At 64.6% G+C, this 43177-nt stretch carries 33 protein-coding genes, 1 pseudogene and 1 riboswitch (1 of these 35 running past the window's edge); of the genes and pseudogenes, 21 read left to right on the top strand and 13 right to left on the bottom strand.

The genetic code is table 11. From position 1 onward, the window contains the following. The 5 genes from AB3X89_RS24515 to AB3X89_RS24535 all read right to left on the bottom strand — a co-directional run. Nucleotides 1–1484: the start of an efflux RND transporter permease subunit gene (locus tag AB3X89_RS24515; protein ID WP_368585578.1), read on the bottom strand. Its footprint begins 1843 nt before the window's first position; the window shows 1484 of its 3327 coding nt (coding positions 1–1484); its start codon is at nucleotides 1482–1484; the stop codon falls past the left edge of the window. Nucleotides 1485–1487: 3 nt separating this feature from the next. Then, the gene (locus AB3X89_RS24520) at nucleotides 1488–4622 is read right to left on the bottom strand and encodes an MdtB/MuxB family multidrug efflux RND transporter permease subunit (RefSeq protein ID WP_368585579.1); all 3135 of its coding nucleotides are present in this window, start codon (nucleotides 4620–4622) and stop codon (nucleotides 1488–1490) included. Between the two features lie 23 nt (nucleotides 4623–4645). Next, nucleotides 4646–6034: an MdtA/MuxA family multidrug efflux RND transporter periplasmic adaptor subunit gene (locus AB3X89_RS24525; protein ID WP_368585580.1), complete on the bottom strand. Its 1389-nt coding sequence runs from the start codon at nucleotides 6032–6034 to the stop codon at nucleotides 4646–4648. Between the two features lie 435 nt (nucleotides 6035–6469). Beyond that, nucleotides 6470–7315: an IclR family transcriptional regulator gene (locus AB3X89_RS24530; RefSeq protein ID WP_368585581.1), complete on the bottom strand. Its 846-nt coding sequence runs from the start codon at nucleotides 7313–7315 to the stop codon at nucleotides 6470–6472. 827 nt (nucleotides 7316–8142) lie between these two features. Continuing rightward, complete coding sequence (locus AB3X89_RS24535) at nucleotides 8143–9309, bottom strand: MFS transporter (RefSeq protein ID WP_368585582.1); 1167 nt, start codon at nucleotides 9307–9309, stop codon at nucleotides 8143–8145. A 353-nt stretch (nucleotides 9310–9662) separates the two neighbouring features. Between AB3X89_RS24535 and AB3X89_RS24540 the strand changes: the two genes are divergently transcribed. The 6 genes from AB3X89_RS24540 (at nucleotide 9663) to AB3X89_RS24565 (ending at nucleotide 15807) form a co-directional block, all read left to right on the top strand. After that, nucleotides 9663–10331 (top strand): response regulator transcription factor, encoded by a 669-nt coding sequence (locus tag AB3X89_RS24540; protein ID WP_368585583.1) that lies wholly within the window; start codon nucleotides 9663–9665, stop codon nucleotides 10329–10331. Between the two features lie 231 nt (nucleotides 10332–10562). Beyond that, a complete protein-coding gene (locus AB3X89_RS24545) occupies nucleotides 10563–12797 on the top strand; it encodes a PAS domain-containing protein (protein ID WP_368585584.1) in 2235 nt (744 codons plus the stop codon). A 133-nt stretch (nucleotides 12798–12930) separates the two neighbouring features. Beyond that, a complete protein-coding gene (locus tag AB3X89_RS24550) occupies nucleotides 12931–13629 on the top strand; it encodes a response regulator transcription factor (RefSeq protein WP_368585585.1) in 699 nt (232 codons plus the stop codon). Between the two features lie 86 nt (nucleotides 13630–13715). Then, on the top strand, nucleotides 13716–14075 hold the full coding sequence (locus AB3X89_RS24555) for a response regulator transcription factor (RefSeq protein ID WP_368585586.1): 360 nt from the start codon (nucleotides 13716–13718) through the stop codon (nucleotides 14073–14075). Between the two features lie 177 nt (nucleotides 14076–14252). Beyond that, the gene (locus AB3X89_RS24560) at nucleotides 14253–15278 is read left to right on the top strand and encodes an alpha/beta fold hydrolase (protein ID WP_368585587.1); all 1026 of its coding nucleotides are present in this window, start codon (nucleotides 14253–14255) and stop codon (nucleotides 15276–15278) included. A gap of 16 nt (nucleotides 15279–15294) precedes the next feature. Beyond that, nucleotides 15295–15807 carry a cytochrome P460 family protein gene (locus AB3X89_RS24565; protein ID WP_368585588.1) on the top strand — a complete coding sequence of 171 codons (513 nt, stop codon included), beginning with the start codon at nucleotides 15295–15297 and terminating at the stop codon, nucleotides 15805–15807. A 148-nt stretch (nucleotides 15808–15955) separates the two neighbouring features. Here the strand turns inward: AB3X89_RS24565 and AB3X89_RS24570 are convergent, their stop codons facing one another. Continuing rightward, nucleotides 15956–16321, bottom strand: coding sequence for a BON domain-containing protein (locus AB3X89_RS24570; RefSeq protein WP_368585589.1), 366 nt, complete (start codon nucleotides 16319–16321; stop codon nucleotides 15956–15958). Between the two features lie 371 nt (nucleotides 16322–16692). Here AB3X89_RS24570 and AB3X89_RS24575 point away from each other — a divergent pair, with 371 nt between their 5' ends. From AB3X89_RS24575 to AB3X89_RS24585, 3 genes are all read left to right on the top strand, one after another. Further along, on the top strand, nucleotides 16693–18096 hold the full coding sequence (locus AB3X89_RS24575) for an amidase family protein (protein ID WP_368585590.1): 1404 nt from the start codon (nucleotides 16693–16695) through the stop codon (nucleotides 18094–18096). Between the two features lie 55 nt (nucleotides 18097–18151). Next, nucleotides 18152–19576, top strand: coding sequence for an aldehyde dehydrogenase family protein (locus AB3X89_RS24580; protein WP_368585591.1), 1425 nt, complete (start codon nucleotides 18152–18154; stop codon nucleotides 19574–19576). An 82-nt stretch (nucleotides 19577–19658) separates the two neighbouring features. Beyond that, a complete protein-coding gene (locus AB3X89_RS24585) occupies nucleotides 19659–20096 on the top strand; it encodes a RidA family protein (protein ID WP_368585614.1) in 438 nt (145 codons plus the stop codon). A 22-nt stretch (nucleotides 20097–20118) separates the two neighbouring features. Here AB3X89_RS24585 and crcB read toward each other — a convergent pair whose 3' ends face one another. After that, nucleotides 20119–20499, bottom strand: coding sequence for a fluoride efflux transporter CrcB (gene crcB, locus AB3X89_RS24590; protein ID WP_368585592.1), 381 nt, complete (start codon nucleotides 20497–20499; stop codon nucleotides 20119–20121). A 72-nt stretch (nucleotides 20500–20571) separates the two neighbouring features. Next, a riboswitch (Fluoride riboswitch) is annotated at nucleotides 20572–20633 on the bottom strand. Nucleotides 20634–20703: 70 nt separating this feature from the next. Then, nucleotides 20704–21891, bottom strand: coding sequence for an ammonium transporter (locus tag AB3X89_RS24595; RefSeq protein ID WP_368585593.1), 1188 nt, complete (start codon nucleotides 21889–21891; stop codon nucleotides 20704–20706). Between the two features lie 429 nt (nucleotides 21892–22320). Between AB3X89_RS24595 and AB3X89_RS24600 the strand changes: the two genes are divergently transcribed. Then, nucleotides 22321–24111 carry an ATP-binding protein gene (locus AB3X89_RS24600; RefSeq protein WP_368585594.1) on the top strand — a complete coding sequence of 597 codons (1791 nt, stop codon included), beginning with the start codon at nucleotides 22321–22323 and terminating at the stop codon, nucleotides 24109–24111. Nucleotides 24112–24152: 41 nt separating this feature from the next. On the opposite strand, the gene AB3X89_RS24605 is transcribed toward AB3X89_RS24600, so the two are convergent. Beyond that, nucleotides 24153–24476 carry a hypothetical protein gene (locus AB3X89_RS24605; RefSeq protein ID WP_368585595.1) on the bottom strand — a complete coding sequence of 108 codons (324 nt, stop codon included), beginning with the start codon at nucleotides 24474–24476 and terminating at the stop codon, nucleotides 24153–24155. Nucleotides 24477–24616: 140 nt separating this feature from the next. Continuing rightward, nucleotides 24617–26206 carry a winged helix-turn-helix domain-containing tetratricopeptide repeat protein gene (locus AB3X89_RS24610; protein WP_368585596.1) on the bottom strand — a complete coding sequence of 530 codons (1590 nt, stop codon included), beginning with the start codon at nucleotides 26204–26206 and terminating at the stop codon, nucleotides 24617–24619. A 181-nt stretch (nucleotides 26207–26387) separates the two neighbouring features. Here AB3X89_RS24610 and AB3X89_RS24615 point away from each other — a divergent pair, with 181 nt between their 5' ends. The 3 genes and pseudogenes from AB3X89_RS24615 to AB3X89_RS24625 all read left to right on the top strand — a co-directional run bounded on the left by AB3X89_RS24615 (nucleotide 26388) and on the right by AB3X89_RS24625 (nucleotide 28097). Further along, on the top strand, nucleotides 26388–27143 hold the full coding sequence (locus tag AB3X89_RS24615; protein WP_368585597.1) for an SDR family oxidoreductase: 756 nt from the start codon (nucleotides 26388–26390) through the stop codon (nucleotides 27141–27143). Between the two features lie 52 nt (nucleotides 27144–27195). After that, nucleotides 27196–27675, top strand: a complete 480-nt coding sequence (locus AB3X89_RS24620) for a carboxymuconolactone decarboxylase family protein (protein WP_368585598.1) — start codon at nucleotides 27196–27198, stop codon at nucleotides 27673–27675. A gap of 23 nt (nucleotides 27676–27698) precedes the next feature. Beyond that, a pseudogene (locus tag AB3X89_RS24625) lies at nucleotides 27699–28097 on the top strand (cupin domain-containing protein). A gap of 80 nt (nucleotides 28098–28177) precedes the next feature. Here the strand turns inward: AB3X89_RS24625 and AB3X89_RS24630 are convergent. Continuing rightward, nucleotides 28178–29035: an oxidoreductase gene (locus AB3X89_RS24630; RefSeq protein ID WP_368585599.1), complete on the bottom strand. Its 858-nt coding sequence runs from the start codon at nucleotides 29033–29035 to the stop codon at nucleotides 28178–28180. Between the two features lie 245 nt (nucleotides 29036–29280). Here AB3X89_RS24630 and AB3X89_RS24635 point away from each other — a divergent pair, with 245 nt between their 5' ends. The 4 genes from AB3X89_RS24635 (at nucleotide 29281) to AB3X89_RS24650 (ending at nucleotide 33942) form a co-directional block, all read left to right on the top strand. After that, nucleotides 29281–29745 (top strand): hypothetical protein, encoded by a 465-nt coding sequence (locus AB3X89_RS24635; protein WP_368585600.1) that lies wholly within the window; start codon nucleotides 29281–29283, stop codon nucleotides 29743–29745. Nucleotides 29746–29838: 93 nt separating this feature from the next. Beyond that, the gene (locus tag AB3X89_RS24640) at nucleotides 29839–30288 is read left to right on the top strand and encodes an Rrf2 family transcriptional regulator (RefSeq protein ID WP_368585601.1); all 450 of its coding nucleotides are present in this window, start codon (nucleotides 29839–29841) and stop codon (nucleotides 30286–30288) included. A gap of 98 nt (nucleotides 30289–30386) precedes the next feature. Beyond that, complete coding sequence (locus tag AB3X89_RS24645) at nucleotides 30387–31034, top strand: NAD(P)-dependent oxidoreductase (RefSeq protein WP_368585602.1); 648 nt, start codon at nucleotides 30387–30389, stop codon at nucleotides 31032–31034. Between the two features lie 118 nt (nucleotides 31035–31152). Then, nucleotides 31153–33942 (top strand): mechanosensitive ion channel family protein, encoded by a 2790-nt coding sequence (locus tag AB3X89_RS24650; protein WP_368585603.1) that lies wholly within the window; start codon nucleotides 31153–31155, stop codon nucleotides 33940–33942. Between the two features lie 138 nt (nucleotides 33943–34080). On the opposite strand, the gene AB3X89_RS24655 is transcribed toward AB3X89_RS24650, so the two are convergent. Next, on the bottom strand, nucleotides 34081–34749 hold the full coding sequence (locus AB3X89_RS24655; protein WP_368585604.1) for a cysteine dioxygenase: 669 nt from the start codon (nucleotides 34747–34749) through the stop codon (nucleotides 34081–34083). Nucleotides 34750–34888: 139 nt separating this feature from the next. Between AB3X89_RS24655 and AB3X89_RS24660 the strand changes: the two genes are divergently transcribed. Together AB3X89_RS24660 and AB3X89_RS24665 are read left to right on the top strand one after the other, a co-directional pair. Continuing rightward, entirely contained in the window at nucleotides 34889–35362 is a 474-nt protein-coding gene (locus AB3X89_RS24660; RefSeq protein ID WP_368585605.1) for an Lrp/AsnC family transcriptional regulator, read from the top strand. Between the two features lie 173 nt (nucleotides 35363–35535). Further along, nucleotides 35536–35745 (top strand): hypothetical protein, encoded by a 210-nt coding sequence (locus AB3X89_RS24665; RefSeq protein ID WP_368585606.1) that lies wholly within the window; start codon nucleotides 35536–35538, stop codon nucleotides 35743–35745. 19 nt (nucleotides 35746–35764) lie between these two features. On the opposite strand, the gene AB3X89_RS24670 is transcribed toward AB3X89_RS24665, so the two are convergent. After that, entirely contained in the window at nucleotides 35765–38281 is a 2517-nt protein-coding gene (locus AB3X89_RS24670) for an FUSC family membrane protein (RefSeq protein ID WP_368585607.1), read from the bottom strand. A 213-nt stretch (nucleotides 38282–38494) separates the two neighbouring features. Here AB3X89_RS24670 and recC point away from each other — a divergent pair, with 213 nt between their 5' ends. Further along, a complete protein-coding gene (gene recC, locus AB3X89_RS24675; protein ID WP_368585608.1) occupies nucleotides 38495–41887 on the top strand; it encodes an exodeoxyribonuclease V subunit gamma in 3393 nt (1130 codons plus the stop codon). Then, a partial coding sequence (locus tag AB3X89_RS24680; RefSeq protein ID WP_368585609.1) for a UvrD-helicase domain-containing protein occupies nucleotides 41884–43177 on the top strand: 1294 nt, incomplete at its 3' end. The genes recC and AB3X89_RS24680, both read left to right, overlap by 4 nt.

Raw genomic sequence — 43177 nt, forward strand, 5'->3', positions numbered from 1 at the left:
TCGTGCGGCTCGCGCAGCAGGCGCGAGCACATCATCGGCGTCAGTGTCAGCGAGACGATCAGCGACACCGCGATCGCGAGCGACAGCGTCAGCGCGAACTCGCGGAACAGCCGCCCGACGATGCCGCCCATCAGCAGGATCGGCAGGAACACGGCGACGAGCGAGATGCTGATCGACATCACCGTGAAGCCGACCTCGCGCGCGCCGAGGAACGCGGCCTTCATGCGCGGCACGCCGTCTTCGATGTGGCGCGAGATGTTTTCGAGCACGACGATCGCGTCGTCGACGACGAAGCCGGTCGCGATGGTCAGCGCCATCAGCGACAGATTGTCGAGCGAGAAGCCCATCAGGTACATCGCGCCGAACGTGCCGATGATCGAGATCGGCACGGCCACGCTCGGAATCAGCGTCGCGCGCCAGTTGCGCAGGAACAGGAACACCACCATCACAACGAGCGCGACGGCGATCACGAGCGTGCGCTGGGTGTCCTTCAGCGACGCGCGGATCGTCGTCGAGCGGTCCGAGGTCGGGGAGATTTCGACGTCGGCGGGCAGCGACGCGTGCAGCTGGGGCAGCATCGCCTTCACGCGGTCGACGGTCTCGATGATGTTGGCGCCCGGCTGCCGGTACAGGATCACGAGCACCGCCTGCTTGCCGTTGAAGAGGCCGAGGTTGCGCAGGTCCTCGACCGAATCGACGACCTCGCCCATGTCGGAGAGTTTGACCGGCGCGCCATTGCGATAGGCGATGACGAGATCCTTGTACTGCGACGCCTTGGTGGCCTGGTCGTTGGTGTACAGCTGCACGCGGTTCTCGCCGAACTCGATCGCCCCTTTCGGGCTGTTCGCGTTGGCCGACGCGAGCGCCGCGCGCACGTCCTCGAGGCCGATGCCGTAATGCGACAGCGCATGCGGCATCAGCTCGACGCGCACCGCCGGATTCGCCGAGCCGCTCACGTCCACTTCGCCGACCCCCTGCACCTGCGACAGCGACTGCTGCAGCACCGTGGCGGCCGAGTCGTAGAGCTGGCCGGGCGTGCGCGTATTCGACGTCAGCGCGAGAATCAGGATCGGCGCGTCGGCCGGGTTGACCTTGTGGTAGGTCGGATTGCTGCGCAGGCTCGCGGGCAGGTCGGCGCGCGCCGCGTTGATCGCGGCCTGCACGTCGCGCGCGGCGCCGTCGATGTCGCGGTTCAGGCCGAACTGCATCGTGATGCGCGTCGAGCCGACCGAGCTTTGCGACGTCATCTCGGTGACGTCGGCGATCGAGCCGAGGTGCCGCTCGAGCGGACTCGCGACGCTGGTCGCGACGGTCTCCGGGCTCGCGCCCGGCAGCGTCGCCTGCACCGAGATGGTCGGGAAGTCGACCTGCGGCAACGGCGCCACCGGCAGTCTGGTGAATGCGAAGACGCCCGACAGCGCGATGCCGATCGCCAGCAGCGTGGTGGCGACCGGGCGGGAAATAAACGGACGCGACAGGTTCATCGCCTAGTTCCCTGCATCGGTGGCGGGCGGTGTGGCGCTACCGGACGAATCGCCGCGGTTAAAGCGCTCGCGCAGCCTGCGGCCGAGCGAATCGAACGCGAGGTAGATCACCGGCGTCGTGAACAGCGTCAGCAGCTGGCTCACGATCAGGCCGCCGGCGATCGCGATACCGAGCGGCCGGCGCAGCTCCGAGCCCGCGCCGGTGCCGAGCATCAGCGGCAGAGCGCCGAGCAGCGCGGCGAGCGTGGTCATCAGAATCGGCCGGAAACGCAGCAGACACGCCTGGTAGATCGCCTCGCGCGGCGGCTTGCCTTCCTCGCGCTCGGCGTAGAGCGCGAAGTCGATCATCATGATCGCGTTCTTCTTCACGATACCGATCAAAAGCACGATGCCGATGATGCCGATGATGTCGAGATCGTGGCCGGTGATCAGCAGCGCGAGCAGCGCGCCGACGCCGGCCGACGGAAGAGTGGACAGAATCGTGATCGGATGGATGAAGCTCTCGTACAGCACGCCGAGCACGATGTACATCGTGACGATCGCCGCGAGGATCAGGAACAGCGTGTTCGCGAGCGACGCCTGGAACGCGAGCGCCGCGCCCTGGAAGCGCGTCTGGAACGACGCGGGCAGGCCGATGTCCTTTTCCGCCTGTTCGATCGCCTTCACGGCCGCGCCGAGCGACGAACCCGGCGCGAGGTTGAACGACACCGTGGTGGCCGGGAACTGGCTCAGGTGCGTGACCAGCAGCGGCGCGGGCCGCTCGATGAACTTCGCGATCGACGACAGCGGCACCTGGCCGCCCGCCGACGTCGAAGAGGGCAGGTAGATCGAATTCAGCGACGTGGTGTAGTGCTGCATCGTCGGCTGCGCTTCGAGAATCACGCGGTACTGGTTCGACTGCGTGAAGATCGTCGAAATGATGCGCTGGCCGAACGCGTCGTACAGCGCGCTGTCGATCGTGGCCGGCGTGATGCCGAAGCGCGCGGCGGTCGCGCGGTCGATCTCGATGAATACCGAGCGGCCGTTGTCCTGCAGATCGGTCGCGACGTCCGCGAGTTCGGGCGACTGCTTCAGGCGCTCGACCAGCTTCGGCACCCACGTCGTGAATTCGCCGATGTTCGGATCGGTCAGCATGAATTGATACTGCGTCGGGCTCACCGTCGAGTCGATCGTCAGGTCCTGCACCGGCTGCATGAACAGCGACGCGCCCGGAATATGCGCGACGTCCTTCTGCAACTGCCGGATCACTTCGCTCGCGGTGTTGCTGCGGTCGTCGCGCGGCTTCAGGTTGATCAGCATGCGGCCGCTGTTCAGCGTGATGTTGCTGCCGTCGACGCCGATGAACGAGGTCAGGCTTTCGACGTCTGGATTCTTCAGGATCTGGTCGGCGAGCGCCTGCTGGCGCTCGGCCATCGACGCGAACGACACCGACTGCGGCATCTGCGTGATCGCCTGGATCACGCCGGTGTCCTGCACCGGGAAGAAGCCCTTCGGCACGAACACGTACAGCAGGCCGGTCAGCACCAGCGTGAGGACAGCTACGACCAGCGTGGAGCGCTGACGGTTCAGCACCCACGTGAGGGCAACCGCGTAGCGCGCGATCACCCAGTCGATGAAGCGGTGCGCCTTTGCCTCGAAACGGTGACTGTCGTGCGGCGGCGTGTGGCGCAGCAGCTTCGCGCACATCATCGGCACCAGCGTCAGCGACACGACCGCCGAAATGACGATCGTCACCGCGAGCGTGATCGCGAATTCATGAAACAGGCGGCCGACCACGTCGCCCATGAAGAGCAGCGGAATCAGCACCGCGATCAGCGAGACCGTCAGCGAAATGATCGTGAAGCCGATCTGCTTCGAGCCCTTCAGCGCGGCTTCGAGCGCACTGTCGCCTTCCTCGACGTAGCGCGCGATGTTCTCGATCATCACGATCGCGTCGTCGACGACGAAGCCGGTCGCGATGGTCAGCGCCATCAGCGATAAATTGTCCAGCGAGAAGCCGCACAGGTACATCACGGCGAGCGTGCCGATCAGCGACAGCGGCACCGACAGGCTCGGAATGATCGTCGCGTAGATGTTGGCGAGGAACAGGTACATCACCAGCACGACCAGTACGACCGACATCGCCAGTTCGAACTGCACGTCGCGCACCGACGCGCGGATCGTCGTGGTGCGGTCGGTGACGACCTCGACGTCGAGCGCGGCGGGCAGCGACTGCTGCAAGCGCGGCAGCAGCGCCTTGATGCTGTCGACCACCTGGATCACGTTCGCACCCGGCTGGCGCTGCACGTTCAGGATGATCGCGGGCGTGTCGTTAACCCATGCGCCGAGCTTCGTGTTCTCCGGACCCGGCACGATGCTCGCGACGTCGGTCAGCATCACCGGGCGGCCGCTCTTGTATGCGACGACCGCGCTCTTGTACTCGTCGGCGTCGGTCAGCTGGTCGTTCGAGTTGATCGTGTAGTTGCGGGTCGGGCCGTCGAAATTGCCCTTCGGCGTGTTGACGTTCAGGTTCGAGATGGTGGTGCGCAGGTCGTCGAGATTCAGCCCGTACGCGGCGAGCGCGCGCGGGTTCGCCTGAATGCGGATCGCCGGGCGCTGGCCGCCCGACAGGCTCACGAGACCCACCCCCGCGACCTGCGAGATCTTCTGCGCGAGACGCGTGTCGGCGAGGTCCTGCACCTGCGTGAGCGGCAGCGTTTTAGACGTGATCGCGAGTGTAATGATCGGCGCGTCGGCCGGGTTGACCTTCGCGTAGATCGGCGGCGCGGGCAGGTCGGACGGCAGCAGGTTGCCCGCCGCGTTGATCGCCGCCTGGACTTCCTGCTCGGCGATATCGAGCGGCAGGTCGAGGCTGAACTGCAGCGTGATGATCGATGAGCCGGCCGAGCTTTGCGACGACATCTGGTTCAGCGACGGCATCTGCCCGAACTGCCGCTCGAGCGGCGCCGTCACCGACGAGGTCATCACGTCCGGGCTCGCACCCGGATAGAAGGTCTGCACCTGGATCGTCGGATAGTCGACCTCGGGCAGCGCGGACAGCGGCAGAAAGCGCAGCGCGACGAGGCCGACCAGCATGATCGCCGCCATCAGCAGCGCGGTGCCGACGGGACGCAGAATAAAAGCGCGGGATGGATTCATGCGGTAAGTGCCGTGGCTTTACTTTATTGCGATGCTTGCGACGCGCGCCGGCCGCGACGCTCGTGCGCGCCCGAGGCGGCCGCGGCGCCCGGGGGAGCGCTCGCGCCGTGCGCGCCGGACGCGCCACGCGGCCGTTCGGCCGGGATCGTGATCTTCGCGCCTTCGCGCAGCCGGTCCGAACCGTCGGTCACGACGCGCTCGCCGACCGCGAGACCCGACTGGATGCTGGTGCGCTCGCCATCGACCGGGCCGACCTTGACCTGGCGCACGGTGACCGTGTTGTCGGGCTTCACGACGTACACGAAGGCACCCATCGAGCCGTTGAGCACCGCCGAGGTCGGCACGATCACCGCGTCCTTGATCGTATCGACGAGCAGGCGCGTATTGACGAACTGGTTCGGGAACAGGCCGTTGTCCTTGTTCTCGAAGATCGCGCGCAGCTTGATCGTGCCGGTGGTCGTGTCGATCTGGTTGTCCATCGTCTTCAGCGAGCCGACTTCGAGCGGATGCGTGTTGCTGCGGTCGTACGCGGTGGCCGACAGCGACTCGCCGTTGCGCGTGTGCTGGATGATCTGCTGCAGATTGTCTTCGGAGGTCGAGAACACTACGCTGATCGGATCGAGCTGTGTAATTACGACGATGCCGTTGGCGAGGCCCGAGGTCACGTAGTTGCCCGGGTCGACCTGACGCAGACCGACGCGCCCCGACACCGGCGCGGTGATGCGCGCGTACACGAGGTCGAGCTTGAAGCTGTCGACGTTCGCCTGGTCGGCCTTCACCGTGCCTTCGTATTGCCGCACCAGCGACGCCTGCGTGTCGACCTGCTGACTCGCGATCGAGTCTTGCGCGAGCAGCGTCTGATAGCGCTTCAGATCGAGACGCGCGGTGGCGAGCAGCGCCTGGTCGCGCACCAGCGTGCCCTCGGCGTTGCGCAGCGAAATCTCATACGGGCGCGGGTCGATCTGGGCCAGCACGTCCCCCTTCTTGACCATCTGGCCTTCCTTGAAATAGACGTCCTGCAGCACGCCGCTCAGTTGCGGCAGCACCGTGACGGTGGCGAGCGGCGTGACCGTGCCGAGCGCGGTCAGCACGACCGGCATCTCGCCGTGCGTCGCGGCAGCGACGTGCACCGGCTGCGGCATGTTGGCCATCGCGTTCGGACCGCCCCGGCCGAGGCGGCCGCTGCGCGCGCCGCTCTCGGCACCCGGCGCGCTCGCGCCGCTGCCGGGCCCGGCCCACGGATGCCAGCGCCACAGTACGACGCCGAGCACGACCAGCGCCGCGACGATCAGCGCGACGGTGCGGCCGCGGTGGCGTTTCACCGCGCCGGGCGCGCTCGATTGCGCGCCGCTCGCGGACGGCTGGGAAGCGGCAGGGCGTTGGGTTTCCGGGTGCTTTTGTTGTTCGTCCATCGGTTCGGTCAGGTGGCTGGCTTTGTGATGTGAGCCGCCGATACGGTCGCCGCCGTTAGAAAGACGGCGGGCCGGCATATGGGCGGCATGTCAGGCGGTCGTGGCGGCGCGCGCCGCGCAATATTTAGCGCGATGCTATCCGAGGCGCGGGACAGAGATGTTAACGCAATGCGGAATCATCACGGATCGGCGAGGCCTTTTTGACGGCGCTCACGGCTCGCGGCGCGGTCCCGCGACGGGATGCGTGATCGTACGTTGCGGCGTCTGCAACAGTCCAGCCGCGTATTTTTCGGTTAATTACGAAGGTTACAGGATGTTGGCGAATTGTAGGGCAAGGGTGGGCGGGACGCCTTCGTCACTTGACAGACCGCAGGCGGCCGGCGCCGCGTTCGGTCTGCGCGGGGCGCCGCGTTGGCGCCCGTTGCCGCCGCCGGGTCACTCGTCGAGGCGGCGCCCCGGCGTGCCGCCGATCTCCAGCACGATCTTGTCGATGCATTCGAGCAGCGCGGGTGCGGCGTCCGAGATTAGCCATTCGCGCGGACACTGGTCGGCCGCGCCGCCGCAATTGACCGCGTAGCGCTCGCCCGACGGCCCGACGAAGCCGAGCGCGATCGCGTTCAATCCGTTGTACCACTCGCCGGTGGCGATGGCGAAACCGCGTTCGAGCGTGTCCTGGATCGCACTGACGAGACGGCTGCCGATATAGCCCCAATCGTCGCCCTCGGCCGTCTGCAGGCCGATGAGCAGACGGTCGCGGTCCGCTTGCGTAAGCGCGGCGAGGTACGCCCGGCCGACGGCAGTCCGCGTCAGGCTCATGCGTGAGCCGATTTCGAGTCGCGATACAAGCACCGCCGAACGCGGCCGGATCGCGTCGATGACGACCATGTCGTAGCGGTCGCGCACCGCGAGATGCACCGACAACGCGGTGCGTTCCGCGAGTTCGATCAGGAACGGCCGCGCTCGGGAGCGGATGTCGAAGTTGCGCAGAAAGCCGTTGCTCAGTTCGAGCACCGACGAGGTCAGCACGAAGCGCTCGCTGTCGGGCAGTCGCACGAGAAAACCGGTGCCCACGAGCGTCGCGGTGATGCGCGACACGGTGGGCTTCGGGATGCCGGTCAACTCGGCGAGTTCGCGATTGCTGAGCGGAGCGTGCGCGGCGGCGACGGCGCGCAATACGGTCAAGCCGCGCGCGAGCGCGGTGACTTCATCGCCCGGGCCGTCTCGGTCTTTGCTGGCGGGGGCTTTAGCGGTGACGGTTTGATTCGGTGCGGATCGGTTCATGCGTTTTTTTGGAACAGTATTTCAGGCTGCTCGTTCGTTAACCTGTTGACGACCGCCCGCGCGGTGCGGGGGCCTCTCCAAACCGGAGCATCCGTTTCATATATTTTTGGGAAAATCATTGTATCGGAAGAAATTGCCGATCGATGAGCGACTATATCTTTTTGCTTGACTTAGTCAGCATAACCATAAAAAATGGAACCTCATTTCGAAAGCCGCCTTTGCCCGCTGCATATTGGTGCACGCGAGCGGAAAATCCCGGAGTCCAGGATCGATTGCCCGTCCAAGGCGCTTGCGCCTTTCGAAATACCTTCTCTCAGGTTCTAGCACGGCCCTCGGAATGGCTAGAACTTTTAAGGCGTCACGGCAACGTGACGCCTTTTTTTTGGTTCGCAAAAATCGGCACCAAATGCAGGCATTAAATCGCTCCAGCTAAAAAGACGATACGCAATAATCGCCGATAATCACCGGTCTCATTTTACATTTCGTTTTTATTTGCAAACGCAATCGCTGCGAAAGCGCGCATACCGGTTACGCGATTCAATGGATCATGCTCCGCAAATTGAGCTATGTAAATACTTTCAATTTAAAAAGTAAATTATATTGCTCGCCTGCTTCTGGTCGTCTTTCATGCGCTCGTCATCAACACCGAGGCAAGGGTTGCGCCATGAGGGGCTCGGCCTCGAAGTTTTTTACCAACCGCTTTAGCATTATTTATCCGATCCAAGTTATTACGCTGGTGCTGAGCGTTGCATTAATGTCTGTGAACTCCCATTGGTTATTGCAAATGGGGAATCCCTTTAACCCTGTCGTTCAACATTCCGTCGTGGTCACGAACTGAATTGCGCAGCGAGGCGTCGCCTGTCGCGGAGTACGGATAGCACGAGTGCCGACATGCCGCATATCGCGATCAGCGCGGTCAACGCGTTCTTCCCGGCGTGCACGAGCACCCAGCCGCCGACGGCCGGAAAGCCGAACGCACCGAGCGAGTAAGCGACGATGAACCATGTCAGCGCGGCGTGACGATGGATGGCATTGGAATCGTTGACGGCTTGTTCCTGGATCACGGGATAGGCGAGGCCATAGCCAGTTCCGAACAGCACGGCGCTGGTCGGGTGAAAGAGCGTGTGATACGGAACGGCGAACATTGCTGCAATGCCGAGCAGCATCAACATCAGCACGAGTTTCGTCGTGATTTCACGCCGCGAACTGATCACGAGCCGTCCGAGCAGCCAGCGCGCGAGAACGACCGTCACGGTATAGAAGCTGAAGAACGTGCCGGCGTGCGAGCCAGTGCCCTGAACGAGCGACATCTGGAACGTCAATAAGCCGGAGAAAACACAGGCGCACAAGCCAATCATCGCGATCGAATAAACCGCGCGCGTGCGGAGAATGGCGCCCGAATTCAGTGCCCATGGCTTTTGCGTGTGCGTTGCGGGATTCGGCGACAGCCGTGCGAATGCTTCCAGCATCAGCGATCCAGCCATGCACAGCCCCGCGACGACTAGCAGCACGCTTGCAACGCTCCAGTGCAGCGAGCGGATCGCGAACGCGGCTAGCGCCGGCCATGCGCCGATGCCCAGCATTTGTATCGTGCCGAACCGCATGAACCACGAGCCACGATCGGCATTCGTGGTTCGTTCGGCAAGCGCCATTGGAGCGGCGAGACTAAAAGAACCCCAGCCGAAACCGACAAGGAACCCGGGGACGAAACCGATCGCATTCTCTGGCGCGATGACCGTGAAAGCCGCAACGCCCGCGCCCAGGCATAGCGCCGCAATCGCGGTCAAGCGCGCCGCGCCGACGCGCGGCGCGAACCAGTCGACTAGCGGAAAGCTCACGAACGTGCCGATCACCGCTTGCGCCAACGCAATGCCGGTGTTCAGGTCGGTTCCGCCGGCGGTCCGGAAATGCATCGAGAGCAGAAACGTCGCGCCATAACCGCTGGCGGCGAGCAGCGTGCCGAGTAGAACGAAAAGAGCATGGAATGGTTGCATGCTTCGAACTCTGTTGATCGACAAGGGCAGACATATTAATCCGCCAGCCGGCGCTCAGAGGTTCCAGAACGATTAACCCATACCAAGGTATTAGCTCGCCATCCAGAAATCAGTAAACCCTGGACATTCCGATTCAGGCCGCTCGACGCGAATTTCCAATACCAAAGTACTAGAGCCTCTTCATGACGCCCCATGTAAGCTTCAGGCTTGACGTGACAGGGATGACCGCATCGCGGCCGGCAATCCGGCGGCTATTCCCTGCAACGGTCGAGTCAGCTATTGAAGTCCAACTGATATCGAGGGTGTCTGCGATGGCCCATTCGCAGACCGTATCGTAGTAGAAGACTATCTTGATGCTAAACACTGAGACCGCGTGGTCCGCTACCACCGCAGCCAACAGAACCGCGGGCATCGTCTATGTCGTAGACGACGACGATTCGGTACGCGAAGCGCTAACGGGTCTGCTGCGCTCGATCGACCTGGAAGTCGACGCGTTCCGCTCCGCTGAAGAGTTCCTCGCGGCGCCCAGGGGCCCGGGACCAGCGTGCCTCGTGCTGGACGTGCGCTTGCGTGGCCAAAGCGGATTGGCGTTGCAGAAGTCGCTATTGACGCAGCAGCGCGCTCCGATGCCCGTTGTCTTCATGACGGGATATGGCGATATCGCCATGACGGTCGAGGCGATGAAAGCAGGGGCCCTGGACTTTCTCACCAAGCCGTTCCGCGATCAGGACATGATCGACGCGGTGGTCGCGGCATTGCAGCGCGACGCACGACGCCTCGAAGCGGATAGCTCGCTGTTCGAGGCTCGCGAACGGTGGGGCGCGCTGACGCCTCGCGAGCGGGAGGTGCTGGTCAACGTCGCGTCCGGTCTGATGAACAAGCAGATCGCTTCCAGAATGCGCATCGCGGAGGTGACGGTCAAGATTCATCGGGGCCAGGCAATGCGCAAAATGAATGTGCGCTCCGTTGCCGATCTCGTGCGTAAAACGGTTGCGCTCGGCGTAGGTCCATCCGGGCAGTAAAGGCGGGTGCGAACGAAGCCCGCAACGTGGCGATCAGCCAACTTCACCGTCTTCAATTCGACCTCAATGCGGCTTTAATCAGCCCGCCTTTCGCGCACCCATTGCATTGCGATGACTTTCGTCGCATGGGATAATCGCGCCACTTTCTGGTCGGCACCAAACTACGCACCTGAACGCAGGTTTCGGCGAACGTTTGAGAATCTCGCGCCTGCTCGCAAAATCAAAACAATGATGGGACTGGCAATTGATTCCGGCATCGTCCTCGATGCGCTGTCCGCGATGGCCTGGACCGCGCTGCCCGACGGTCGGGTCGACTTCGTGAACCGGAAGTGGTCCGAATACACAGGACGGGTGCTCGACACATCATCCGACTTGCAGTGGCGCGACGTGATTTGCGTCGACGACTTGCCGATGCTGCTCGACCGGCAAACCGCCATTCTGGCGTCCGCAGAGCCGGGTGAAATAGCGGCGCGTCTACGGCGCTTCGACGGCCAGTACCGTCGGTTCGTGCTTCAGATCAGTCCGCTGCGTGATGGCGAAGGGCGCATCGTTCGGTGGTGCGGAGTCTGCAATGACGTCGAGGACTTGCGGCGAGCGGAGGAGGCACTGAAGCGAAAGGAGCTCGACCTGCAGTTGATCGTCGAGAGCATTCCCGTGCCCGTCACGGTGATGTCGCCGACAGGCGAAGTCGAAGCCCAGAATCGGCTCACCCTGGAATACTTCGGAAAGTCGTTCGAGGAACTCAAAGCCTGGCGGAGCGGCGGATTCATTCATCCGGAAGACCTCGAGGCGGTGATCGCCGCGCAGGAAGCATCGCTCTCGAACGGCACCGCGCACAATGTAGAGAGCCGTTACCGGCGTGCCGACGGAACCTACCGCTGGTTCAACGTGCGCGGATTTCCGTTGCTCGGCCGGGACGGCAGCATTTTGCGCTGGTTCTTCCTGTCGATCGATATCGAGGACAGCAAGCGTGCGGAAATCACGCTCGCCGCGAGCGAGCGCCACCTCAACGAGACGATCAACGCACTGCCCGCGCTGATCTGGTCAGCGCGCCTGAACGGCACCGGCGAGTTTTACAACCAGCACTACCTCGATTATCTCGGCAGAACGCTGTCGCAGGTGCGAGATTACGGATGGATGGACTCGGTGCATCCGGACGACCGGGCTGGGCTGATGTCGGTGTGGAGCTCCGTGATGGCCAGTCAGTTGCCCGGCGCGGCGGAGGCGCGAATGCAGCGCTACGACGGCCAGTACCGATGGTTTCTGTTTCGCACCAGCCCATTGCGGGACCAGCACGGCAAGGTCGTCAAATGGTACGGCGTCAACATCGACATCGACGATCGCAAGCGCGCGGAGGAGGAGCTGCGGCGCAGCGAAGCATTTCTTGCCGAGGGTCAGGCGCTGGCGCGAATGGGCAACTTCTCGTGGCACGTCGATACGGGCGAGATTGCCTGGTCGGATCAGCTTTATCACATCTTCGAGTTCGAGCCGGGCACTACGGTGACGCTCGATCGTATCGTCGCGCGTTATCACCCGGATGACGTCGGTCTCGCGTTTCAATTGATCGAACAGGTGCAACGCGGCGATAGCGATGTCGAGAGCCAGTATCGCCTGCTGATGCCGGATCAGTCGGTCAAGCATGTGCATTTGCTGGGGCATCGCGCGACTGACCGTCCGGGTGGTCGCGAATACATCGGCACGGCCCTCGATATCAGCCAGCGCCGCCGCTCGGAAGAGGCGCTCGACAAGGCGCGCTCGGAGCTTTTGAATGTCGCGAGGATCACGAGCCTCGGCGCGTTGACGGCTTCGATCGCCCACGAAGTCAACCAGCCGCTGTCGGGAATCGTGACCAACGCCAGCACCTGTCTTCGCATGCTGGCGGCAGTGCCCGCCAACATCGAAGGGGCGCAGGAGACCGCGCGGCGCACGATCCGCGACGGCAACCGCGCGGCCGATGTCATTGCGCGCTTGCGTGCGCTCTTCAGCAAGCGCAGCGTGACGCTGGAGGCGGTCGATCTCAACCATACGGCGCGCGAGGTCGTTGCCCTGATGCAGACCGATCTGGACCGGGCCCGGGTCATCGTGCGCGCGGAGTTTGCGGACGGGCTGCCGTTGGTCGGCTGTGATCGGGTGCAGGTCCAACAGGTGATCATGAATTTGCTGCGCAATGCCGCCGATGCGATGAGCAGCGTCGACGATCGACCGCGGCGCATATCGGTCAAGACCGAGGCCGACTCCGACGGGATGGTTCGTTTGACCGTGCTTGACTCGGGGGTCGGCTTCGATCCGCAACACGCGGAACGGCTTTTCGATGCCTTTTATACGACCAAGAATGACGGCATGGGCATTGGTCTCGCGATCAGCCGGTCGATCATCGAAAGCCAGAGCGGGCGTCTGTGGGCGGCTTTGCCGGATGACGGGCCCGGCGCGAGCTTCGCATTCTGTCTACCCATTTACGGCGGGTAAAGGCGGATAACGGGCATATACATACCTCTGTATGATGGAAGCACATCGGGGAATCCGGCATTGTCCGGTGTTCGGACCAGGATTCATTCGGAGCCTTTATACGAATCGGCGACCGATATTAGCGAGGTATGCGATGAAGAGACCTGGTGAAACCCAGGGCCGCGTGTCCACGAGCACCCCGCAGGCGGTCCCTGTCGTGTTCGTCGTGGATGACGACGTCTCCGTGCGCGAATCTCTGGAATTGCTGATTCGCAGCGCGGGATGGCAGCCGCAGGTATTCGGATCAGCCCGGCAATTTCTCGCGCACCCGCGTGTTTGCGGACCAAGCTGCCTGCTGCTCGACGTTTCTCTGCCGGATCTGCATGGTCTGGATCTGCAGCGGCAAATCGTGGCCGACCGCGCCGACATGCCGATTATTTTCATCACCGGCTACCCCGATGTGCCCGTTACCGTGCGGGCCATGAAAGCCGGCGCGATCGAATTCTTCACCAAGCCGTTCAACGGTGAAGCCTTGCTCGAGGCCATTCGCGACGGCATTGAACATAGCCGTCACGCGATCCAAGCAGAGAGCGAACATGCCTCGCTGCGGGCCCGCTATGCCGCGCTGACTCGCCGCGAGCGGGAAGTGATGGCGTTGGTGGTTGCCGGGTTGCTCAACAAGCAGGTGGCGGCCGAACTCGGTATCAGCGAGATCACGGTCAAGGGTCACCGTGGCCGCCTGATGGAGAAAATGGCGGCGAACTCGCTGCCGGAACTCGTGATCATGGCCGCCCAGGTGGGCGGGCAGTTCAGCTCGCGTGTCGGCTCGCCGAAGAGTTTTTCAATCGATTGATACCAAGGTATCGTGGATCGGCCGCCCGGCTTCATGCATGCTTCGAGCCGAGTAGCGGATTCAACGGGACTTGATTGCGGGTAATCATGCTGGTAACGGTGGTCGATGATGACGAAGCGGTGCGGGAATCGCTTCCAGATCTGGTGAGAATGTTCGGTTATGCGGTCAGCGAGTTCCCGTCCGCGGAAGCTTTCCTCGCATCCGAGGTGGTCGATCAGACCGACTGTCTGGTCCTCGACGTCAACATGGCGGGGAAAGGCGGGCTCGGGCTTTTCTGCGAGTTGAAAAGTCTCGGCAAGAAGATTCCCGTCGTCTTCATCACTGCCCACAAGGACGAAGCCATTCGCGAGCGTCTGCTCATGCAGGGCGCGTCTGATTGTCTGTTCAAGCCCTTTAGCGATACCGCACTTCTCGCGGCACTCCAGCTTGCGCTAGGTGAAAACTGAAAGTAGCCCGGTACTTCGGCGCAATACCGAGGCCGTAGCTCCGCGTGCGGATATACCTGCGTATAGGGCGCTAAACCGATCGCCGTATAGTCCGATCCGTTGATCGGATGGTGCCATGTCACGTGTGCCCATAAGCTTGATCGAGTCGACTTTAAACTACTCGAGAGGAGATGGAGCGTGGCAAAACTGATTGACGAACGTCGCCGGCAAATCCTGCGAACCGGCCTTGCAGGCGTTGCGATAGCGGGATCGGGAGTTGCCGGATTGGCTCGCGCGCAGCCGGTGTCCGCGAGCACGAACGCCGCCTCCTTCGGTGAGATTCGCCGGGTTCACGCAAATGGCTTGAGCATCGGCTACGCCGATGTGGGCCCGAAAGAAGGTCCGGTCGTCATCCTGCTGCACGGCTGGCCCTACGATATCTACAGCTTCGCCGAGGTCACGCCGATACTCGTGGCGGCCGGACATCGGGTGCTCGTGCCGTATTTGCGCGGCTACGGTCCGACGCAATTTCTATCGGCGGACACCCCGCGCAATGGCCAGCAAGCCGTTGTCGCCGTCGATATCGTCGCGTTCATGGACGCGCTGAACGTCAGGCAGGCGGTGATCGGCGGATTCGATTGGGGCGCGCGCACCGCCAACATCGTCGCGGCGCTGTGGCCCGAGCGCTGCAAGGCGCTCGTCTCCGTCAGCGGTTATCTGATCGGCAGCCAGGCGGCCAACGAGAAGCCATTGCCGCCGCAGGCCGAGCTGGCCTGGTGGTATCAGTTCTATTTCTCCACGGCGCGCGGCCAGGCAGGCTATGCGCAGAACAGTCACGATTTCAACAAGCTGATCTGGCGTCTCGCGTCGCCGCAGTGGCGCTTCGAGGACGCAACCTACGAACGCACGGCGGCTTCGTTCGACAACCCCGATCATGTGGCGGTGGTGATCGACAACTATCGCTGGCGTCTGGGGCTCGCGCGTGGCGAGGCCAAGTACGACGACATCGAGAAGAAGCTTGCGCAATCGCCGGCGATCGCGGTGCCGACCATCACACTTGAAGGCGACGCCAACGGCGCGCCGCATCCGCAGCCGGCCGCGTACGCCGCGAAGTTCACCGGCAAGTACCAGCACCGCGACATCAGCGGCGGCATTGGCCACAATCTGCCGCAAGAGGCGCCCAAGGCGTTCGCGGACGCGCTGCTGCAAGTCCAGCGTCTTTAACGGAAGAGTGCGCGAAATGATGCTCGCTCACTTCAGGGCGCCGCTTGCCGCAGCGGTGCTCGTGCTTGCGGCAGCGGCGAATCAGGGCGCCGCGGCCGCGGATGCAACGGGCGCCGAGTCGCCCATCTACGGCGTGACGATTCCCAAAGGCTACCGGCAATGGCAGATGGTCGCTCCGGCGGAGGAAGCCGCGCCGCTAGACGAACTGCGCGTGGTGCTGGGCAATCCGCTTGCGATCAAGGCAATCGAGAGCGCCACGCAGCCGTTTCCGGACGGAACCGTTCTGGTCAAGCTGGCGTACAGAAAGAAGCACTCGGACGACTTTGCGCCGGCGACCGTGCCGGGCGAACCGACCACGGTGCAGGTCATGGTGAAAGACTCGCGCCGCTATGCGTCGACGGGCGGTTGGGGCTTTGGACGGTTCATCAACGGTGTGCCCGCGGATGCCGCGCAGCATCAGACGTGCTTTGCGTGCCATGCCGCGCTCGTCAAGGATCGCGACTACGTTTTCACGCGATACGCGCGTTGACCTGAACGCCTTTGCGGCAGCTCGCTCGTGATCGTTCGGCTTTGCAGGGAGTCATGGGCGCGCCGTCGAGTCCGCCGTTCCCGCTCGATCAGCCCATAGAAATGCGCCGGCATAGCCGGCGCGATCTCCCACGATGAAACCGGCAGGATCAGGGCGCTGCGTAGAGCGTCAGCTTGCTCGACACCGACTGCACGCCCGGCACTTTCGACGCGACATCCTGAGCGAGCTGGTCCTGCGATTCGTCGAGAATGGTGCCCGCCAGCGTGACCTTGCCCGTGCGCGTATTCGCGAATACTGCGATGTCCGTGTCGTTCAGTTGTTTGGAGCTGAACAGAGCCTCGCGGACCTTCTTCGCCAGTGCGTGATTGGCGGCGCGATCGGCGCGCATCTCCGCGCGAAGCTGCTCTTTGGTCGGAGCGGCGTTGTCGGCGGGGGGCGTCGCGGCTTGTACGAGTGCGGCCGACGACAGCAAAACGGCTAGAGCACCCGTGAGTGCCTTGTGGCGTAACGTCATGGAATCACCTGTTGACGAGGGATTGAGGAGGAGTCTTGAATGTGGGTCTTGCCCGCTCGAAAGCATAGTCTGCTGTCCGTCTCTTCTCTATCAGACATTCGGTGCCGAACCCTATACGGATGTCAACACAGCGTTATACCTTTGGATATGGCTGCGAGCCTGCGCACATGCAATTGCGCGTCAATCACCACTGCGTATTTATCGAACTGGAGAAACTCATAATGTCCCGTTACAAATAACGAAGTACCAGACAACATGCGGATACAAAGTGCGCGCTAAATGATGCCTGCGTGCATGACCGATCAATCCGACAAAGCGGCATAACCATCGTTCGGATTGGCGAAGACCAACGACGACTCCCGGGAGAATCCATGAAAGAACTTTGGCGCCTGAGTGCAAGCGAACTTGCGACGCGGATCAGGAACGGTGACGTATCGGCAAAAGAGGCAGCGCAATCCGCATTGGAGCGTCTCGAATCGGCGAATCCGGTGCTGAACGCGATCGTTGCATACCGGCCAGAAGCGGTGATTCAGCAGGCCGAGGCGGTGGACCGCGCGCGCTCTCGTGGCGACAAGCTGGGGCCGCTCGCCGGCGTTCCGGTGACGGTGAAGATCAACATCGACCAGCGCGGCTTTGCGACGACGAACGGAGCGCGCAGTCACGAGAACCTCGTCGCGCAAGTGAACAGCCCGCTCGTCGACAACCTGGAAAAGGCGGGCGCAGTGTTGCTGGGCCGCAGTAACTCGCCGACCTTTGCGTTGCGCTGGTTCACATCGAACCAGGTGCACGGCAAAACCTTCAATCCTCGAGACCGCTCGCGCACACCGGGTGGGTCGTCGGGCGGCGGCGCTGCCGCCGTTGCGGCGGGCATTGGACAACTCGCGATCGGCACCGATATCGGCGGTTCGATCCGCTATCCCGCGTATGCCTGCGGTGTTCATGGAATTCGCCCGAGCCTGGGACGCGTGCCAGCGTATAACGCGACGTGGCCGGAACGCCCGATCGGTCCTCAACTGATGTCGGCGGCGGGCCCGATGGGCCGAACGATCGCGGACCTGCAACTGGGTCTGCTGGCGCTGTCGGCACCGGACGTTCGCGACCCATGGTATGTGCCGATGCCGCTGGTCGGCGCCGACGCGCCGAAGCGCGCGGCGTTGTGCCTGCGTCCCGGCGGTTTGCGGATCGCTCCGGAAGTCGAAACGGCGCTGCGCGAAGCCGCGCGCAAGCTCGTCGATGCCGGTTGGACGGTCGATGAAATCGACGACACGCCGCCGATTCGCGACGCGGCGCAGGTTCAGGAGCGGCTGTGGCTTGGAGATGGATTCGATGCGCTGGCAAATTCGGTCGAGAGCGATGGCGACCCGGGCGCGGCCGCGGTGGTCGCGGCGGCGCGGCTGAAGGTAGTCGACCTGCCGGTCGATGTCATCAAGGATTCGCTCGTCAAACGTACCACCTTGATGCGGCAGTGGCGGACGTTCTTCGATCGCTATCCGGTTCTGATCCTGCCCGTATCGGCGGAGCTGCCGTTTCCTGACGATCTGGATCGCGAGGGGATCGAAGGGTTCGAGCGCGTGTGGGAGTCGCAACTCACGATGCGAGCGCTACCCGCGATGGGCTTGCCGGGTCTCACGGTCACGACTGATCTGGTGAACGGAGTTCCGGTAGGCGTTCAGATCGTTGCCGCGCATTTCAGGGAGGACCTGTGCCTGCAGGCCGGTCTTGCAATCGAAGAGCGCAGTGCGCCGGTGTCGGTAGTCGATCCGGTAGCGGACTGACCATCCATACACGAAGCCGCGAAACAGAATCGAGCAATGAATGGAAGAAAGGACCATGCGTGAAATCAATGGAGGCTATATCAATGGCGAGTTCGCGCGCTTGCATGGCGCCGAGACCATCGAGTCTCTAAACCCCGCCACTGAGCAACCGATTGCGACGGCCCGGCTCGCCGATCGCGACGACGCCCGAAATGCAATCGCCGCGGCATGTGCCGTTCAGCCATTCTTGCGCGATACGTCGAAAGCCGAGCGCATCGACATGCTGCACAGCCTGCAGTCAGCGATCCTCGCTCGTACCGACGACATTCGTGAGGCCACCATCGAGGAATACGGCGGCCCATTGGCGCGGGCGCAGTGGGTCAGTCAATACGCGTCCGATTGCCTGTCGAGAACGGCCGACCTGTTGAAGGATTTTCCGTTCGAACGACAGATAGGCGACGCAAGCGTACGTCTCGAACCAGTGGGCGTCTCCGCGCTGATCGTTCCATGGAACAGCATCGCGGGGACGATCTGCAGCAAGCTGGCGTCCGCGCTCGCGGCGGGCTGCGCAACCGTGATCAAGCCGAGCGAACTGGCTCCTCTGCAGACGCAGGTGGTGACGGAAGCCTTGCACGCAGCGAAGCTCCCTGCCGGCGTCGTGAACGTTGTGCTGGGACGCGGCAGTGACGTCGGCGACGAACTGAGCATCAACCCGGGCGTCAGGAAAATCTCGTTCACGGGTTCGACTTCAACGGGCAAGCACATCGCCCGCGCCGCTGTCGATACGATGAAGCGGGTGAGCCTGTCATTGTCGGGAAAATCGGCGTCGATCGTGTTACCCGATGCCGATCTCGACAGTGCAATTCCTCTCGCGCTGAACGCGGCCTTCATGAACAACGGCCAGGCTTGCGTGAACGGTACGCGTCTGCTGGTTCCGCGGATCAGGTTGAAAGAGGTGCTGTCTCTGGTCGAACGTACGGTTTCGGCCATGCGGGTTGGCGATCCACGCGACCCGGCGACGGCAATTGGGCCGCTGTCGACGCGCAGTCAGTACGAGCGCATCCAGCGGTACATTCATGTCGGCCTTGCGCAAGGGGCTACGCTGGTAGCCGGCGGCGAAGGCCGCCCAGACGGTTTGACCCAAGGCTTCTTCGTCAAGCCGACGGTTTTCGCTGACGTGCATCCGGAGATGGATATCGCGAAAGAGGAAATCTTCGGCCCGGTACTTTGCGTTCTCGCGTACGACTCAGAAGAAGAAGCCATCAGCATAGCCAACGACTCGAGCTACGGCCTGCAGGCCTATGTCTTTTCCGGGCGGCAAGAACATGGCGTCGCGATTGCGTCGGCGCTGGAGGCGGGCAGTGTGCTGGTCAATCGCATTGTCCCGGAAACGATGGCGCCTTTTGGCGGCGTAAAGCAGTCCGGGATCGGCCGCGAATTCGGCGTGTATGGCCTCGAGGCATTCCTCGAGCCGAAGTCGATCGTGTCTCCGAAGCACTGATCACGCGCACGCGACAGCTATATCACCACAGAACCTGATCCATTGAGGAGGTCTTGATGAGTCGTATCGATATCTATGAAAACTGAGCCAGCTCGGCATCAGTCTGCCGACTGCCGGCGCGCCGGCGGCCGCTTACGTGATGTGTCGTCAGGCGGGAAGCAGCGTCTATCTGTCCGGTCACATTGCGAAGCGCGATGGCAACGTCTGGGTGGGGAAACTCGGCGAAACATTGGCGACGGAGGAAGGCAAACAGGCCGCCCGATTGACCGCGATCGATGTACTGGCCTCGCTGCACACCTTTCTGGGCGATCTGAATCGGGTACAGGGGATCATCAAGCTCATGTGCCTCGTCAATTCGGCGCCCGATTACACCGAGCAGCATCTGGTGACCAACGGCGCGTCCGAACTGCTGGCTGAAATCTTTGGAGAAGACGGCAAGCATGCGCGTTCCGCTTTCGGCGTCGCTCAGATTCCGCTGGGTGCGTGCCTTGAACTGGAAATGACGGTACAAGTGGCCTAGGTTCGCGCGGCAGGCGCGCGCCTCAGCGCGCCAGCAGCGAAACCGTCGCGATGCCGAGAATCGTCATGATCAGCGACGTGCTCACGTGAATCGCCACTTCGCCAGCCGCCCAGCCGAGCCGGCCGTCCTGCAGGCGCTGCACGACTTCCGCGGAGAACGTCGAGAACGTCGACAGCCCGCCCATCAGACCGGTGATGACGAACAGCCGCCATTCCGGCGAGAGCTGGGGCACCCGCGCGAAGCCCGCGACCGCCACGCCGATGATGTAGCCGGCGATCACGTTGGCGGCGAGCGTGCCAAGCGGCAGGTCAGTAAAGAGTGGGTTCAGTCGAAAGCCGAGGAACCAGCGAAACAGCGAGCCGAGTGCGCCGCCAATCGCGACAGCGAGAAAAGACCAATACATGGAAGAGGATCGAACCGGGAATGTCGACAAACCGGTTGATGCGGGCGAGATGATGCCGCGTCCGCATAGCCGGGCGTAGCAGGCATCATCAGCCCCATGGGCGGTTAATGGAGAATGCCATCTCCAGCCGCGAAGTCTAACATCGGCGCGCGGATTTTGGGGACAGGCGTGTGGTCCGTGCCTTTCCCCGCGAGCGCCGCCTTTTCACTCCGGCGTCGCCGAAATCTTGTGAATCGACAGATCGGCGCCGTTGTATTCCTCTTCCTGATCGAGCCGCAGACCGACCGTCATGCGGATCGCGCCATACACGACCGTGCCGCCGATCCCCGACACGACGATCCCGCCGAGCGTGCCGATAATCTGCGAGGCGAACGACACACCGCCCAGCCCGCCGAGCGCGTGGGTGCCGAAGATGCCGGCCGCGATGCCGCCCCATGCGCCGCACAGGCCGTGCAGCGGCCACACGCCGAGCACGTCGTCGATGCGCCAGCGGTTCTGCACGCAGGTGAACATATAGACGAACAGCACGCCGGCGATGCCGCCCGTGATCAGCGCGCCGAGCGGATGCATGATGTCCGAGCCCGCGCACACCGCGACGAGCCCCGCGAGCGGGCCGTTGTACGTGAAGCCCGGGTCGTTGCGGCCCGCGAACCACGCGCTCAGCGTGCCGCCGACCATCGCCATCAGCGAGTTGACCGCGACGAGGCCGCTGATCTTGTCGAGCGTCTGCGAGCTCATCACGTTAAAGCCGAACCAGCCGACCGTCAGCACCCATGCGCCGAGCGCGAGAAACGGAATGTTCGACGGCGGGTGCGCGGCGATGCCGCCGTCGCGGTGATAGCGGCCGTGGCGCGCGCCGAGCAGCAGCACGGCCGGCAGCGCGACCCAGCCGCCGAACGCGTGCACCACCACCGAACCCGCGAAGTCATGGAAAGGCGCGCCGAACGCCTGCGTGAGCCAGTCCTGAATGCCGAAACGGTTGTTCCACGCGATGCCTTCGAAGAACGGATAGACGAAGCCGACCAGTACGAACGTCGCGAACAGTTGCGGATTGAACTTGGAGCGCTCGGCGATGCCGCCGGACACGATCGCGGGGATCGCGGCGGCGAACGTCAGCAGGAAGAAAAAGCGCACGAGCGCATAGCCGTTGTGCTGGGCGAGCGTCGCGGCGCCGTCGAAAAACTGCACGCCGTATGCGATCGTGTAGCCGATGAAGAAGTACGCGATCGTCGACACCGCGAAGTCCACCAGAATCTTGACCAGTGCATTGACCTGGTTCTTCTTGCGCACGGTGCCGAGCTCCAGGAAGGCGAATCCTGCGTGCATCGCCAGCACCATGGCGGCGCCGATCAGAAGAAACTCGGTATCGGCGCCGTATTTCAGACTTTCCATCGATATGTTCCGCTTGTGCCAAAAAAGTGCGCTATGAGCAAGAAGCGGGCCAAAGTTGTGCCGGCCGCGTCGACCCGGTGCAATCGGACACCGGGCCGGGAATCCGATGGTTTCGAACGATGCGCCGCCTGAACTCGCCATGCACCTCAAAAGAGATGCAAGGCACAACAAAAGTGCATAAATCGACGGGGCTGCGCAAAATGACCCAGACAAGGGCGAAATATTCGATTTAAATTACATCTTTATTCGGAATCCTGACGCAACACGATGCTGGCGGGGCGCGCCGATGCCCAATCCTGGCGCGCAGTGGACCAACGGGGAACCGCGCCTATCGACGGGTTCGTGCCCCTCTTTCTTTTCCCGCGCAAACGCCCACATAATGTGCCGACTCCATAAAAGATCCGTCGGCCAACCCTCCCATGGGCACGCATGAGACTGACCACTAAAGGCCTGCTGCTGATCGCGATCCCGGCCGTCTTCGAGCTCGCGCTGCTCACTGGCGTGGTGAAGGCGCAGGCCGATGCGACGATGGCCGAGCAGCGGGCGATGCATAGCGAGGAGGTGCTGCGCCAGAGCACGGCGATTCTCGATCCGGTGCTGTCCGAATCGGTCGCGCTGCGCGGCGCGGTACTTGCCAACGACGCGCGCTTCACGACCCCGATCGCGGTATGGATGGACGTCGACCGGCGCATCGACGAGCTCGTCGATCTCGTCGGCGACAATCCCGCGCAGGTCGAGCGCGTGGTCGAGGTGCGCCAGGCGGTGCAGGCGTACCGCCAGTGGTCCGACCGCATCCAGGACATGCTGCACGCCGGGCGGCGCGCCGAGATCCTCGCGCGCTTCGACGATCTCGCCCAGGTCGACGTGCTCGATCATTTCCGTTTGCAGGTGAGCGCGTTCCAGGCCGAGGAGCGCCGTCTCGACATGTCGCGCTCGAATGCCGTCGCCGCCGTGCGCGAGCGGGAACAGACGCTGATCGTCGCGGCCGCGTTGGGCTCGCTGCTGTTCGTCGCGCTCGCCATCTGGATGTTCACGCGCGGCGTGCGCGGCCGGCTCGCGCTGCTGTCCGACAACGCGGGGCGGCTTGCCGGCAACGAGCCGCTCGCGCCGCTCGGCCCGGGTCGCGATGAGATTGCGCGACTCGATCTGACCTTGCACGAGACGAGCCGCCGTCTGCTCGAAGCCGAGCGCATCGAGGCGCGTTTTCACGCGGACCTCGAGCGGCGCGCCGCCGAGCTCGCGCGCATCAACGAGACGCTGCGCCAGCAGACTCAGGAAAACGAAATGTTCATCTACAGCGTGTCGCACGATCTGCGCGCGCCGCTCGTGAACCTGCAGGGATTTTCGAAGGAGCTGATTCGCGCCTGCGACGAATTGCGCGACACGGTGCGCGGCTCGTCCCTCGCGCTCAGTACGCGCGAGCGGATCGAGCGGATCGTCGACGAGGACATCGGCGAGGCGCTGCACTATCTGCAGACCGCGGTGCTGCGCGCGTCGCACATCATCGACGCGCTGCTGCGGCTGTCGCGTGTCGGACGTGTCGAGTACCGCCGCCAGAAGGTCGATGTGGGCGACATCGTGCAACGCGTCGTCGATGCGATGCAGGGCTCGATCCGCGCGCGGCGCGCGCGTGTGACGGTCGGCGAATTGCCCGCGGTATGGGGCGATCCGACCGCGCTCGAACAGATCTTCGCGAACCTGATCGGCAACGCGGTCAATTATCTGGACCCGGCGCGCGAGGGCCGCGTCGAAATCGGCACGACGCCCGCACCGCCGGGCGTGCATTCGCTGCGAATCTTCTATGTGCGTGACAACGGCCTCGGCATTCCGTCGATCGCGCTGCCGCGGCTGTTCACCGCGTTCCAGTGCCTGCACGGCAACCCGACGGCCGGCGACGGCGAGGGCATCGGCCTCGCGCTCGTGCGGCGGATGGTCGAGCGGCATGGCGGGCGAGTGTGGGCGGAATCGAAGGAGGGGTTGGGCACGACCTTCTATCTGTCGCTGCCAGAGGCGGCGGGTGCCGCGCGCGCGGAACCGGCCGCGGCTGGCGCGCCAGCACTCGCCGCGGCAAGTCTGGCGGCGGCTCCGGCTCCGGCTCCGGCTCCGGCGGCGCGCGGGGTGCGCGAGAGCATGCTGGGCGCCACGGGGTCGGGCTTCAGCGCCGGCAGCGGGTTGCCCGCGCCTTCGATCGACGCGGTGCGAGGCATCACTACGCGGTAGGGGCGCTCGATCGCGCGATGCGGATGGCGTCCCGCCGTCGCTTAACCGGCGAAAATCCGCCGCGGCTTCAGCAGTCTTCGGCCGCGCACCGACCAGTAGCAACTGCATGCCAGCAGCAAGGCGATGCCGGCGGACGACTCGGCCGGCGTTGTCCGAACGCCGGCAATCCCCTCGACGGCAAACAGGCCGTTCGTCACAGCCAGCAGCGCCGCCCACAGCGCGCACGCGGCCTGCATCAGCAAACGCGTTCCCTTCATATGCCGGGCGCGGGTGTCGTGCGACCAGGTGGGCGGTCGGCGCCCGCAGAAGAAGACGATCATCATCAGCATGACGACGAGGGTGACGATCCAGTCGATCAGTTTCATCGAAACAGCACTCCCTAAAAGCAGCCGCGACTATAGGGAGGTGTTTCGTCTACAACCGTCGGAAGTTTCTGAAATGTGGGAGGCCGCTGAACGATATCGAGGCGAGCGCCGCTGCATGTCGACGCCCGTTGCGGGAAGCGTCAATCCTCGCGGGGTTCAGGATCGAATCCAGCCTTTGCCAAGCCTTCAGTGAAGACGGCAAGGTTTTCGTCGCGCTGGATCGGCATCCAGTCGGTCAAGTTGCCGAGGCGCAAGTCGGGAATCAGTTCGCGTAAGCGAATCGCGGCTTGTCGAGCTTCCGCTGGTTTCCCGAGCCAGGCCTCGCTCGCGGCGAGCGTTGCGTAGGCCATGCCGAAACCCGGCAAATCCCGGATGGCTTTCTCGGCCCACGCAGCGGCTTCGACGAAGTTGCCCATGAACAAATGCGCGGCCGACAAGCCGAACTGCATTCGGTAGCGTTCTGGATCCAGCGGGCTCAACTGCATCGCATGGGCAAATTGCCCGATCGCCTGTTCAGTCTCGCCATGCCACAAGCGGAGAAATGCGCTGAGAAACCACGCGGCGGCAAGATTGGGATTCAACTCGAGCGCCCGATCCAGCAAGGCGATACCTTCGGGCAGGTTGCCGGCCAGATGCGATAGCGCATGACCGCTGCGCGCGAGAGCTACGGCGTCGTACTTGCCCAACTCCACGGCACGACGCGCCCACCGGGCGCCTTCGGCCATTTCCGTTGGGCGATCGTGCATCCAGCCATTGATCTTGCGCCAGCAGTGACACCAGGCCGCCATCGCATACGCCGATGCAAGCTCAGGGTCGCACGCAAACGCGCGCTGAAATAACGGCAACGCTTCGTCGATCGCTTCGCGGCTGCCTTGATGAAGCTGCGCCATGCCGCGCAGGTAGTAGTCGTAGGCACGCAGACTTTCGGTTGGTTTGAACCGCGCGCGAGCGATCTCCGCCTGTTCGACCTGCGGCGCAATCGCACCGACCACGCTGTCGGCGATCTGGTCCTGGAACTCGAAAATATTGTCGAGCACGCCCTCGAAGCGGCCAGCCCAATGGGTCGCGCCGGTGCCCGCGTCGACGAGCTGGCCGGTGATGCGAACGCGCCCCTGTGCCTGCCGCCAACTGCCTTCGAGCACGTAGCGCACGCCGAGCTCACGGCCGATCTGCTTCACGTCCACGTTGCGATGCTTGTAAGTGAAGCTCGAATTGCGCGCGACGACGAACAACCAGCGGTATCGCGACAGCGCGGTGATGACGTCCTCGATCACGCCGTCGGCCAGATAGTCCTGCTCCGGGTCGCCGCTGAGATTGACGAACGGCAGGATGGCGATGGAAGGCTTGCTGGCCTGCGCCGCATCCGGCGATGACGTTTCGGTCGCCGTCGCTGTCTTCTCGCTGGCCTGATCAGATGCCGGATGTTCGGTGACGTCGGCGACAAAGCGGAATCCCTTGCGCGCCACGGTTTTGATCACGCGCTGCTGCTGACCGTCATCGCCGACCGCGCTGCGTGCGGCGTTGACGTGGCTGGCCATGGTGGATTCGGAAATCACGCGTCCGTCCCACACCGCATTGATCAACTCATCACGGCCCACGACCCGGTTGCGGTGGCTCGCCAGATAAACCAGCAGATCGAACACTTTCGGTGTCGTCGCAACCGCTTGGGAAGCGCGGCGCAAGTCGCGACGCTCCAGGTCCAGCGTGCAGTCAGCGAAAACCCATTGCATTGGGGACTCCAGGGCGAGAAAGCCGCCAGCTACGCGCTACCCGGCGCGCTGATGAAGCGGATCAAGGAATTTTGGACGGAAATACAAGGCGCAGGCAAAGCGGCGCCGGCGGCTGGAAATGATACTGCACCCATCGGATCAACCAGCAAGCGCTTCGTCAACCGAACCGGAGGAGTGGAACATGAAAGTGGTCGTCATGGGTGGCAGCGGACTGATCGGCTCGAACGTGGTGCGGCGGCTTCGCCGCGATGGTCACGACGTGGTGGCCGCATCCCCGTCGACCGGAGTGGACTTGATGACCGGCGAGGGCTTGGCGAAAGCGCTCGAAGGCGCGCAGGTCGTCGTCGATGTCGCCAACGCACCGTCCTTCGAGGACGAGGCCGTGATGACTTTCTTCCAGACGGCGGGCCGCAACCTGTTGGCCGCCGAACACGCGGCGGGCGTCGAGCACCATCTCGCTCTGTCGGTCGTAGGCACGGAACGCCTGCAGCAAAGCGGGTATTTTCGCGCCAAGGCCGCGCAGGAGACGCTGATCCAGGCGTCGACCGTTCCGTACACGCTGCTGCGTGCGACGCAGTTCTTCGAATTCGTCGGCGGCATCATCGAGGCCAGCTCCCAGCGAGGCGACGTGCGTCTTTCGCCCGCGCTGATCCAGCCGGTCGCCGCCGACGACGTCTCCGCAGTCCTCGCCGATCTCGCAGCGGGGGTGCCGCTAAACGACACGACGGAAGTCGCCGGTCCGGACCGCTTCCCACTCGACGAGCTCGCCCGCAAGTTCCTCGCCGCGCACAAGGATCCACGCACGGTGATCGCCGATATCCACGCCCGCTATTTCGGCAGCGGACTGGACGACCGCACGTTGGTCGCCGGCAGCGGTCATCGCGTCGGCCCGACACGCTTCCACACCTGGCTCAGCCGCTCCGTCGCGAAAGACTGAACCGCATTCCCGCAACGATTTTTCCTTTCTTCAACCGCCCAAAGGACATGCCATGACCCAGCGCATCGACTACCAGCAGCAATCCCCGGAACTGTTCAAGAAGTTCGTCGAGTTCAGCCTCGTGCTCAAGAAGTCGGCCATCGAGGAAACCATCCGCCATCTCGTCGACATCCGCGCGTCGCAGCTCAACGGCTGCTCGTTCTGCGTCGACATGCACGTGAAGGAAGCCACGATCCATGACGAGCGTCCGTTGCGCCTTCATCACGTGGCCGTGTGGCGCGAGTCCAACCTGTTCACGCCGCGCGAGCGTGCGGCGCTCGCCTGGACCGAGGCGCTGACCCATATTTCGCCGCTCGGTGTGAGCGATGAAATCTACGATCGCGTGCGGACCCAGTTCTCGGAGAAGGAGTTGTCCGACCTGACCTTCCAGGTGATGTCGATCAACGCGTGGAATCGGGTCAACATCGGCTTCCGCATCCCGCCGGGCATCTACGACAAGGCTTTTGGCGTGGACAAGTCCGGTCTGGCCTGATCGATCAGCATAGGAGCACCGTCATGCATATTTCCAGATGGGTGATCGCATCGCTGCTGCTGGCAGCGGGCGCCGCACACGCGCACGAGCCGCCGCAGGCGCAAGTTTCGCCGCTGACGACCAAGGCGCTGGCAGACTATCCGGGCAAGGAAGTCACGGTGCTCTCGGTCGAGTATCCGCCCGGCAGTGCGGACCCGGTGCATCGGCATGATGCGCACGGCTTCATCTACGTGCTGTAAGGCTCGATCGTGATGGGTGTGCGCGGCGGCAAGACCGTCACGCTGAAGCCGGGCCAGACCTTTTACGAAGGTCCGAACGACGTGCACACGGTCGGGCGCAATGCCAGCAAGACCAGGCCGGCTAAATTCCTGGTTTTTCTGCTGAAGGATGCCGGTGCGCCGATTCTGACGCTGGCGAATTGACTGGCGCCCGTTGATATTCGCGCGACCGCGATTCAGGCGAGCAGCGGCTCGGCGAATACCGAACCGCTGCTTTTCTTCGCCTACGCAGCGAAGTCGGTGGATGACGACAGGTCCTTCCAGGCTTCCGTTTCCTGCGTCACATAAGCGTTTTTCGCGGCGATGGCGGCCAGCGTGTCCGTCCCGAGCGGCAGGCGCAACGGCGGGGACGCCGCGTCGACCAGCGCGATCATCGCGGCCGCAAGCCTGGTCGGGTCGCCGGGCTGGTTGTGATTCAGTTGCATGGCCTTGCGGCGAACCGCACCCGAGGTTTCGTCGTAATCGTCGATCACGTCCGGCGCAACGACCAGCGACGAAGCATCGAGAAAGTCCGTGCGGAAATACCCCGGCTCGACGACTGTCGCGTGAATGCCGAGCGGTTTCAACTCGGCATGCAGCGCTTCGGTGATGCCTTCGACGGCAAACTTCGTCGACGAATAGACGCCAAAGCCCGCCGCGGCACGATAGCCGCCGATCGACGAAATATTGATCACGTGGCCCGAGCGGTTCGCGCGCATCGCCGGCAATACGGCGCGGGTGACGTTGAGCAAGCCGAAGACGTTGGTGTCGTACATGCGACGCACGTCCTTGTCGGCGGATTCTTCCACCGCGCCGAGCAGACCGAACCCGGCGTTGTTGACCAGCACGTCGATGCGGCCGAATTTTTCGACTGCGGCCTGCACCGCCGCCTTTGCCTGCGCTTCGTTGGTCACGTCCAGCTCCACCGGCAGCAACGCAGCCGACTCGCCAAGCCGCTCGGTGATCGCCGCGACTTTGCGTCCGGCGGCCACCACCGCGTTGCCGTCTGCAAGCGCGGCTTCGGCAATCAATGCGCCGATGCCTCGCGACGCGCCGGTGATGAACCATACCCGCTTGAAACCGCCCTGTTGAATGTTTGCCATGATGTGTCTCCTACGTGTGAGTGATGAAGTGATGCCATCGTAGGCTCAGCGATTGACACAAACTAGCCGTACTTCGCTGGAGACATAATCAACTTATATTTGCGAATCGACGACTCCGGCAGGATTGGCAGGCGGAACCACGGTCGGCCTCGCCGCGGTGACTCGAAGCGGCCGCGCGGCGCAACGGCGGTATCATGGGCACGTCTTAGCATCTGCGAGCCGCTCGGCGCGGCTTCTTTCTGATCATGATTTCATCTGTTTCCTCATCCTTATTGCGCCGCGCGGCGGTCGTGGTCTTCGTGTTCGGCGCGCTGGCCGCGTGCCAGAAAAACGACGCGTCGGCCGGCCAGGTCGCGGGCAAGCTCAACGACGCCGCGCAGCTTGCCGGTCAGAAGCTCGATCAGGCAGCGAGCTACGTCGGCCAGCAGGTCACGGCGACCAAGGACGCCGCACAGCAGAACCTCGACTCGGCCTCTGCGCCGTCGATCAGGATCGACCCGGCCGCGCTAGCGTCGAGCGCGCAGGCCAACCTGCAGAACGCGGCGAGCGCGGCCAACGCTCAGCTCGGCAGGGCCGCGTCGATCACGGGCCAAGGCCTCGAAACGGCGGGGCGCAAGCTGCAGGCATGGTCGGCGCAGAATGCGACCTCGTCGGCTTCGGCGAGCGCATCGACCGAGTCTGCCGACGCGCAGAAGCAGATGGACAAATGACCCGCGCTCGGTTCGATCCGGCTTTCGCCGTTTGACTTTAGAGGTATATGTAATTACGATGGTTACACATTGTCGTTGCGGGACGGATCTGCTGTGAACACGAGTAGCCGGTTTGCCTTTGCCGTGCATGTGCTCGCACTGCTGTCGTTACAGGGCGGCGTGCCGTTGTCGTCGGAGATAATTGCGGGCAGCGTGAACACGAATCCCGCGCTGATCCGCCGGCTGCTGGCGATGCTCTCGGAGGCCGGCCTCACCACGTCGCAGATGGGCGCCGGTGGCGGCGCGTTGCTCGCGCGGCGGCCGGAACAGATCACGCTGCTCGACGTCTATCGCGCCGTAGAGGACGCGCAGTTGTTCGCGTTGCATCGCGAGGAGCCGAATCCCGAGTGCATGGTGGGGCGCAATATCCAGAGCGTGCTGAGCGGAATCATCGACGAAGCGCAGCAGGCGATGGAAGCGGCGCTCGCCGCACGCACGCTCGCCGATGCGACCGCCGACGTGGTCCGCTCGGAGAAGCATCGCGAGCGCAAGCGCCGGACTTGACGGTGCCTAAGCAATGAACGGGGTGAGAGCCCCGCTTTTTTTCTCGCTATATGTAACTGTGACAGTTACATATACAACAACCTGAGGAGTACGCTGATATGAGCAAGCAATTGAAGATCGCCTTGTTTGGCGCGACCGGCACGATCGGATCGCGGATTGCCGCGGAAGCCGCGCGTCGGGGGCATCAGGTGACGGCGCTGGTGCGCGATCCGGCGCGCGTGCCGGCCGGCGTCGCGAATCTGCATGCGGCGCAGGCCGATCTGCTCGACCCCGCGAGCGTCGGCGCGGCGGTGCGCGGTCAGGACGTCGTGGCAAGCGCGTATGCGCCGCCGCAAGGCGATCTCGCCACGCTGACGCAGGCCACGCGCGCGCTGGTCGAAGGGGTGCGCGCGGCGGGGCTGAAACGCGTCGTCGTGGTAGGCGGCGCGGGCTCGCTCGAAGTCGCGCCGGGCAAGCAGCTGGTCGATACCGACAGTTTTCCGCCCGCGTACAAGGGCATCGCGCTCGCGCACCGCGACGCGTTCGACTACTACCGCGGCGTGACCGATCTCGACTGGACGTTCTTCGCGCCGGCCGCGCTGATCGCGCCGGGCGAGCGCACCGGCAAGTTCCGCACGGGCGCGAACACGCTGATCGCGGACGCGGACGGCAACAGCCGCATTTCGGCCGAAGACTACGCGATCGCGTTCGTCGACGAACTGGAGCAGGGCCGCTTCGTCCGCCAGATCGCGACGGTCGCGTACTGACGACCGGCGCATCGAATCCGCCCGCCGCGCAAGCGTACTAACATTCGGTTACGCATGTTCGGGCGCGCCGGGCGTAACTGCGGCTACACTGGCGTCTGCCGTTTTCTCACGGATTGCCATGCAGTCATGCCCGTCGCGGCGTGAGTCCGAGGCTGCGCCGTCTGGCGGCGGGCAGCAGCCGGCGATTCTCACCGCCACTCATCTCTCCTCCGATCACACCGCTCGCGACACTGCCAGCGGCGACGTCCGTCCGCGCGCGAGCGCATATGCGCTGCTGGGTTGGTTTACCGCGCTGCTGTGCGCCACGCTGATTCTGTGCCTCGGCGCGCTGCCGCGCATCGCGCAGGCCGCCGGCCCCGCGGTCGGCGGCGGCACGCCGGTGATCCCGGCACTACAGAGCCTGATCAACAGCGCGACGGTGAACGCGACGCCCGCGTCCGAGGCCTCGGGTGCGTCGGCGCCCGAGGCGGCGTCGGCGTCGGCCCCGTCGCCCGCGAGCCAGGCGGAGCTCGCGCGCTCGCTCGACAGTGTGATCGCCACGCTCGACAACGACCGCCAGCGCAGCGCGCTCGTCGCCCAGCTGAAAAAATTGCGCGACGTATCGGAAAGCGCCGCTCACACCGTCGGCCCGCCCGCGCCGGCGGCCGTGCAACCGAGCCCGGGCCTGCTCGGCGCGATCGCATCGGGTATCGCGTCGTTCGAATCCGACGTGCACCAGGGCCGCACGCCGGTGCGCTACTGGAGCGGGCGCGTGACCGCGGCCGGCAACGAGCTGTACACGATCGTCTCCGGCCAGGGACGGGAGGGTGTCGGCACGATCCTGCTGGCGATGCTGGGGATGCTGGCCGGCTGGGGTGCCTGTGCCGGCGCGCTGATCTATCTGCAGCATCGGGTGCACAGACGCTTCGGCATCGAACTGGTGCTGCGGCCCAATCCCACCACGCGCGAGTTGCTGATCTTCGCGTTGCGCCGCGTCGGTCCGTGGATCATCGCGTTCATCGCGGCGCTGCTGTTCATGCGCGCGATGCCCGATGCGCTCGGCCGCACGCTCGGCATGGTGGTCGCGTATGCGATCGTCGCGGGCGCGGTGTTTTCCGCGATCTGCCTGATCATGTTTTCGCTGTTCGGCTCGGGCCACCGGCGCGTCGCGGTGCGATTGCTGATCGATCACGCGCGCCGCGTGCTGTTCGTGATCGGCGTGTGCGGCGCGCTCGGCGACGCAGCCGTCAACTACGACGTCGAGCATCAGATCGGCACCAACCTGGCTGCGCTGATTTCGACCGCGGCCAACATGACGGCTGCCGTGCTGACCGGCTATTTCGCGCTCGCGTTTCGCCGGCCGATCGCGCACCTGATCCGCAACCGGCCGTACGAACAGCGCAGCGACCACCGGGCCGCGACCGATGCGTTCGAGGTGCTTGCCGCGATGTGGCACGTGCCGGTGCTGGTGCTGGCGGCCGCGTCGGTGGTCGCGACGCTGGGCGGCTCCGGCTCCAGCGAAAACGTGCTGCAGATTTCGATCGTCACCGCGCTGCTGCTGGTGCTGGCGTTTTTCCTGTCGGCGATCGTGCTGCGCATGACGCGCCCGCGCAGCGCCCGCGCGCGGCGCCGCTCGCCGTATCTGACGCGGCTGCTGCGCTTTTGCGGCACCTTGCTGACCTTGTTCATCTGGCTGTTCTTCTTCGAATTGGCGGCGCGGCTGTGGGACGTGTCGCTGGCCGAGGTGATCGAGAGGAACGTGGCGGCGCGCGGCATCGCGCATGCGATGACGGCGATCGTCGCCACCGTGTTCATCGCGTGGCTGCTGTGGATTCTGGTCGACACCGCGATCACCGAAACGCTCAATCCGGGCAGCCCGCGCAACAAGGCGCGCAGCCCGAGCACGCGCGCCCGCACGATGCTGCCGCTGGTGCGCAACGTGTTGCTCGTGTCGATCATGACGATCGGCGGCATCGTCACCGCCGCGAACCTCGGCATCAACGTGACGCCGCTGCTCGCCGGCGCGGGCGTGATCGGTCTGGCGATCGGCTTCGGCGCGCAGTCGCTGGTGACCGACCTGATCACCGGGCTTTTCATCATCATCGAGGACACGATCTCGGTCGGCGACTGGATCGACGTCGATGGCGGCCATGCGGGCACGGTCGAGCATCTGTCGATCCGCACCGTGCGGCTGCGCGACGGGCAGGGCGCGATTCACGCGATTCCGTTCTCGCAGATCAAGATCGTGAAGAACCTGTCGCGCGATTTCGCGTACGCGGTGTTCGAGGTGCGCATGTCGTTCTCGACCGATGTCGACGAGATCACGCAGCTGATCCGCGAAGTCGGCGCGGAGCTGATGGCCGACTTCCGCTACCGGCGCGAGATGCTCGGGCCGATCGAGGTGTGGGGTCTCGACCGCTTCGATCCGAACTGGATGGTCGTCAAAGGGCAGATCAAGACGCGGCCGCTGCAGCAATGGAGCGTCGCGCGGGCGTTCAATTTGCGGCTCAAGCGCAAGATGGACGAGGCGGGCATCGAGATTCCGGTCGCGCAGATGCGGGTGTACACGTCGTCGAAGGATAGCGAGGGCGAGCCGTTGCGCGACGATGAGATGACCGGGTTCGTCGCGCCTGTGGATGCCGGTGCCGACGCGCACCAACGGGGGCGCGACGGCGCGCACGGCAAAGCGCATCAAAGGGTCCATGAACCCGCGCGCGAACGAACCCGCGAAGCGGCGCACGAGTATCCGCGCGAAGCGGAGTATGAAGTGGGCGCCGTGGGCCCGTCGGCGCGCGCATCGACACATGTGCCGCTTGCGCCCGCGCGTGACGTGTCGCACGATCCGCGTCCGGCACCGCCGCCGACCGGACAGACCGCGCCGATTCCGCCGCAGATTCCGACGGCGGGCGATGTCGGAGGAAAGAGTTGAGGCGGGGGGTTGTTGGGCAACGCGCGAAGACGGTCGCGTGCTTGTGTGCTCGCATGACTGCGTAGTCGCGCGAACGCGTTACGTCACATCCCGTCACACGTCAGGTCACGTCACGTCCCGTCGTGACGTGCACCGTCGTCACACCATCTCCGCGGCATCGGCCGTGCGCACGATGTCGTTCACGTGCGTCCCGATCCGCGCGCCTTCGACGCCATAGATATGCAGCGACACCGCCAGCGCGTCACTGCTGTTGCCGAGCCGATGAATCGCTGCGCGGCCGCCGCGCACGTACGACACCGCGCCGCGGTTGCGCGTCCGGGCGCGCAGCGCGCTCGCGCATTGCTGCGCGTCGTTCCATTCGAAGACCGTTTCGCTCAGCTGGCCTTCGACCACCGTGTAACCGCACCACGTGTGATGTGCATGCACGGGGCTCGCCTGGCCGGGCTGCCAGACCAGCGCGGCGATCGCATAGCGGCCTTGCGGATCGGCGACGAGCAGATGGCGCCGATAAGTTTCGGCGGAACCTTCGCGTTGCACCGGTGCGAGCAGCGCCGGGTCGGCGGCCGCCTCGGCGAGCGCGAGCCGCATGGTGCGCGCGAAGAACGTCGAATGCGACGGTTCCGGAAATTTCGCGCAGGCTTCGAACATCGCGTCGAGCGTGTCGCACAGGCGCTCGAGCGGTGTGCGCTTGATATCGCGCAGCGTGTGCATAGGTAACGCGGTCGCTTCGAGGCGGGCCGGGTCCGGCAGCGACTTCAGGTAGTCGGGAAGGTGCTTGAAAGCGGTGGCGCGAAGGTCGTCGCTCATGATGGTGATGCAGCGCGAACGCCGCTGGTCGGCAATTTTCGGTATCGATATTTATACCGGTTTGCCCGGAGAAAGAGTTTCCATATAATTCCCTCCGCCGTCAGAAAAGTAGAATAATTTCCTATGAGGGGTGGGGGGTATGGGTATGGATATCATCGATCGGAAGCTGCTCGAATTGCTGCAGGCGGACGCGACGATGCCGATCGCCGAACTCGCGCAGCGCGTGAACCTGTCACAGACGCCATGCTGGAAGCGGCTGCAGCGCCTGAAGGACGCGGGCGTGATTCGCGCGCAGGTGGCGCTGTGCGACGCGCGCAAGCTGGGTGTCGGAACCACGGTGTTCGTGGCGGTGCGCACGAACCAGCACACGGACACATGGGCCGCCGCGTTCGCGCAGGCGGTGCGCGATATCCCCGAAGTGGTCGAGGTCTACCGGATGAGCGGCGAGACGGACTATCTGCTGCGCGTGGTGGTCTCCGATATCGATGACTACGACCGGATCTACAAGCAGTTGATCACGGCCGTGCCGCTGTACGACGTGAGTTCGAGCTTCGCGATGGAGCAGATCAAGTATTCGACGGCGTTGCCGGTGCGTTCGTCGGCGGTAACGTGATGCTCGTGGAGCATCCGTGAGCGCCAGGAGCGCCGCTTGCTGTTTCGATAGCAAATGCGCTCCGGCGCATCCATGCCGACCCCATCGGCTGCAAGCCGCGTGCAAGCTCACTGGGCGTAGAATGCCGCCTTCTCCGACCCATCCGCGACTGCTACGCGAACCGAGCCCGCTTCATGACCAGACCGCCGCGCAAGAAGAACCCGACCTTTGGCATCGCCGTCTTTATCGTGGTGGCGATTCTGCTCGTGACCGCAACGCTGATCTACAACGCGATCCGTCAAAAGCACGAGTTCGAGAGCCAGCCCACGCAGGTGCCGGCGGTGGCCTCGGAGGCAGCAGCGGCGGTCAACGCGCTGAGACCGGCGAGCGGCGCCGCGCAATAATGCCCGCGCGCGTCGCAGCTCACTCCTCCGGCAACCGGATGATGCTCGCGTCCTTGCGAATCTGCGCGGACGCCGCGAGCATCTGCTTGCATTGATGCGCGAGCAGTTTCGTGTCGTGCACCGCATCGGCCGAATAGTCCGGCGATTTCTCCGTTTTGACGACCATCGCATCCAGCTCGCGACTCATCAGTTTGATCTGCTCGCTCTGCTCTGCGGGCAACGCGGTGCCGGCTTCGGCGGCGCTCAGGTTGTCGCGCACGAGGCTCAATGCGCGCTGCAGCGGCTGTAGCGAGACATCCTCGACCTGTTGCTGCTGTTGCGCGGAGGTGCGCAGCAGCGGCGCGGCAGCCGTGATCTGCGACGCGAGCACGTGGCTGCGCACCAGCAGACCGTTCAACTCCGGCACGAACTTCTGCGCGGACTTCGGTTCGAGCATCATGCGCTGGAATGCCTGACCGAGATTCGCGAACGCAACGTGAACGTTCTTGCGCGCGAGCCGATAGCGGTAATCGCGGTCGAGCGCGGTCGCAGCCGCGGCGGCGGCAGCCGATGCGCCGCTTGCCGGGCGCGCGGTCGGATTGCGGATCGTGGTGGTGCCATGGGCGGCGTCGCCAGCGTTTGCCTCGGCACCAGCGTCGCCGAGCGGCTGTGCACGGCTTGCGCGCTCCGCGCGGCGCGCACCGGCGCCACTCTCCACGTCGGCTTCGGCTCCAGCGACAGCGAGCGCCGGCCCGCCAAAGCCGAGCGCCGGGTCCGCCATCGCGGCCGCCGGCGCACGCGCGCCCGCTTCGGTCACGGCCGCGACCACCGCAGCGGCCGGCTTGCCGCTCCACCACCAGCTCGCTTCGAGATACTGCCGCGTCGCGCTGATCATGTTGTTGACGAGCTTGCCCATCAAGCGGTACTCCCAGTACGGGAACAGGTGGCTCGCCGCAATCGCGATCGCGCAGCCGACCACGGTGTCGATCGCGCGCTCGCCGATGATGCGCAGGCTGCCCGGCGCAAGCAGATGGAACAGCAGCAGCACATACGACGACGTGAACACGACGCTCGCCGTGTAGTTGAACAGCAGCAGGCTGTAGCTCATCACCATCGACGCGAACATCACGACCATCAGGATGTGCGGCTCCTTCACGAAGATGATCAGCGCGATGCTCGCCGCGCAGCCGATCAGCGTGCCGATGATCCGCTGCCCGTTGCGCTGCTTGGTCAGCGAGTAGCCGGGCTTCAGAATGATGACGGTGGTCATCACGATCCAGTACGCGTTGGTCAGCGGCAGCAGGCGGCCGAGCCAGAAGCCCACGGCGACCGCGATCGTCACGCGCAACGCATGGCGAAAGCTCGGCGAGGCCATCGTCAGATTCGAGAAGATCTGCCCGAACGGCACGCGCCGGCTCGTCACGAAGCGGCTCAGCGCCTGGTCGATGCGCAGTTCGGTTTCGGTCGGGCTCGGCTCGGTGGTGAGGCTGCGGCGCATCTTGTCGATCAGCCGCGTGGCGCTCCAGATGCGGCGGAAATTCGACGACACCGCCGAATACGCCTCCGGGTTCTGCGTCGGCAGTTCCTGCTTGCGCATCAGCTCGATTTCATACTCGATCGCGCGCAACTCGGCCTTCACGTTCACGCGCTTGCGCGGCGCCTGATTCTGCAGCACCGCGAGGCCGATCTCCTCGAGATCTTCGGCCGCCTTGCGGATCAGATCGCGATAGAACACCAGCAGGTCGGAGCCGCCGAACGTGCTGCGCACGAGCGTGTAATCGGTTTGCGCGCCGACGAACAGCTCGTGCAGATCGACGGTATTGATGAACAGGTTGTACAGCATCGCGCGGCGTGGTTCGAGCTTGCCGCGTTTGAGCCTGGGCAGATTGCGCAGCACGATGTCGCGCGCGGCCTCCTGGCGATCGACCGCGGAGATCTGCTTGTCGACGAGGTTGCGATAGCACTCGTCGAGATCGTTGTCGAGATCGTAGAACGCGGCGCGCGCGAGCAGATAGTCCGCGCACGCGAACACGCTTTCGGCGAGCGCCTGCTGCTCGATCCGATGCACCATCCATTGGCTCACGAAGGTCGACCAGTATGTGTACCAGAGGCCGCCGAGCAGGATCCACGACGCGTTGACGAGCGCCTGCTGTGGCGTGAAGTGCTCCTCCAGCGTCAGGATCATCATGAACAGCGTCGCGAAGCTGATCTGCGGCCAGCGGTTGCCGTACACGACGATCAGCGACAGCACGAACGTGAGCGGCACGACCGTGCACCACAGCGCGATCGGATTGACGGTGGCGAGGCCGGTGGCGAGCGCGGACAGAAAGCCGATCACCGAGCAGGCCAGCATCTCGTTGTGCTTGTACTTGAGCGGGCCCGGCATGTCGACGACGCAGGCGCCGAGCGCGCCGGTCGCAATCGTGAAGCCGAGTTCACGATTGTCAAACACGAGCAGGCACAGGATGGCCGGTAACGACACGCCGACCGCGATGCGCAGGCCGCCATAAAAGTACTGGCTATAGAGGAATTTTCTTATTTCGACCGAATAGCGCATCGACTAACTGAATCCATTCACCGAGAAAACCGCAGTTGGAAAGACAGCGCGAAACTGCCGTCGAGTCTAACTGATTTTGCGCGCGATCTGACCTCGTCCATTCGGCCAGGTTATGCCGTGGGGATCGGTTTGTTATGCTGTCGCTTCAATGTCCGCCGCGGTTCGCGAGCATCACTCGCGGGCCGTCGGCGTGCCAAATGTGATCTGGAATCCATGCTTCAGCTCTTCTACTCGAACCGCTACGAAACGCTGGTGGGCGCGCTGCTCGACGACCTCGCGCAAGCGCCGTCCGACCCATGGACCGCGCGTCCCGTGATCGTGCCGAGCGCGGCCGTGCGCCGGCGGCTCGAACTCGATATCGCCGCGCGCCAGGGCATCTGCGCGAACGTGAACTTTGGTTATCTCGCGCAATGGTTGTGGGCGCAGATCGGCGGCGTGATCGAGGTGCCGAAGCATTCGCCGTTCGCGCCGGACCGGCTCGTGTGGCGCTGCTACCGGCTGCTCGACGACACCGACGAAGCGCTGCCGTGGAATGCGTCGCCGCGTTTGCGCACCTATCTCGATGCGGCCGACGCGTCGATGCGCTACGAACTCGCGCGGCGCGTCGCGACCGTGCTCGATCACTATCTGACCTATCGCCCCGAATGGCTGCTGCAGTGGCAGAAGGGCGGCTCGATCTTCGCGAGTGGCGCGGCAGACGACACCGGTCCGCGTCTGACCGGCGCGAGCGATGCGGCGCGCGAAGACGAGCGCTGGCAGGCGGCGCTGTGGCGCGCGGTGCTCGCCGAACTCGCGCAAGCCGGCGGCCATGCGCAAACATCGGCGGCCGCGTTGCCACCCGCGTATCGGTTCCTCGATGAAATCGCCGTGCTCGATCTCGAGGCGATCTCGAACGCGCAATGGCCCGAGGCGGTCAGCGTGTTCGCGCTGCCGACCATGCCGCCGCTTCACATTGCGTTGCTGCGCGCGCTGTCGCGCTGGATCGACGTGCGTCTCTATGTGATGAACCCATGCCGCGAGTTCTGGTTCGACGTGGTCAGCGAAGGGCGCGTGCAGGCGCTCGACGCGGCGGGGCAGCTCGACTATCAGGAAGTCGGTCATCCGCTGCTCGCCGAATGGGGACGGCAGACTCAGGCGCAGCTGCATATGCTGCACGAGCTGACCGAAAGCGCGGCATCGGCCGAGACCGGCGACTTCACCGAGAACCCCGAACCGAGCTGGCTTGCCGCCGTGCAGAACGGCATCCTCGATCTGCGCAAGGAAGCCGATGCCGACGAGTTGCCTGTCGAGCGCGGTATCGAGGTCCACGTTTGCCATAGCCTGTCCCGGCAGCTCGAAGTGCTGCACGATCGCCTGCTTGGCTGGTTCGACGAGTTCGACGATTTGCAGCCGTCCGACGTGCTGGTCGCGGTGTCCGATCTGGCGGCGGCCGGTCCGCTGATCGATGCGGTGTTCGGCACCACGCCCGCCGGCGACACGCGCCGTATTCCGTACCGGATCACCGGCTTGCCGCCGTCGCAGGCCAATCCGGTCGCGCGTCTGTTGCTCGACTGGCTCGCGCTGCCCGAGCGCAGTGTGGGTGCGCCGGATCTGATCGAATGGCTGCGCGTCGAAGCGGTCGCGGTGCGTTACGGCATCGATGCGAATTCGCTCGAAGCCGCGCAGGAATGGCTCGCGGCCGCCGGCGCGCGGCGCGGGCTCGCGCCGCTCGAACCGGTCGGCGAGCACGTGCCGGTCGCGCGTCATACGTTCGCCGATGCGCTCACGCGCCTGTACCTCGGCTATGCGATGCCGGCCGGCGGCGAGCCGGTCGATGCATGGCTGCCGGTCGAAGGCGCGGGCGGTTCGGATGCCGAATTGCTCGGCCGTCTGTCGCGCTTCGTCGACGATATCGACAGCTTCGCGGCGAGCTGTGCGATCGAGCGCCCGCCCGCCGACTGGTCGCAGCTGCTGCTCGAAACGCTCGGGCAGTGCTTCGACGGCGGCGTCGAGTTCGCCGATTCGCTCGCGGCCGTGCGCGACGCGCTCGATGCGATGACTGCCGCGATGCAGGCCGGCGCGCGCGACGTGTTGCTGCCGGCGTCGGTGGTGCGCACCGCGCTCACCGAAGCGCTCGACGACCCTGCGCGCGGCGGCGTGCCGTGGGGCAGCGTGACGTTTTCTTCGCTGACGAGCTTGCGCGGTTTGCCGTTCCGGGTGGTCTGCCTGCTTGGCATGGACGACGGCGTGCTGCCGTCGCTCGCGCGTGCCGACGAGTTCGATCTGATGGCCGCGTTCGGCAAGGCCGGCGACCGTCAGCGCCGCGACGACGAGCGCAATCTGTTCCTCGATCTGCTGCTCGCCGCGCGCGAGCGGCTCTTCATCGCGTACACGGGCCGCAGCATTCGCGATAACGCGCCACTGCCGCCGGCCGCGCTCGTCGACGAATTGCTCGATCATCTCGCGCAGGTGTCGGCGGGCGAGGACGCGAGTCCGGCCGACGTCGACCGCGCCCGGCGCGAGTTCATCGTCGAGCATCCGCTGCAGGCGTTCGCGTCGGACTATTTTGCGGCGAAGGCGGACCTGTTCACCTACGACGCCGATCGCGCCGAGCTGGCCACGCTGCTCGCCGAACCGCAGCATGCGGATGCCGCGCCGTTCTTCGATCAACCGCTGCCGCCGGAAGATTTGCGCGAGGTGCAGTTCGACGATTTCGTGCGCTTCTGGCGTCATCCGGCGCGCGCGTTGTTGCGCGACCGGCTCGGCATCGCGTTGTCGGACGCGCAAGGCGAACTGCTCGATACGGAGCCGTTCGATCTCGACTATGCGGGCCGCGACGCGCTCGCCGAGCGCCTGCTGCCGGTGCTGCTCGACGCCGACACCGCAGACGACGTGGTGTATAGCCGCGTGCAGCGCGTCGCCGAGGCGAGCCCCGAGTTGCCGGGCGGCGCGACCGGCGCGGTGTGGCGCGCTCGCGAACTGTCCGCGCTGCGGCAGTTGGCGCAAAGCGTGCGGCGCGAAGTCGCCGCCGGTGTCGAGCGCTTGCCGTTCGTGCTCGACATCAGGCCGCGCTGGCCGCAGGGCGGCGATGGCATCGATAGCGCCGATTCCCTGTTCGGCGACTACGACGCGCTGCTGCGCGAGGCCGCCGAAACGCCGCTGCAATTGCGCGGCACGTTGAACCTGCTGACCGGAACGGGACAAGTGATCTTTCGTTATGCCAAAGCCAGCGCACGCGATTATCTATCCGCGTGGCTCGCGCATCTGGTCTATTGCGCGGCGCAGCCGGACGGTCCGCGCCGCACCGTGTGGCACGGCAGCGGCGAGAGCTTCGAGCTCGCGCGCGTCGCGGCGCCGCTCGACGAACTCGCGCCGTTGGCGGCGCTCTTCAATGCCGGCCGTCGGCTGCCGCTGCGCTTCTTCCCTAAGAGCGCATGGGCGAGAGTCAGCGAAAGCGAATCGGCGGCACAGGGCGTATGGATCAACGACCGCGTGCGCGGCGAGTCCGACGACCCCGCGTTGCGCATCGCGCTGCGCGGCACGCCGCTCACGCTCGCGCAGCCGTTCGGCAGCCTCGCCGCGATCGTCTTCAAGCCACTGATCCAGCATGTGCGGAGCGCCTCATGAGCGAAGCGCTGCGCCATCAAAACCTCGTCGCCGACGAACTCGACGTGTTCGCGTGTCCGCTCGACGGCGTGAACCAGATCGAAGCGTCGGCGGGCACCGGCAAGACGTGGAACATCTGCGCGCTGTATGTGAGGCTGCTGCTCGAAAAGAACCTGAATGCGGATCAGATTCTCGTCGTCACGTTCACGAAGGCCGCGACCGCGGAGTTGCACGAGCGCATTCGCGGCCGTCTCGCGGAACTGCATCGCGCGATCGAGATGGACGACGACGGCGACGATCCGTTCATCCGCCGGCTGTTCGAAACGACGCTCGCGCCGGAGAACGGTATCGACCGCGAGGCGGCGTTGAAGGTCGTGCGCCGCGCGCTGCGCACCTTCGATCAGGCCGCGATCCACACGATCCACGCGTTCTGTCAGCGGGCGTTGCAGGAAGCGCCGTTCGCCGCCGCGATGCCGTTCGCGTTCGAGATGGAAGCCGACGACGCGGCGCTGCGCTTCGAACTCGCCGCCGACTTCTGGCGCGAGCAGGTCGAGCCGGTCGCGCATGCGCATCCGGCGTTCGCTGCGTGGCTGGTGGCGAGGCGCGCCGGTCCGGCGTCGCTCGACGAGCAGTTGGCGCGCCGCCTGAAAAAGCCGCTCGCGCAATTGCGCTGGGGCAGCGTCGACGCGCACGGCGCTAGCGCCGATCCGCAGGCCGGCTTCGATGTCGCGTGCGCGATCTGGCAGGCCGAGCGCGACACGATCGTCTCGCTGCTCGCCGAGGCCCAGGAGCGCCTGAGCAAGACCACGCACAAGCCCGATCACGTCAGCGCCGCGATCGCCGCGTGGACCGACTACTTCGCGCGGGGCGACTGCCATGCGCCGCCGCCGCGCGCGGCGTTGAAGCTGACGGCGTCGGCGTTGAAGAAGGCGACCAAGGCCAGCTTCGAGCCGCCCGCGCATCCTTTCTTTGAGCATGCCGACGCGCTGGCCGCGGCCGTGGTCGCCGCCGAGGCCGCGCAGCGCGCGCGCTGGCTCGGGCTCGTGCAGACCTGGCTCGACTTCGCGCCGGCCGAGCTGGTGACGCGCAAGCGCACGCGCCGCGTCGTGTCGTTCGACGATCTGCTCGCGAATCTGTATCGCGCGCTGGCCGCGCATCCGTGGCTCGCCGATGCGTTGCGCAGCCGCTATCCGGCCGCGCTGATCGACGAGTTCCAGGACACCGATCCGCTGCAATTCGCGATCTTCAGCCGCATCTTCGCGCCGGCCGAGCGGGTGACGCGCAAGCGCACGCGCCGCGTCGTGTCGTTCG

The sequence above is a fragment of the Paraburkholderia sp. BR14320 genome, from assembly GCF_040948665.1.
GTDB classification, from domain to species: Bacteria; Pseudomonadota; Gammaproteobacteria; order Burkholderiales; family Burkholderiaceae; genus Paraburkholderia; species Paraburkholderia youngii.

Excerpts from the sequence above, each read along its gene's own strand:
- recC (WP_368585608.1), top strand. The coding sequence starts at position 38,495 with ATGCTTCAGCTCTTCTACTCGAACCGCTACGAAACGCTGGTGGGCGCG.
- AB3X89_RS24520 (WP_368585579.1), bottom strand. The coding sequence starts at position 4,622 with ATGAATCCATCCCGCGCTTTTATTCTGCGTCCCGTCGGCACCGCGCTG.
- AB3X89_RS24565 (WP_368585588.1), top strand. The coding sequence starts at position 15,295 with ATGATGCTCGCTCACTTCAGGGCGCCGCTTGCCGCAGCGGTGCTCGTG.
- AB3X89_RS24620 (WP_368585598.1), top strand. The coding sequence starts at position 27,196 with ATGACCCAGCGCATCGACTACCAGCAGCAATCCCCGGAACTGTTCAAG.
- AB3X89_RS24605 (WP_368585595.1), bottom strand. The coding sequence starts at position 24,476 with ATGAAACTGATCGACTGGATCGTCACCCTCGTCGTCATGCTGATGATG.
- AB3X89_RS24630 (WP_368585599.1), bottom strand. The coding sequence starts at position 29,035 with ATGGCAAACATTCAACAGGGCGGTTTCAAGCGGGTATGGTTCATCACC.
- AB3X89_RS24650 (WP_368585603.1), top strand. The coding sequence starts at position 31,153 with ATGCAGTCATGCCCGTCGCGGCGTGAGTCCGAGGCTGCGCCGTCTGGC.
- crcB (WP_368585592.1), bottom strand. The coding sequence starts at position 20,499 with ATGTATTGGTCTTTTCTCGCTGTCGCGATTGGCGGCGCACTCGGCTCG.
- AB3X89_RS24545 (WP_368585584.1), top strand. The coding sequence starts at position 10,563 with ATGGGACTGGCAATTGATTCCGGCATCGTCCTCGATGCGCTGTCCGCG.
- AB3X89_RS24525 (WP_368585580.1), bottom strand. The coding sequence starts at position 6,034 with ATGGACGAACAACAAAAGCACCCGGAAACCCAACGCCCTGCCGCTTCC.
- AB3X89_RS24570 (WP_368585589.1), bottom strand. The coding sequence starts at position 16,321 with ATGACGTTACGCCACAAGGCACTCACGGGTGCTCTAGCCGTTTTGCTG.
- AB3X89_RS24600 (WP_368585594.1), top strand. The coding sequence starts at position 22,321 with ATGAGACTGACCACTAAAGGCCTGCTGCTGATCGCGATCCCGGCCGTC.
- AB3X89_RS24655 (WP_368585604.1), bottom strand. The coding sequence starts at position 34,749 with ATGAGCGACGACCTTCGCGCCACCGCTTTCAAGCACCTTCCCGACTAC.
- AB3X89_RS24540 (WP_368585583.1), top strand. The coding sequence starts at position 9,663 with ATGCTAAACACTGAGACCGCGTGGTCCGCTACCACCGCAGCCAACAGA.
- AB3X89_RS24555 (WP_368585586.1), top strand. The coding sequence starts at position 13,716 with ATGCTGGTAACGGTGGTCGATGATGACGAAGCGGTGCGGGAATCGCTT.
- AB3X89_RS24635 (WP_368585600.1), top strand. The coding sequence starts at position 29,281 with ATGATTTCATCTGTTTCCTCATCCTTATTGCGCCGCGCGGCGGTCGTG.
- AB3X89_RS24580 (WP_368585591.1), top strand. The coding sequence starts at position 18,152 with ATGCGTGAAATCAATGGAGGCTATATCAATGGCGAGTTCGCGCGCTTG.
- AB3X89_RS24615 (WP_368585597.1), top strand. The coding sequence starts at position 26,388 with ATGAAAGTGGTCGTCATGGGTGGCAGCGGACTGATCGGCTCGAACGTG.
- AB3X89_RS24550 (WP_368585585.1), top strand. The coding sequence starts at position 12,931 with ATGAAGAGACCTGGTGAAACCCAGGGCCGCGTGTCCACGAGCACCCCG.
- AB3X89_RS24575 (WP_368585590.1), top strand. The coding sequence starts at position 16,693 with ATGAAAGAACTTTGGCGCCTGAGTGCAAGCGAACTTGCGACGCGGATC.
- AB3X89_RS24645 (WP_368585602.1), top strand. The coding sequence starts at position 30,387 with ATGAGCAAGCAATTGAAGATCGCCTTGTTTGGCGCGACCGGCACGATC.
- AB3X89_RS24670 (WP_368585607.1), bottom strand. The coding sequence starts at position 38,281 with ATGCGCTATTCGGTCGAAATAAGAAAATTCCTCTATAGCCAGTACTTT.
- AB3X89_RS24595 (WP_368585593.1), bottom strand. The coding sequence starts at position 21,891 with ATGGAAAGTCTGAAATACGGCGCCGATACCGAGTTTCTTCTGATCGGC.
- AB3X89_RS24530 (WP_368585581.1), bottom strand. The coding sequence starts at position 7,315 with ATGAACCGATCCGCACCGAATCAAACCGTCACCGCTAAAGCCCCCGCC.
- AB3X89_RS24665 (WP_368585606.1), top strand. The coding sequence starts at position 35,536 with ATGACCAGACCGCCGCGCAAGAAGAACCCGACCTTTGGCATCGCCGTC.
- AB3X89_RS24660 (WP_368585605.1), top strand. The coding sequence starts at position 34,889 with ATGGGTATGGATATCATCGATCGGAAGCTGCTCGAATTGCTGCAGGCG.
- AB3X89_RS24610 (WP_368585596.1), bottom strand. The coding sequence starts at position 26,206 with ATGCAATGGGTTTTCGCTGACTGCACGCTGGACCTGGAGCGTCGCGAC.
- AB3X89_RS24535 (WP_368585582.1), bottom strand. The coding sequence starts at position 9,309 with ATGCAACCATTCCATGCTCTTTTCGTTCTACTCGGCACGCTGCTCGCC.